This is a genomic window from Streptomyces viridochromogenes DSM 40736 (assembly GCF_000158955.1).
Lineage (GTDB): Bacteria > Actinomycetota > Actinomycetes > Streptomycetales > Streptomycetaceae > Streptomyces > Streptomyces venetus.
The window spans coordinates 493,155-545,942 of the sequence record NZ_GG657757.1 but is presented as its reverse complement, the minus strand read 5'-3'; the positions used below and the strand labels follow the sequence as shown (position 1 = coordinate 545,942).

The following is a 52,788-nucleotide window of genomic DNA, read 5'->3' as shown; positions in this document are numbered from 1 at the left end:
TGCCGCGAGCACCCTCACCAACGGCGGCTTCGAGACCGGCGGCGCCGGCACGGCCACGCCGGCCGGCTGGTCGGAGTACGGCGACACCGGCGCCTCGTTCACCGAGTCCGGTGGCCACGGCGGGAGTTACCGCCTGAGCCACTGGGCCGCCACCGCCTACAAGGTGGAGACGTACCAGTACCTGTCCGGACTGGCCAACGGCAGCTACAAGCTCACCGCCTGGGTGCGTTCCGGTGGCGGCCAGAAGTCCGCGCACCTGGCTCTCAGGAACTGCGGCGGCGCCGAGCAGCGCACCGACCTGCCGGTCTCGGCCGGCGGGTGGATCAGGATCGTCGTGCCGGTCGAGGTGACCGGCAACCAGTGCACGATCAGCGTCAACAGTGACGCGAACGCGGGCAACTGGATCAACGTCGACGACCTGACCTTCACGCCGGGCACGTCCGGTACGTCGGTCAAGGGCGCCGACATCTCCTCCCTGGCCAAGAGCGAGGCGAAGGGCGGCGTCTACCGGAACGGCTCCGGCACGGCCGGGGACGCCCTGGCGATCCTCAGGTCGTCCGGCATGAACTACGCCCGCCTCAAGGTCTGGGTGAACCCGGCCGACGGCTACAACAACAAGGCCCGGGTCCTGGCCGTGGCCAAGCGCGTCAAGGCGCAGGGCATGAAGCTGCTGGTGGACTTCCACTACTCGGACTTCTGGGCCGACCCCGGCCGCCAGGACAAGCCCGCCGCCTGGGCCGGACACTCCTACGGTCAGCTCAGGACGGACGTGTACAACCACACGTACGACGTGCTGAACGCCCTGAAGGCGCAGGGCACCACCGCCGACATGGTCCAGGTCGGAAACGAGATCAACGGCGGCATGCTGTGGAACGAGGGATCGACGTCCGACTGGACGCGACTGGCCGGTCTGCTCAACTCCGGCTACGACGCGGTCAAGGCGGTCAACTCGTCCACCACCGTCGCGCTGCACCTCGCCAAGGGCGGTGACCTGGAAGGCACCCGCTGGTGGTTCGACAACGCCCGTTCCCACGGCGTGAGGTTCGACGCGATCGGCCTGTCGTACTACGGCTACTGGCACGGCACCCTGGCCGACTTCCAGACGACGCTCGACGACGCGGCCGCCCGCTACGGCAAGCCGGTCTTCGTCGCCGAGACCGCCTACCCGTTCCGCCTGGACAGCGGGGACGCCCACGAGAACATCATCGACACCGGTGACGAACTGGTCGCCGGCTACCCGGCGAGCGTGGCCGGCCAGACCCGGTGGACGAACGACGTGGCGAGCATCGTGGAGGCCGTACCGGGCGGCCGCGGCCTCGGCGTCTTCTACTGGGAGGCGACCTGGACCGCTGTGGGCGGCAACGGCTGGGACCCGACCGACGCCGCCTCCGGCAACGCCTGGGAGAACCAGGCGCTGTTCGGCTACGACGACCGGGCGCTCTCCTCGACGTCCTGGTTCCGCCACCGCTGACCCGACGGGGGAGGGGCCCGGCCGCACCCACGCGGCCGGGCCCTCTCCCGTTCCCGCACGCAGAGCCCCGAACAGGGCGAACTCCTGCATGACGCGGGGAAGTTCGGTATCGGTCAAGGACGTGGAGTGCCGGACGCGGCGGCCTGGACTGCGAGACAGTGGAAAGACGCGGTCATGAGGACGAGAGCCGCGAGGCAGGGGTGCGACATGCTGAGGACTCCCACCGACGAGACGCGGCTGCGCATCCTGGCCTGGATGAAGGAACCCGGACCCGCCACGCACGGCGTGACCGCGGACGCCGTCGCCGAGCGGTTCTCCCTGCCCCGCCCGGTCGCCGTCACCCACCTCAGGCTGCTCGAGGCCACCGGCATGCTGCGCACCAGCCGGTCAGCGGGCCGCGTGTACTACCACCGTGACGAGATGCGGATCGCCGAGGTCGCCCGGATGTTTGAGAAGGGCTGGTAGGCGACCCGGTACAGCGGTATCTCCCCCGACCTGAAGGGCACACGTGATGGACCGTCCCACGGCACTCGTCCCACGCCACTACATCGCGTTGGGCCACGGCCCGGAGGACGTGGTCGCCGACCCGCGCGGCCGCGTCCTGACCGGGCTGGCCGACGGCCGCATCGTGCGCCTGGACGGCCTGACCGACCCGGTCGCGGCCCGCTCCGAGGTGGTCGCCGAGACCGGCGGCAGGCCGCTCGGCCTCGAACTCCTCCCGGACGGCGCCCTGCTGGTGTGCGACGCCGAACGCGGGCTCCTGCGCGTCGACACCGGCGACGGCACGGTCCGTGTCCTCGCCGACGCCGTGGCGGGGGAGAAGCTGCGGTTCTGCAGCAACGTCGTGTCCCTCTCCGACGGCAGCGTGTACTTCACCGTCTCCAGCCGCCGCCACCCGCTGGACCACTGGATCGGCGACATCGTCGAGCACACGGGGACGGGACGGCTGCTGCGTCTCGCCCCCGGCGACGACACGCCCGAGGTGGTCCTGGACGGCCTCCAGTTCGCCAACGGGCTCGCCGCCGGTTCCGACGAGTCGTTCCTCGTCGTCGCCGAGACCGGTGCCCGGCGGCTGACCCGGTACTGGCTGACCGGTCCGAAGGCCGGCCGCGGCGAGCCCTTCGCGGAGAACCTCCCGGGCATGCCCGACAACCTCTGGCGCGGTGCCCCGGACGGACCGGTCTGGGTCGCGCTGGCCGGTCCCCGTGTACCGGCTCTCGATCTGCTCCACCGTGGGACGCCCGCGGTCCGCCGTGCCGCCGCCCGCGCGGCCGTGCACGCCCCGTTCCGCCCGACCGGCACGGTCGCCGTCCTGGCCTTCGACGACGAGGGCCGCGTCGTCCACCACCTGGCGCGGCGTCGCTCCGGCTACCGCATGGTCACCAGTGTCTGCGAGGCCGGCGGGCAGCTGGTGCTGGGCAGCCTCTGGGAGCGGGGCGTGGCGGTCTGCGAACCACCCGCCCCGAAGTGACCCGGGCACCCACGGCCACGCCGCAGTGACCCGAGCGGGCTCCCCGAGTGACCCCGTCACGCCCCGGGGGTTAATCTGAATCCCGGCCGCGACTCCCCTTCGCGGCGCGGCGGTGGGGCCCGCCGTACCCGAACCGCGGCAAGGACGCCGCCAACGGTCCCTACTTGCGACGGCACGCGCCCGGACCGTCCCGGGCTCCGGCGAGTAGGAGACGTACCCCCGTGAAAGCCCCCGAGAACCTCCGCGTCCAGGTCTCCACCCGGCGTCCACCGTCCTGGCGTGCCCAGGTGCCCGTCGTCACGGTCGTGGCGCTCGGCGGGGGCACGGGGGCCGCCGCCCGCTACGCGGCCTCCCTCTGGTGGCCCGCGTCCGCGAGCGGCTTCCCCTGGACGATCTTCTGGGTGAACATCGCCGGCTGTGCCGTGATCGGCGTGTTCATGGTGGTCATCACGGAGATCAGGGCCGCCCACCCCCTCGTCCGCCCCTTCTTCGGCACCGGCGTCCTCGGCGGCTTCACCACCTTCTCGACCTACGCCGTCGACATCCAGAAGCTGATCGACCGCGGCCACGCCGCCACCGGTCTGACCTACCTCGCGGCGACCCCGCCGGCGGCACTCACAGCGGTGTGGCTCGCGGCCCGGACGACCCGCCGCATCCTGGAACGGAGGCAGCCATGACGAGGCTGACCGGCAACGCGCTGCGCCTGACCGTCTTCGTCGGCGAGAACGACACCTGGCACCACAAGCCCCTCTACTCGGAGATCGTCCACCGGGCCCACGCGGCCGGCCTCGCGGGCGCCAGTGTCTTCCACGGTGTCGAGGGCTTCGGCGCGTCCTCCCTGATCCACACCTCGCGGCTGCTGTCACTGAGCGAGGACCTGCCGGTCGCCGTGGTGATCGTCGACACCGAGCCGCGCGTCCGTGCCTTCCTCCCGCAGCTGGACGAACTCGTCACCGAGGGGCTGGTGACCCTCGACGACTGCGAGGTGATCGTCCCGAAGGGTAAGAAAACGTTGTGAACTGGCTCCTGGTCATCGGCGGCGCGATGGTCGGCGCCCCGCTGCGCTACCTCACCGACCGGGCGGTCCAGTCCCGGCACGACTCGGTCTTCCCCTGGGGCACCTTCACGGTGAACGTCTCCGGCTGCCTGATCCTCGGTCTGCTCACCGGAGCCACCGCCCACCTCCAACTGCTGCTCGGCACCGGTCTGTGCGGCGCCCTGACGACGTACTCGACGTTCTCCTACGAGACGCTGCGGCTGGCGGAGACGGGGGCCCGGCTGCACGCCGCCGTCAACGTGGCGGCGAGCGTGGCGGCCGGTCTCGCAGCGGCGTTCGCGGGGGCCGCGCTCGCGCGGGTGTGAGGCGGGGCGGGTGAGGCGTGCGGGCGATCCGCGTGGGTGAGGCGTGTACGTGAGATCCGTCCTCGCCCGCGTGTAGTAAGACTGTCCCCTCCGCTCCCGCCTTCCCCGGACAGAACTGGATCCCATGAGCGTCATCAACGTCGGTCAGGCCGTCGTCCTCGGAGCCGTCGAGGGGGTGACCGAGTTCCTGCCCGTCTCCTCCACCGGCCATCTGAAGATCGCCGAGGGGCTCATGGGCATCCCCGTCGACGACCACGCCGTGGTCGGGTTCTCGGCCGTCATCCAGGTCGGCGCGATCGCGGCGGTGCTCGTGTACTTCTTCAAGGACATCGTGCGCATCGTCTCCGCCTGGGGGAGGGGCCTGCGCGACCGCGAGGAGCGGTACCACCACGACTACAAGTTCGCCTGGTGGGTCATCTACGCGACCATCCCGATCGTCCTCGTCGGACTCGCCGCCGAACCGCTCATCCAGGGACCGCTCGCCTCGCTGTGGGTGGTGGCCGGTTCGCTGATCGCCGGCAGCGGGGTGATGTGGGCGGCGGACCGGCTGGGCCGGCACAAGCGCGGCGAGGACGACACCTCGTTCAAGGACGCCATGCTCGTCGGCAGCTCCCAGATCCTCGCCCTGCTGTTCCCCGGCTTCTCGCGCTCCGGAGCCACCATGTCCACCGCGCTGATGCTCGACCTGGACCGCGTCGCCGCCACCCGGCTCTCCTTCTTCCTCGGTATCCCCGCCCTGACCGGAGCCGGGCTCTACGAACTCAAGGACGCTCTGGGCACCGGTGTGGGCGCGGCCCCGCTGGCGGTGGGCACGCTCGTCTCCTTCGTCGTGGCCTACGGATCGATCGCGTGGCTGCTGAAGTTCGTCGCCAAGCACTCCTTCAACGCCTTCGTGATCTACCGGATCGCCGTCGGAGTGCTGCTGTTCGGCCTGCTCGGGACGGGGGTGCTCAACAGCTGACGGTCCGCGCCGGTCCGGTCCGCCGACCGTACGAGACAGGGGCCGGGAGCCTGAACGCAGGCTTCCGGCCCTCTGAATGTTTCTTTTCGGCCTCTTGACAGGTGCCTCCCGCGCCCCGCAGGATCGCCACCGTGAACCTGTCAGACAGCCGGACAGCCGGACAGCCTGTGCGTCGCGTCAGTGCCATGGAAGCGGTGCTGGCGCACCTGCGCGGTGCCATCGAACGAGGCGAGTACGCCATCGGCGACAAGCTCCCCTCCGAGGCGGAGCTGTGCCGCACGCTGGAGGTCTCCCGACCCGTGCTGCGCGAGGCGCTGCGGGCCCTGCAGACCATGGGCCTGACCGTCTCCCGGACCGGCAAGGGCACCTTCGTCGTGGCCAGCACCGTCGAGGACCCCACCTTCGGCGACTACTCGGCCAGCGACCTGCTGGAGGTGCGCCGCCACGTCGAGATCCCGGTCGCCGGGTACGCGGCCCGCCGCCGCACCCCGGAGAACCTCGACCACCTGGCCCACCTCCTGGACCGGATGGAACGCGAGACGGACACCACCGCGTGGGTCGCCATGGACACGCTGTTCCACCTCGCCGTGGCCGAGGCCGCGCAGAACCCGGTGTTCCGCCGGGTCATCGAGGAGATCCGGGACGCGCTGGCCCGCCAGTCGGCCTTCCTCAACGAGCTGGGCGGGCGCCGCGAGCAGTCCAACCGCGAGCACCGCGCGATCGTCGAGGCGCTGATCGACGGTTCCGAGAACGACGCGGTGGAGGCCATGGCCCATCACCTCGACCGCGTCGAGACGACCCTCACCGACATCGTGCGTTCTTCGCGCACGGACACCCCCACGGAAGGCGGACCCGAGGCGTGAGTGAGCAGTCCCTGCACGAAGGCGTGCAGAAACGTTCCAGCCATGTCGACGCCGGAGACGCCGGCTACAGCAAGTCCCTGAAGTCACGGCACGTCAACATGATCGCCATCGGCGGTGCCATCGGCACCGGCCTGTTCCTCGGCGCCGGCGGCCGTCTCGCCGACGCCGGCCCGTCCCTCTTCATCGCCTACGCGGTCTGCGGCCTCTTCGCCTTCCTCGTCGTGCGCGCCCTCGGCGAACTCGTGCTGTACCGGCCCTCCTCAGGCGCCTTCGTGTCGTACGCACGCGAGTTCATGGGGGAGAAGGGCGCCTACACCGCGGGCTGGATGTACTTCCTCAACTGGGCGACCACCGGCATCGCCGACATCACCGCCGTCGCCACCTACACCCACTACTGGGGCATGTTCTCCGACATCCCGCAGTGGGTGATAGCGCTGATCGCACTGGCCGTGGTGCTCACCGTGAACCTGATCTCGGTGAAGATCTTCGGCGAGCTGGAGTTCTGGTTCGCGATCGTCAAGGTCGGCGCACTCGTCGTCTTCATGTGCATCGGCATCTTCCTGCTGGTCACCCAGCACCCCGTCGACGGACACACTCCCGGCCCGTCCCTCATCGGCGACAACGGCGGCGTCTTCCCGCAGGGCCTGCTGCCCATGCTGCTGATCATCCAGGGCGTCGTCTTCGCCTACGCCTCCGTCGAGCTCGTCGGCGTCGCGGCCGGTGAGACCGAGAACCCCGAGAAGATCATGCCGAAGGCGATCAACTCGATCATGTGGCGTGTCGGCGTGTTCTACGTCGGCTCGGTCGTCCTGCTGTCGATGCTGCTTCCCTGGAACAAGTACACCGCCGGCGAGAGCCCCTTCGTGACCGTGCTGTCGAACATCGGCGTCCCGGCGGCCGGCGGCGTGATGAACCTCGTGGTCCTCACCGCCGCGATGTCCTCCCTCAACTCCGGCCTCTACTCCACCGGCCGCATCCTGCGCTCCATGGCCATGGCCGGATCCGCGCCCAAGTTCACCTCCGTGATGAGCCGCAGCCAGGTCCCCTACGGCGGCATCCTGCTCACCAGCGGCATCTGCGTCCTGGGCGTCGGCCTCAACTTCGTCGTGCCCGCCGAGGCGTTCGAGATCGTGCTGAACTTCGCCGCGATCGGCATCCTCGCCACCTGGGGCATGATCATGATCTGTCACCTCCTCTTCTGGCAGAAGACCCAGAAGGGCGAGCTGACCCGCCCGGGCTACCGGCTGCCGGGCTCCCCCTGGACCGAGATCGTGACGCTGGCGTTCCTCGCCTCCGTCCTGGTCCTCATGTACGCCGACGGCGGCGCGGGACGCACCACCGTGCTGTGCCTGCCGCTGATCGTCGGGGCACTGGTCGTCGGATGGTTCGGTATCCGCGGCCGTGTCGCGCGCAAGTCAACCACCGGAGCGGACGCGTGACCCACGCGCCGCTCCCCGAGAAGCAGGCAGTGATGTTCAGCAGTTCCCTTACGGACGCACCCCTTGTCCGTGAACCCGTCCACGCCCCCGTCGCCCACCTCATCCGCGGCGGCATCGTCGAAGGCATCCACTACGGCTCCGTCGTCGTCCTCGGCGCCGACGGAGAGGTCCGGCTCCAGATCGGAGACATCGAGGCCGCCTTCTACCCGCGCTCCGCGCTCAAACCCGTCCAGGCCGTGGCCATGGTGCGGGCCGGGCTCCCGCTCGACGGCGAGCTGCTGTCGCTGACCGCGGCCAGCCACTCCGGCGAGGAACGCCACCTCGCCGGTGCCCGGCGCATCCTCGACCTCGCCGGGCTCACCGAGGAACAGCTGCGCAACGTCCCGGACATGCCGTTCGACCCGGTCGTGCGGGACGCCTGGGTGCGTGAGGGCCGGCTGCCCTCACGACTCGCCCAGAACTGCTCAGGCAAGCACGCGGCCATGCTCTACACCTGCGCCCTCAACGGCTGGCCGCTGGAGAACTACCTCGACCCCGGCCACCCGCTCCAGCGGGCCATCGCCGAGATCGTCGAGGACCTCACCGGGCAGCGCATCGCCCGGGTCACCGTCGACGGCTGCGGCGCGCCCCTGTTCTCCATCTCCCTGCACGGCCTCGCCCGCGCCACCGCCCGGATCGCCACCGCCGCGCCGGGCACGCCCGAGGCCCGCGTCGCGACGCCATGCGCGAGCACGCCGAGATGGCCTCCGGCTCCGGCCGAGACGTCGCCGCGCTGATGCGGGCCGTGCCCGGGCTGCTCACCAAGGACGGCTTCGAGGGTGTGCAGGTCGCCGCGCTGCCCGACGGGCGGGCCGTCGCGGTGAAGATCGCCGACGGGGCGAACCGGGCGCGTGTGCCGGTGGCCGCCGCCGCGTTGGCCCGTGCGGGCGTCGACCCGGACCTGCTCACCGAGTTCGCGGGCGAGCCGCTGCTCGGCGGTGGCGAGCCGGTGGGGTGTGTGCGGGCAGTGCGAGCTCTGGAGCCGGTTCCGTCCACGGCCTGCGTGTAGTGCCACGCCGAACCGAGGGGGACTGCGGGTCGTCGCCGGTCTGACGGCCGTCCCTGGTCGATCGCGCAGTTCCCCGCGCCCCTTCAGGGGCGCGCACTCACCCTCACTCCCAGGAAGAAGGCCCTCGCCCTCATGACCGCCGCCACCCGCTCCGAACACGACCTGCTCGGCGACCGTGACGTCCCCGCCCACGCGTACTGGGGTGTCCACACCCTGCGCGCCACGGAGAACTTCCCGATCACGGGCACGCCCATCTCCGCGTACCCGCACCTGATCGACGCCCTGGCCGCCGTCAAGGAGGCCGCCGCCCTCGCCAACGAGGAACTCGGCCTGCTGGACCCGAAGAAGGCCGCCGCCATCGTCGCCGCCTGCCGTGAGATCCGCGACGGCGAGCTGCACGACCAGTTCGTGGTCGACGTCGTGCAGGGCGGCGCCGGCACCTCCACCAACATGAACGCCAACGAGGTCGTGGCGAACCGAGCCCTGGAACTCCTCGGCCACGCCAAGGGCGAGTACCACCACCTGCATCCCAACGAGGACGTCAACCTCGGCCAGTCCACCAACGACGTCTACCCGACCGCCGTCAAGATCGCGACGGTCTTCGCGGTGCGCGGCCTGCTCGAGGCGATGTCCGTGCTCCAGGACTCCTTCGCCCGCAAGGCCGTCGAGTTCCGCGACGTGCTCAAGATGGGCCGCACCCAGCTCCAGGACGCGGTCCCCATGACGCTCGGCCAGGAGTTCTCGGCGTACGCCGTCATGATCGACGAGGACCGGTCCCGTCTCGCCGAGGCCGTCGAGCTGATTCATGAGATCAACCTGGGCGCCACGGCGATCGGCACCGGCCTCAACGCCCCCGCCGGGTACGCCGAGGCGGCCCGCCGCCACCTCGCCGCCATCACCGGCCTGCCCCTGGTGACGGCGGCGAACCTGGTCGAGGCGACCCAGGACTGCGGGGCGTTCGTGCAGATGTCGGGCGTGCTCAAGCGGATCGCGGTCAAGCTGTCCAAGAGCTGCAACGACCTGCGCCTGCTGTCGTCCGGCCCGCGCGCGGGGCTCGGCGAGATCAACCTGCCGCCCGTGCAGGCCGGTTCGTCGATCATGCCGGGCAAGGTCAACCCGGTGATCCCGGAGGTGGTCAACCAGGTCGCCTTCGAGGTCATCGGCAACGACGTCACCATCACCATGGCCGCCGAGGCCGGACAGCTCCAGCTCAACGCCTTCGAGCCGATCATCCTGCACTCCCTGTCCGAGTCCCTCACCCACCTGCGTGCCGCCTGCCTCACACTCGCGGAGCGCTGTGTCGACGGCATCACCGCCAACACCGAGGCCCTGCGCGCCACCGTCGAGAACTCCATCGGCCTGGTCACCGCCCTCAACCCGCACATCGGTTACACGGCCGCCACCGACATCGCCAAGGAGGCCCTCGCCACCGGCCGGGGCGTGGCCGAACTCGTGCTGGAGAAGGGCCTGCTGCCCGCCGACACCCTCGCCGGCCTGCTGCGCCCCGAGGTCCTGGCGGGCAGCGGCACAGCGTCGGCGGTCTGAGTCACGCGAGCGCACCGGGACCGGCCCGGAGAGAGAATGGTGATCATGACGTCGCCGACGACCTTCCAGCCGGTCCTGGAGCGCATCGCCGAGGAGATCGAGCGAACCCCCGGCCGCGGCCGGCCCGCCGACTACATCCCGGCGCTCGCCGCCTGCGACCCACGCAGCTTCGGCATGGCCGTCGCCGAACCGGACGGCACGGTGTACGGCGTGGGGGACTGGCGGCAGCCGTTCTCCGCGCAGTCCATCACCAAGGTCTTCACCCTCGCCCTGGACCTGGCCCGCGAGGGCGACGCCCTGTGGGAACACGTGGGACGCGAGCCCAGCGGCAACCCCTTCAACTCCCTGGTCCAGCTGGAGTACGAGAACGGCATCCCGCGCAACCCGTTCATCAACGCGGGCGCCCTCGTCGTCACCGACCGGCTGCACACCCGGACCGGCGACTCCTCGGGTGAACTGCTGGCGTTCCTGCGGGCGGAGAGCGGCAACCAGGACCTGACCTTCGACGAGGAGGTCGCCGCCTCCGAGACGGCCCACGGCGACCGCAACGCCGCCCTCGGCCACTTCATGGCCGCCTACGGCAACATCGACAACCCGGTGCCGGTCCTGCTCGACCAGTACTTCCGGCAGTGCTCCATCACGGCGTCCTGCGCGGACCTCGCCCTGGCCACGACCGTCCTGGCCCGTCACGGCATCCGCGCCGACGGCACCCGTCTGCTCACCCGCAGCCAGGCCAAGCAGATCAACGCGATCATGCTGACCTGCGGGACGTACGACGCGGCAGGCGACTTCGCCTACCGGGTCGGCCTGCCCGGCAAGAGCGGCGTGGGCGGCGGCATCATCGCGGTCGTCCCGGGCCGCTGCACGCTCTGCGTGTGGAGCCCGGGCCTGGACGAACGGGGCAACTCGGTGGCGGGCGTGGCGGCCCTGGACCGATTCACGACACTGACAGGCCTCTCGGTGTTCTGAACGCCCCAAGGGGAAGCGCGGGCAACGGCGCGACAGGCCCCCACCGTCCCGCGGCCTGGGGTCACACCTTCAGGGGCGCGGGGAACTGCGCGACCAGCCACAACGCACCCGCACCCTGCGAACCACCACACCTGCCGGACGGGATGCAGCCCTCACGCACCGCACCTGATCACCGGCCGGTCACTCCACCGCTTCGTCCCGGAACCCACCGCGTCAACTTCCAGCCACCCGGCACAGACACTCTGACCGAGTGTTGGCCATGGCTCCCTTCGTCGATCTCCGCCGCTGCCAGATCCTGGGTCTGGCCGGCACCGCCGTCCTCGCGGCGGGCGGTGAGACAGCCGGAGCCCTGCCCGTACGGGACCTCCTCCACCCGGCCTCCGCCCGTGCCGCCCTCGGACTGGTCGGGGTCTACTTCGGCCTCGTCCTGCTGATCGCGGCCTGGGCTCTGCTGGGCCGCCTGGTCCGCGGACCGAGACCGCCCGCGCCCCGCGCCCTCCTGGCCGTTCTCGCGGTCTGGGCCGCCCCGCTGCTGGTCGCGCCGCCGCTCTTCAGCCGGGACGTCTACAGCTACCTGGCCCAGGGCGCGATGGTCGAGGCGCACATGGACGTGTACGCGCACGGCCCGTCCCAGCTCGGCGGCCCGATCGCCGACGAGGTCGCGCCCCTCTGGCAGCACACCGGCGCCCCGTACGGCCCGGTCTTCCTCGCCGTCGCGGCGGCGCTGTCCGGTCTGACACGCGGTGAACTGCCCGCCGGCCTGCTGGGGATGCGACTCGTCGCGCTCGCGGGCGTGGCCCTGATGGCCGCCGCACTGCCCCGCCTCGCCCGCCACAGCGGCGCCGACCCGTCCGCCGCGCTGTGGCTGGGCGCCCTCAACCCGCTCGTCCTGCTGCACCTGGTCGCGGGCGCCCACAACGACGCCGTCATGCTGGGCCTGCTCGGCGTCGGGCTGGTGGCCGCGCTCGGCCGGTGGCCGGTCCTCGGAGCCGTCCTCGTCACCCTCGCAGCCCTGGTCAAGGCACCCGCCGCGCTCGGTCTGGCCGCCGTCGTCGTCCTCCAGGTCCGTGCCGGGCGGAGACCGGCGAAGGCCGTTCTGACCACCACCGTCGCCGCAGCGGGGACGACCGTCGCGGCGACGGCCGTGGCCGGCACCGGCTACGGCTGGATAGCCGCCCTGAACACCCCCGTCTCGCCCCAGAACTGGGCCCTGACCACCCTGCTCGGCCGCGCCACCCGGGCCCTGCTGCACCACCTCGGCAGCGATCTCGCGCCGCTGGCGATCCCCGCCTGGCACACCCTGGGCGTCGCGGCGGCCGTCGTCGCGGTCGCCCTGATCTGGCTCCGGCTGCGCCCGCGGCCGCTGTACGCACTCGGCCTGAGTCTGGCGGCGGTGGCCGCCCTCGGGCCGGCGATCCGCCCCTGGTACGCCCTGTGGGGGCTGTTCCTCATCGCCGCCGCCGCGCCCGGCACCTCCGTACGCCACCGTATGGCGGCCGTGACCGGCGTGCTCGCGCTCTGCGTCCTGCCCAGCGGCGGCCCGGCGGACACGGGACAACTCCTCCTGGCCGTCTGCGGCGGCGCCCTCGCGGTCGTCGTGCTGTGGCAGGCCCACCAGGCCGAGCTGGCCCCCGCGCTGGGACGCACGGCATGACCCCGGCCCTGCCCCGCACCGACCGGGGGCGGTTGCTGCTGGTGCTCGCCCTCGCCGCGGTGGTGGCCGTCTTCACGGCGACCGTGCCCCTGCTGCGCGACTGGTTCGATCTGCGCGTCTACTACGGAAGCATCGACAGCTGGGTCCACCACGGCGGCCGGATCTACGACTACCGGGTGCCGGGCACGACGTACGGCTTCACCTATCCGCCGTTCGCCGCAGTCGTCATGCTGCCGATGGCCCTGCTGGACCTGCGCACCGCCATCGCGGCCGCCCTGCTGCTCAACCTGGCGGCCCTGGCCGTGGTGCTGCGTCTGCTCGCGGGTCCGGACTGGCGGCGTCACGGCTGGTACGGCTGGGCCCTGACCGCCTGCGTGCTCGCCCTGTTCGAACCGCTCCGCGACACCTTCAGCTTCGGCCAGGTGAACCTGCTGCTCCTGGCCCTGGTGCTCACCGACGCGACGCTGCTGGCCGGCGGACGCACCCGCTGGGCGGGCATCGGCATCGGACTCGCGGCCGCGATCAAGCTCACCCCGGCGCTGTTCATCGGTCTGCTGCTGGTGGCCGGACGACGGCGCGCGGCGGCGGTCGCCACGGCCGTCGCCCTCGCCGCCACCGCGGTCGCGGCCCTGGTGGACCCCGACGCCTCGCGCTTCTACTGGACCGAGGCGCTGTGGGACACCAACCGCGTCGGCCACCTCGGCTACGTCTCGAACCAGTCGGTGCAGGGCATCCTGGCGCGTCTGGGTGAACCGGACCGGGCGGTGTGGGCGTCCGTGGCGCTGCTGGTCCTCGCCGTGTGGGCGCTGCGGGCCCGCCGGGCGGCCCACGCGGGGGACTGGACGGCCGCGTTCGCCTTGACCGGTCTCGCGGCCTGTCTCGTCAGCCCGATCACCTGGGTGCACCACCTCGTGTGGCTGCTGCCGTCCTTCGCCGTGCTGATCCGTGCCGGGCACCTCCGGATCGCGGGCGCGCTGTACGCGGTGCTGTGCACCAGTGTGGTGTGGCTGTGGTTCGACGACGCGTCCGGCGTCGCCGGGTTCCTGGGCAGCAACACCTATGCCTGGATCACCCTGGGCCTGCTGTTGTGGCTGCCGGTCGGTCAACTCCGCCCGGACCCGCGGACCGGAAGCCGCAGCACCAGTACCACGATCGTGACGCCCAGCCCGGTGGCGCCCGCGATCAGTCCGGCTTCCGTCCAGCCGGCACCGGGCTCCTCCGGCACCGCGGCCGCGGCGGCCGGTGTCTTCGCCGACGGACTCGGGGCGGGCCGCCAGGCGTCGAGCGAGCCCACCGCGTCGACCCGCCCGGCGGCTCCGAAGCCCCAGTCGAGCAGCGAGCGGGCCTCCTCGTACACGGTCGATCCACCGCCCTCCTGAGGGTTCATCACCGTCACGACGAGGGTGCGCCCGTCCCGGCGCGCCGCCGCCACGAGCGTGTTGCCCGCATGGGTGGTGTAGCCGTTCTTGATGCCGATCAGTCCCCGGTACGGCTTCACACCGGGGGCGCCGCTCAGCAGCCGGTTGGTGTTGCGGATCGGGTACGACCAGCCGCCGCCGGCCGGGAACCTGGCCTCGACCGTGGCGCAGTACTGCGCGAAGGCCGGGTCGCGCAGCCCCACCCGGCCGAAGACCGCCAGATCGAAGGCCGATGACACCTGGCCCGGTGTGTCGTAGCCGTCGGGTGACACCACGCGCGTGTCGAGGGCGCCCAGGGACCGGGCCTTGGCCTGCATGCGCCGGGCGGTGGTCCGCCAGCCGCCGCCCAGTTCGGCCAGGACGTGCACGGCGTCGTTGCCGGAGTTGAGGAAGACACCCCGCCACAGGTCGGCGACCCGGTAGGTACGGCCCTCGGTGATCCCGACGAGGCTGCTACCTTCACCGATGCCCTGGAGCTCGTCCTCGCGGACCGTGTGCCGGGCGCCCGCCGGCAGTTCGGGCATCACGGTGACGGCGAACAGGGTCTTCAGGGTGCTGGCCGGGGGCAGCCTGCGGTGCGCGTTGTACGCGGCGAGCACCACTCCGGTACGGGCGTCGGCCACCAGCCAGGACAGCGCGGAGACCCGCGGGACGCGGGGTGCGCCGGTGCGCGGGCGGACATGGACGCCGGGCCGGTGCAGCAGCAAGGGGTGCGGGGCCGCCGCCCGGGGCCCGGCCGGCGGACTGGGCTCCGCCCTGCCGCGACCGGCCGCCGCGGCCGGCATGAGGGTCAGCAGCCCCGTCGCACACAGCACACCCGCTGACACGGCCACCCGGGAAGAGAATTCGAGGATCATATGATCAACGTAGGAACAGACTCGCTCCGCACCATGACAACCGGGCCGAGAACCAGGCGCGAACACCCGTATGCCACACCCATGGCCCCCTCAGGACGGCCTCATCGCGACTGCTCGGCCGGTCGCTCCTCAGTCCGAGGGCAGCGTCGGCTGGATGCGCCGGAGGAACGTCGCGTTGTCCGGGGTGTCGCGCATGCGCTCCAGCAGGGTCTCCAGAGCGCCCTGCCCCTCCCGGTTCTGCAGCACGCGGCGCAGGCCGTGTACGGCCGCCAACTCCGCCGGAGGGAGCAGGAGTTCCTCACGCCGGGTGCCGGAGGTGGTGATGTCGACCGCCGGGAACACGCGGCGGGACGCCGGCTCGCGGCTCAGGCGGAGCTCCATGTTGCCGGTGCTCTTGAGCTCCTCGAAGTAGAAGTCGTCGGCCCGGGAGCCGGTCTCCACCAGCGCGGTCGCGAGGATCGTGAGGGAACCGCCCTCCTCGGCCGACCGGGCGGCGCCGAAGAACCGCTTGGGGCCGCTCAGCGCGGACGCGTCGACGCCGCCGCTCAGGATGCGGCCACCGGGACCGGCCGCGTTGTTGTGGGCCCGGCACAGCCGGGTCAGCGAGTCGAGGAGGAGGACGACGTCCTCACCGGCCTCGACCAGCCGCTTGGCCCGCTCGATCACGAGCTCGGCCAGCGCGATGTGCTGCTTGGCGCCGCGGTCGAAGGTCGAGGCGTACACCTCGCCCCGCACCCCGCGCCGCATGTCGGTGACCTCCTCGGGCCGCTCGTCGAGCAGCATCATCATCAGCCGGCACTCGGGGTGCCGGCCGGTGACGGCGGCGGCGAGCTGCTGGAGGAGGACGGTCTTGCCGGTCTTGGGCGGGGCCACGAGGAGCCCGCGCTGGCCCTTGCCGACCGGTGCGATCAGGTCGACGACCCGTCCGGCCAGTCCGGCGGCGGGGTGCTCGAGACGGAGGCGCTCGTGCGGATGCAACGGCGTCAGGTCCCGGAAGTGACGTCGGCCGCGCAGTTCCTCGGGCGGGCGGCCGTTGACCCGTACGACGTCGGTCAGACCGCGGCGGTCGCCGGGTACGCCCTCGACGAGATCGCCCTTGCGCAGGCCGTACCGGCGGGTCAGGGCGGGGGAGACCGAGAGGTCGGCGGGCGAGGGCAGGCAGTTCTCGCCGCGCAGATGCCCCTTCCCGGACGCGTCGATGTCGAGGACGCCGGTGGCGGTGCGGGTCGTGGGCTGCTGCAGGGCGGGTGGGTTTTCGAGTGTGGTGGTCATGGTGGTGTGTGTCCTTTCACGGACGGCAGGCATGGGACATGCGAAGGGAAGGGGGGAGTGAGCCGCGAAGGGAGGGCCTGAAGCACAACTCCGTGCGGCGGGGAACAGCACCTCGGCTCGACGAAGGACGTCGTGGTGCTGGAGATGAGGAAGAGATCCGAAGAACTGGCACCGGCGCCCGGGAAGAAGGGGCGTGCACGAGTGCTGTTCGCAATGTACCACCGAACGCGGCGGATGCGCGCCGGTCAGCTCAACGAGTGGCCAGCAGCCCGTACAGCAGCGGGATCCGTGGCTCGGGCAGCCGCCACCAGCCGGACTCCGTACGCACCATCTGCGGCCAGCGCGGCCAGGGAAGTTCGTCGCTCTCCCGCAGCCGACGCACGGCGAGTCCCGCTTCCGTCAACGCGGTGACGACCTCGCCCATTCCGTGCATCCACTCGTAACTGTCCGTGGCGCCCTCGACGGCCGGGCCGTCGGTGTAGGTGTGGGTCCCGTCGCGGCGCACCGGACCGGCGCCGCCCAGGTAGTCGTGGCGCAGAAGCAGCTCCGGGCCCTCGCCCGGCGCGGGTTTCGGGCCGAGCGAGTTCAGCAGGGGATGGAACTCGACGACGTACAACCGGCCGCCCGGACGCAGGAGCCGGCCGACGGTCTCCGCCCAGCGGTCCAGGTCCGGCAGGTAGCACAGGGCGCCCTTGCCGGTGTAGACGACGTCGAATCGCCGTTCGTCCAGGGCCTCGACGGCGTCATACACGTTGGCCCGCACGTACGTCACGTCCGCGCCGGCCCGGGCGGCGATGTCGTTCGCGGCCGTCACGGACGCCTCGGAGATGTCGAGGCCGACGGCCCGGGCCCCGCGGCGCGCGAAGGCGATCGTCTCCGTGCCGAGATGGCACTGGAGGTGCAGCACGTCACGGCCGGTGAGCTCGCCGAGGTCCTCCCACTCCCACGGGGCGAACCACCGCTCCGGGTCGAGGTCCTGATCGAGACCGTAGAACCGGCTGGCGAGATGGACGGGCGTGCGGGCGTCCCAGTTCGCCTGGTTGGCCCGCATCAGCCGGTCGTGCTCGGCGGACGTCATGGGGACATCCAACCGCGAACGGGCCGCGGACGGCGGAAGAACGGGAAAAGGGCACCGGGACGTGTCGCTCACACCGAGCGCGTCCGCGCCTCCTCGGCGATCCGCTCGAACTGCTCACCCATGGCCGCCGCGAGTGCCCGCGCCCCCGACAACGGACGCACCATCACGGTGAATTCGTCGATGAGCCCGTCCTCGTCGACGTGGATGAAGTCGCACCCGCTGATCTCCCGGTCGCCGACCCGCGCGGTGAAGACCAGGGCGTGGTCACGGCCGTGCACGTCGTTGATCTCGCGCACGTAGCGGAAGTCCTGGAAGACCCCGGAGACGGCACGCAGGATGGCCGCCGTGATCGCCTTTCCGGTGTACGGCTTGAACACGACCGGGCTGGTGAACACCACGTCCGGCGCCAGCAGCGCCTCGGCGGCGTCGAGGTCGAGCGCCTCGACCGCCTCTCGGAATGCACGCATCGAACCCCGCTTTGGTCAACTAATTGAGTAGGTGCGGAGTAGATTAGTCAACCGCTGCTACCGTGTCCACATGTCTCTGAAGTACGCCGTCCTGGCCGCCCTCCTGGAGGGCGAGGCCTCGGGCTACGAGCTGTCCAAGGTGTTCGACGTGTCGCTCGCGAACTTCTGGGCCGCCACCCCGCAGCAGCTCTACCGGGAGCTGGAGCGCCTCGCGCGGGACGGGCTGATCGAGGCGAGGGTGGTACGCCAGGAACGGCGGCCCGACAAACGGATGTTCACGCTCACCGAGACCGGCCGTCAGGACCTGCGGGCCTTCGCCGCCGCACCGCCCCGGCGGCCCACCGCCATCCGTGACGAACTGCTCATCAAGATCCAGGCCATGGACGGCGCGGACCCCGGGGCGACCCGTGCGCTGGTCGAGGAGCGCGCGGACTGGGCCCGCGGCAAACTCGCCCGCTACGCGCGCGTACGCGAGCGCCTGATGGCCGGCCGCGACGAGGAGGAGTACCTGCGCCAGGCCGACCGTGTCGGCCCGTACCTCACCCTGATGGCGGGCATCGCCTTCGAGGAGGAGAACCTCCGCTGGTGCGAGCGCGTACTGACGGTCCTCAAACAGCGAGCTCCTCTAGGCTGATCCGGTGTTCAGCCCCGAAGGCCCCACTCTGCGCGAGCTCGCCGTCCAGGCGCTCTCGTCCGTCGAACGCGGCTACGACCTCCTCGCGCCGAAGTTCGACCACACCCCCTTCCGGACGCCCGAAGCGGTCCTGGACGCCGTCGGGTCGGCACTGCGGCGGACAGGGCCCTTCGACGCCGGGCTCGACCTGTGCTGCGGCACGGGCGCGGGCGTCGGCGTCCTGGCGGGAGTGTGCCGGGAGCGGGTCACCGGGGTCGATTTCAGCGCGGGGATGCTCGACGTCGCACGGCAGCGCGTCCGGCCGGAGGGTCCGCCGGTCTCCTGGGTGCGCGCGGACGCCCGCGCCCTGCCCTTCGCGCCCGCCTTCGACCTGGTGGTGAGCTTCGGGGCGTTCGGGCACTTCCTGCCCCGCGAACTGCCCGGACTGTTCACCCAGGTCCGCTCCGTGCTGCGGCCGGGCGGCCGCTTCGCCTTTCCGCTGGTGGCCCCGCCCCGCCCGGCCTCGCTCGGCTACTGGATGCTGCTCGGCTTCGACATGGTGATGCGGGTGCGCAACGCGCTGTGGCGTCCCGCTTTCGTCATGTACTACCGCGCCTTCCGCTTCGGGGATGTACGGCGTGAACTCGCCCGGGCCGGCTTCGAGGTGGAGCTCCAGGAGCTGCCGGAGTTCGGGCGGCGACGCGACGGCAGCCCCCGGGTGCGGCTCGTCGTGGCCCGGCTGCCGGGTCAGTCGGCCCGGCCGGGCAGTGTGAACTCGTAGATCAGCGCGTCCTGCCGGGCGTCCACGACCAGGTCGGTGATCTCCAGCGGGCGCGCGTACTGGTCGTGCACACGCCGGGTGACCCGCACCGACGGCGTGCTCGCGAGGCGGGTGATGGCGTCACGGTGGTGCAGCGTCAGTCCGGCCCGGCGCATCCAGTCGTAGGCCCGGCGCAGTTGTGCGGCGGCGGTGCCGTCGGCGCGGTCCCGGTAGCGTCCCAGCTCCTCGACCTCCGCGAGCGCCACGGCGGAGAACGACGTCACGGCCGTGCGCAGCCCCCGCCCGTCGGCGGTCGCGTACCGGTAGCGGTGGATCAGGGTCGGACGGCCCGGGACCAGTCCCAGCGCCTCGGCGTGGTCCGGCGGGGGCGGCTCCCAGGTGACGGTGGCGCGGGCGACCGCGTCCGGAGTGGCGGCCCGGGCGCCGACCGGGAAGGTCAGCGAGGCCGGGGTCTCGACCGGCGCTCCGGGCAGGGTGGCGTGGCTGCCGCGCCGGTCGGTGGCGACGAGGCCGTCGCGGCGCAGCAGCTCCAGCGCCTGCCGCACGGTCTCGCGGCTGACCCCGAAGTGTCCGGCCAGCCGCCGTTCCCCCGGCAGCCGTTCGCCGGGCGGGACGGTGCCGTCGCGCAGTTCGCCGAGCAGCTCCGCCGCGATCCGCCGGTACAGGGGCTCTCCTCCGGTCGGCGGGTGGTCGTGCGGGGTGGTGCGGGCCATACCGCGCCTCCTGTTGGTGACGTTCGGTAGTCGTACGGGCTCGGTGCGCCACCAGGTCTAGCATTGGTCTAAACCAGCAGGGAAGGGCGGTCGGGCGGTTCGGCCGAAACCGGCCTGCCCGCGCCCGCCGTCACACTGCCCTGTAGAGGGCGTCGACCAGCGCCGTCTTACGAGGGTCGTCCGTGATGTGAGGCCCCATGCGGTTCATCACGTACCCCATCGACACCTCCGCCTCCGGGTCGGCGAGCCCGCAGGAGCCGCCGTAGCCGTCATGACCGAAAGCGCGCGGGTTGGGTCCGTAGGAGCCGTGGGGCCCGCTGAGCCACAGTCCGAGCCCCGCCTCCGTCTCGCGCCCCAGTCCGGCGCCGAGCACCAGGTCCAGGGAGCTGCCCTGCCCCTCGCGCGCCCGCTCGGCCGCCTCGGCGGACAGTACGCGCCGCCCCCCGTACGAGCCGCGCCCGGCGAAGACCCCGTACAGGTCGGCGACCGCTCGCGCGGTGCCGTGCCCGTTCGCAGCGGGGATCTCGGCGGCCCGCCACCCGGGGGTGCCGGCGCCGGCGGCGGAGACCGGAGGGTTGGTCAGCGCGGCCACCGCCGCGGGCGCCAACTGCGCGAAGGCGGCGGCCTGTTCGCTGTTCCCCGCGGGCGGCGGACCGACCAGTTCGGCCGCCCGCCCGGATTCCTTCTCCGGCAGGCCGATGGTGAAGTCGATCCCGAGCGGCCCGGTCACCTCCCGCTCCAGGAAGGCTCCCGGCAGCAGCCCCGACACCCGCCGTACCACCTCGCCCACCAGGTGCCCGTAGGTCAGCGCGTGATAGCCGGACCGGGTCCCCGGCTCCCACCAGGGCTCCGTGGCCGCGAGCCGCTGCGTGGTCAGCTCCCAGTCGCAGAGCTGCTCCAGCGTGTGCGGTTCACGCAGCCCGGCCAGACCGGCGCGGTGCGACAGCAGATGCCGTACGAGGACCTTCTCCTTGCCCGCCGCGGCGAACTCGGGCCAGTACACGGACACCGGAGCGTCGAGGTCCACAAGCCCCCGGTCGGCGAGGATGTGCGCGCACAGCGCCACCGGCCCCTTGGTCGTCGACCAGACGTTGACCACGGTGTCCCGCTCCCACGTACGGGTGCGCGCCGCGTCCGACCAGCCGCCCCACAGATCCACGACCGTCCTGCCGCCGACGGTGACGGCCACCGCCGCGCCCAGCTCGCCGCGCTCCCGGAAGTTCTCCTCGAACGCCTCGCGTACCGCCGTGAACCGCGCGTCGCAGTGACCGCGCACCTGTACCTCGTTCTCGGACATGGACCCCTCCCCGCCGACCGTCTCCGGGCCGGGCCGCCAAGGAGCGGCCCGGGCCCGAAGAACGTACCGACTGGTCGGACCGGGTGGAAGTCCGCAGTCCGGGAACGGCCGGATCAGATGTACGAGCGCATCCAGCGCAGCTGGGCCGCCTCCTGGAAGGGGCCACCGCCCTCGTGGTCGTTGAAGTCGTACACCTCGATCGTCTTGTCCTCGTGCCCCCAGGCGTTGAACGCCGCGAACACGGTCGAGGGCGGGCAGGTCTGGTCCTCGAGCGCGGCCGAGAAGAGCGCCGGCGACTGTCCGCGGGTGGCGAAGTGCACGGCGTCGAAGTAGGAGAGTGTGCGCAGCGCCTCCTCGGTGCGGCCGCGGTGCGTCTTGAGGTACGAGCCGATTTCCCGGTACGGCTGGCGGTCCGTGAGCGTCGCCGCGCGGGGGAAGTCGCACAGGAACGGCACGTCCGGCGCGATGCCCGACAGATCCGGGACCAGGCCGCCCACCGCGATGGTGATGCCGCCGCCCTGGCTCGCCCCCACGGCCACCGTGCGCGTCGGGTCCGTGCGGGGGTGCGAACGGGCCGCCTCCACGGCGCGCACGGCGTCCGTGTACACCCGGCGGTAGTAGTAGTTCTCCGGCGCGTCGATACCGCGCGTCATGAAGCCCGGGTAGGCGGGCGCGCCGCCCACCGGGTCCGCCGTGCCGCCGCCCGCGCCCCAGGCGCTGCCCTGCCCGCGGGTGTCCATCACGAAGTGCGCCCGGCCCGTGGACGCCCACAGCAGGTGCTGGTGCGGCAGTCCGCGTCCTCCGCCGTAACCGATGAACTCCACGACCAGCGGCAGCGGGCCGTCCACCCCCGTCGGCAGCGTCAGCCAGCCCTTGACCGGATGACCGCCGAACCCGGCGAACGTCACGTCGAAGACCTGCACGGTGGACAGTCCCGTGTCGACCGGTTCGAAGCGGGCGTCCAGATCGTGCTCACGCGCCTCCTGGAGGGTCTTGGACCAGAACGCGTCGAAGTCCTCGGGTTCGGTGGACGCGCTGCGGTACTCGCGGAGTTCGTCGAGAGGAAGATCGAACAGGGCCATGCAGGACCGCCTTGGGTGAGGAAGAGCCGCGGTGAGGGACAGTGCGGACGATCACATTACGTGGGTGGTCAGAGGGCTCGCCAGGCCTTTGTCGCGGGTCCCCGGCCGGCGCGTACCCCGGACATCCCCGACCCGGCGGCACCCGCGTCTCAGGCGCGGCGGTGTGTCCACTCCGGTTCCGTACGCGCCCAAGCACGCTCCCATTCGGTCAGCCGGCGGCGCAGGGCCACCCTGCGTACGACGCGCTGGATCAGGAGCACCGCGAGCACCGCAGCGCCCGTGGCGCACGTGCCGATGGTCAGGGTGTGCTGCCAGACCGCCGTTCCGTCCACCGGCGGGGGCACGCTCCGCCCCTGTGAGTCGAACCAGACGTGCACGACCTCACCTTGCCGAGTAGCGGCGGGGACGCGAGCCGTCGCGGTGCGCGTGCCCTCGCCCGGCTCCGTCCAGCGCACGGTCGCCCGGAACGCCTGCTGCCCGCCGGCCTGTACCGACGGCAGGGCGTCGCCCTTCCTGCCGACCACCTCGGCACGGACGCGATGACGCTCCGCGCGCTGCTCCACCGAGACCGAGCGCGCCTCGCCATGGGCCCACCAGGCAGCCGCCGCCCCCGCAAGAGGCGCACCCACGAGTATCAGGACGGCGACGACGAGCACTGTCCACGCCTCGACGACATCGGACCGGCGTCGCAACGGACTGCGCCGCCAACGCCAGCCGCGCACCCGGGTTCGCATCTCGACCTCCTCGCCGCTACCGCGCCGGCGCACCCATCAACGGCTCGGCGCGACCCGGGTCGCCGCCTGCCGTAGCCCTCCGGCTGGGGTGCCCGGGCCGGTCGTGGCGAAACACCGGGCCGCGCGCCCGGGGCGAGCCACACGTCAGGTTCGTCGGCCCGGGGGGAGGGGGCGTCGCGAGGTCAGCCGAACCGCTCGATACGGATGCGGTCCACGGGCTGACCGGCGGCGACCAGCAACCGGGAGGCGTGCTCGGCGAAGGAGTTGGAGCCGCACACGTACGCCTCCCACCCGAGGCGCGGCTGCTCAGCCAGGAGTGGCGCCACATGTGCTGCCGTCATACGTCCGACCGGCACACCCTCCGGCGCGCTCCGGGTGAACACGGGCGTCGTCTCCGCGCCGAACTCCCCGGCGTAGATGAGCTCCTCGGGACTGCGCGCGGACACCAGCAGCCGCAGCGGCACGATCAGGTTCCGTGCCCGGTGGTGCCGGACCATCGACATCAGCGGCACGACACCGGAACCGGCGCCGATCAGCAGCGCGGGCCGGTCGCCCGGCCAGGCGAAGAAGCCGCTCACCGGGCCCCGCACCTCGACCCGGTCGCCGGGCCGGGCCACCGTGTGGAACCAGCCCGAGACCTCGCCGCCCTCGATGTGATCCAGGGTCAGCTCGACATGCCCGGAGTCGTCCGGCGCGGACGCGATCGAGTAGTGGCGCTGCGCCACATAGCCGTCCTCGGCGGTCAGCCGCACCATCAGGTGCTGACCGGGCAGATGACCGGGCCAGTCGGGCACGGCGAACCGGAAGGTGGCGGCCCTCGGGGTCTCGCGCCGGATCTCGGCCAGCGTGGCGGTCTGCCACACGGAGGCGGCCTGCTCGCTCACGGCGATGCGCCCGGGAACGGCGAACCGCGTGGGCGGAACGAAGGTCTCAGTCACCCGAGTACCTCTGCTCGTCCCAGGGGTTGCCCCGCTCGTGGTAGCCGTTCCGCTCCCAGAAACCCGGCTCCTCGTGATCGAGGATCCGCAGGCCCGCTATCCACTTGACGCTCTTCCAGAAGTACAGGTGCGGCACCACCAGCCGCGCCGGGCCGCCGTGTTCCGGGGCCAGCGGCCTGCCGTCGTACTCCCACACGATCCAGGCGCGCCCCCCGGTCAGGTCGGCGAGCGGGAGGTTCGCGGTGTAGCCGGTGTGCGCATAGGCGACGGCATGGGTCGCCGACCCATGGGGCCGGACCACATCCAGGAAGGCGTCCAGCGACACCCCCGCGAACCGCACCCCGAACTTCGACCAGCCCGTCACACAGTGGATGGCGCCCTGGTACGCCGACGCCGGCATCCGGTGCGCCTGGTCCCAGTCCCAGGTACGGGGCTCGGCCACCAGACCGTCGACACGGAACGTCCAGTCGCCGGGTGCCAGGTCGGGAGTGACCTCGGCGGACAGCACGGGCCAGTCGTCGCCCGCGTCGTACTGACCGGGCGGCAGGCCGGGGTCGTCGACGCGTGGGCGCCCGGTGAAGCCTCGGGTGATGTGCATGCGGTGGTGCCTCCGGACCGGCCGGCGGTGCCCCGCCGGGCCGGCGTGATGAGTGATTGCGTATTCAACCGTACGGGTCGGGCCGGCCTGCTCGCGCCGCCTTCAGTCGGGCGGGCCGGAACCGGCTCCCGCGTTGTAGCGCACGAGGTAGTCGGCGAAGCGCGACAGGTCCTCGGCGGGCCAGTCGGCCAGCCGCTCCTCGAACACCGCCCGGCGCCTCTCGGTGACCTGGGCCAGGATGCGCCGGCCGGCCTCCGTCAGATGCAGCACCAGGACACGCTGGTCCGCCGCGTCGGGGCGGCGTTCGATGAGGCCGGAGCGCTCCAGCGAGGCCACCTGGCGGCTGACGGTCGACTTGTCGAGGGCGTAGTGCAGGGCCAGATCGGTGGCACGGCACCCGCCGCTCTCCTCCAGATGCCCCAGCAGGGTGTACGACACCAGCGACAGCTCCGGGTGCATCCGCCCGGCCGCGGCACGGGCGCGGCGGGCGAACACCGTCATCTCCCGCTGGACGGTCTCCACGGCGTCGGCTGCGTGCACCGGATCTCCCTCACCACAAGACTGCTCGGGCCTCCATGGTTGCATGACCCAACCACCCGCCGTCGGCCCGCCGTGCCGTGCCGTGCCGGCCGACCGGGCCGTCGGGTAGTGTTGCCGTCCGGCTGTGGACGGACCCAGCCGTCGCAGGACGAGGAGGTGAGACCCATTACCGCTGTGTCAGCCCGGGTGCTCTCCTCCTCTCGATGTCGCGCGGATCGCCGGCCGTAGGCGACCGCCGGAGCGCCCTTCGGTTCCCGAAAGGCTCCTGGCCCCTATGCAGTCCGTTTCTCCCGTGCCGCCGTCCGCACCGTCGTCCCGTGACGAAGTCGTCGCAGCCCTGCGCACCGCGGGGTGCGTCTTCGCCGAGGACGAGGCCGAGTTGATCCTCGCCACCGCCCGCACACCGGCCGAGACCGCCGCCATGGTCGAGCGTCGCGTCGCGGGCCTGCCCCTCGAACTCGTCGTCGGCTGGGCCGAGTTCCGCGGCCTGCGCGTCACCGTCGCGCCGGGCGTCTTCGTGCCGCGCCGCCGCACCGAGTTCCTGGTGGAACAGGCCCTCGCCCGGGTGCCCCGCGCCACCGTCGTCCTGGACCTGTGCTGCGGCTCGGGCGCCGTCGGTGCGGCGCTGGCGTCCGCACTGGGGCGCGTCGAGCTGCACGCCGCCGACATCGACCCGGCCGCCGTGCGCTGCGCCCGCTCCAATGTCGCCGCGGTCGGCGGCCACGTCCACCAGGGCGACCTGTTCGACGCGCTGCCCGGCGCGCTGCGGGGCCGCGTCGACATCCTCGCGGCCAACGTGCCGTACGTCCCGAGCGACGAGATCGGCCTGCTGCCGCTGGAGGCCCGTGACCACGAGCCGCTGGTCGCCCTCGACGGCGGCGCGGACGGCCTCGACGTGCTGCGCCGGGTCGCCGCCGAGGCGCCCCGCTGGCTCGCGCCCGGCGGCTGCGTCCTGGTGGAGACGAGCCGACTTCAGGCACCGGCCGCCCTCACCGCCTTCGAAGGCAACGGCCTGACGACACACCTGGCCGTCTCCGAGGAGCTGTACGCCCATGTGGTGATCGGCGTCAGGCCGTAACCGCGCCCGCTCAGTCCGGAGCCGTCGCCCGCGCGATGAGCAGGGCCACGTCGTCGAAGTTGTCCGGCTCGTGCAGGGTGCGCAGCAGCAGGTCGCAGACCTCCTCCAGCGGCCGGTCGGGTCCGTCGAGCAGGGACAGCAGGGTGTCGAGCCGATCGTCGAGCGGGTCGCGGCGGGTCTCGACGAGGCCGTCGGTGTAGAGCACCAGCCGGTCGCCGGGTTCGAGGTCGACGGTCGTCGTGGCGAAGGCGACCCCGCCCACGCCGAGCGGCACACCGGTCGGCAGGTCGAGCAGCTCCGGAGGCCGGCCGGCCCGGACCCGCACCGGCGGCAGATGCCCGGCGTTGGCGATCCGGCACTGCCGCAGGTGCGGATCGTGAACGGCGTAGGCGCAGGTGGCGATGGCCTCCTCCAGCCCTGCCGTGATCTTGTCGAGGTGCTCCAGGAGCCGAGCCGGGTCCAGATCGAGGGAGGCCAGCGTGTTGGTCGCCGTACGCAGCCGGCCCATGGTCGCCGCGGCGGGAATGCCGCTGCCCATCACGTCGCCCACGACGAGCGCCGTCTTGCCGCCGTCCAGCTCGATCACGTCGAACCAGTCGCCGCCGACCTCGCTCGTGGCCCCGGCCGGCTGGTAGCGGGAGGCCACTTCCAGCCCGCCCGTCATGGTCGGATGGCTGGGCAGCAGGCTGCGCTGCAGGGTGAGCGCGGTGTCGCGGGCGCTCTGGTACCAGCGGGCGTTGTCGATCTGCACCGCGGCCCGGGCGGCCAGCTCGCGCGCCAGCAGCAGGTCGTCCTCGCTGAACGGCAGCGGGTTGCGGGTGCGCTTGAGGTCCAGGGCACCCAGCACCTCGCCGCGCGCGATCAGCGGCACCGCCAGGTAGGAGTGCACCCCGGCCCGGCCCAGCAGCTCGGCCGCCTCCGGGGACCGGGCGATGCGCGGCAGGTCCTCGTCCTTGACCTGAGGCAGCATCACCGGGCTGGCTGTGCGTACGCACTGGGTGACCAGCCGGTCGTGCGCGTACCGGGCCACGTTCCCGGGCTGGTCGGCGGCCTCCAGCGCCTCGGCGGAGTCGTACCCCTGGACCGCCAGCGCCCGGATCACCGCCGACTCGGCCGGACCGAGGCTGGTGCGCCGGCCCTGCACCACCGCGTCCAGCAGGTCGACGGCCGCGATGTCGGCGAGCTCCGGCACAGCCACCTCGGCGAGCTCGTGGGCCGTGTGATCCAGGTCCAGCGTGGTGCCGATCCGCCCCGAGGCGTCGGCGATCAGAGCCAGGCGCCGACGGGCCGCCTCGGCCTCGATGCCCGCCTGGTACTGCTCGGTGACGTCGACGATCGACACGGCCACGCCGAGCACGGTTCCGAAGGCGTTCTCCAGCCGGTACAGCGAGATCGACCAGGCGTGGTCCTGGTCCGGGTCGGCCGGGGTGCGGCCGATGGTGGACTGGTCGACGACCGGCCGGCCGGTGTCCAGGACCCGGCGCGCCGCGGCCTCCAGGGCGTCGACGTCCATCCGCGGCACCACCTCGCGGACCGTCCGGCCCAGGTGCTCCTCGGCGGGCACGCCGTTGAGCTGCTCCAGGGCCGCGTTGACCGAGACGTACCGCAGCTCGGTGTCCAGCACGGCCAGCCCGATCGGGGACTGCGCGATCATCCGCGTCGACAGTGCCACGTCGCGCTCCAGCCCGGTGCACGGTCGACTGGTCGGCGCACAGCCCCAGCGCGTAGACGTCCCCCTGGTCGTCCAGCAGCCGCATGTTGCGGAACTCCACGAGCCGGGTGGTGCCGTCCTTGCGCCGGATGGGGAAGGCCCCGGCCCAGCTCTGTCCGGTGCCCATGACGTCGGCGAACAGCTTGACCACGAGATCGACGTGCTCGTCGTGGACCATGATCCGGGCGGCGAACTGTCCCAGCGCCTCGTGCGCCTCGTATCCGAACAGCTCCTCGGCCTGCGGGCTCCACAGCACGATGCGGCCCTCGGCGTCCAGGACCACCGAGGCGACGCGCAGGACGTCGAGCAGCCCACTCGGGCGCGCCGACCCGCGCGCCGGTTCGTCGCCCTCAGCCATGGGAGACCCGGCTGCACTCATCCCACGCTCCGCCTTCGCCGATCCTCGCGGCACGCCGTCATGGTGCCGACACCCCATGTTTACCGCGCGGAGCCGTAATACCGAGGCCCCTTCCGTCACCTACCACCATCCCCCAACACGGAGCCGCCCGCTCCGCAAACCTGTCGGCAGAGCAGGGGCGTCGCCGCTAGTGCTCGGCGGTAGGTGGTGCTTTGCTGGGGTAGGGGCGGATACGAGGTGGCCATGAGAGGAGCGATCACCATGGACCTTGAGCAACCGCACCCCCACTCCGTCTCGGTGGAGATCAGCGGGTGCAGCAAGCAGGACGCCCGCATCGTGTTCGACACGCTGTGCGCCTGCTTCGAGTCCGACCGGTGCGCCGACGACGTCCCCGAGGAACTGCACGAGACCCGCCCGACCGTGTGGCTCGGCACCTTCGACGTGGCCGACGAGCACGAGGGCGGCCGTCCGGCCCGGCTGGCGTCCTCCGTCGACGCCGACCTGCACGGCGGGTACTGGGCGATCGAGCACTTCCGGATGCGGCTGGACTCGCTCTTCGCCGTGCGGGACCTGAGCGCCGTCTCCGGCGACCAGGAGACGGAACTGCACCTGCGCCTCGAGAGCCGGTGACCGCCCCTCACACCCCCAGCAGGCCGAGCACGGCGCGCCGGTAGACGGCGTGCACCACGGGCAGGTCCATGAGGCGGACGCGCTCGTCCAGGCCGTGCAGTCCCTCATGGGACAGACCGAAGCCGGCCGTTGCCGGGATGCCCTCGGCCGCCAGCAGGTTGCCGATGTTCGACGGGCCCGCCGTCTTCGCCCGCACCCGCAGCCCCTCGCCGGCCGCGGCACCCAGGAGCGCGGCGGCCGGCTGCTCGTCCTCGGCCAGCCGGTACGGCGGCCAGTCCGCCACCGGGGTGACCCGCGTCGGCCGCGGCGCGGGCAGCAGCGCGTCCAGCTCGGCCACGGCGGCCCGGACCAGGTCCTCGGCGGCGCGGGCGCCGAAGTCCGGCGTGGTGCGGATGTCGACGCCGACCTCGCACAGGTCCGGGACGACGGAGAAACCCTCGCCGCCGTGGCAGGAGGTCACCGTCAGCCTCGGCGGCAGCGGGACGTCCGCGCCCGTTCCCGGCAGCGGGGCCTCGTCCAGCAGACGGACGAGCCGTGCCGCCCGCGACACCGCGCCGACCGTCGTCCGGCGCGCCCCGGAGTGTCCTGACGCCGCGTGCACCGCGATCCTGGCCCGCCACAGACCGCGACCGCCGACCACGACCTCCTCCAGCCCCGGGTAGCCGATCATCACCCCGGCCGGGCGGGCCGCGTCCGGATCGTCGAGATACGCCCGGGCGCCGCCGAAGCCGCCCGTGTGCTCGTCGGCGTCCAGCAGCACCGCGAGCCCGCCGCGCAGCTCACCGGCCCGGCCGTGCAGCTCGGCCGCGAGGTGGCAGAACAGGGCCGCGGCGAGCTTCGAGTCGGCCGCGCCCCTGCCGCGCAGCCAGCCGTCGACCACGTCCCCGGCGTCGGGCGGGAACGACCAGGCCGCCTCGTCGCCGTACGGCGCGGTGTCCACGCAGGCGTCCAGCGCCCACCAGGGACCGGGCCGGCCGCCCTCGATCTCCACCAGCAGCGCGACCGGGCGGCGTGTGCCGTCGTGGAGACGGCGGTACGGCAGTCCCCGGGCGGTGAGCCAGTCCTCCAGGACGGCGAGGACGGGCTCGTGGTCGTCGACACCGGCACGGCTCGGGCAACGGATCAGCTCACCGGCGAGATTCACCACGCAGGAGAGGCCAAGGTCCCTGGTCATGGACCCACTGTGCCCTCCATCACCTTATGCAACTAGTTGCATAAACTGCCGGCGGTCCTCTACAACTACAGACACGACACCGCGCACGGAGGGCCCGATGAGCCGTTACCCGCACCTGCTGACCCCCCTCGACCTGGGCTTCACGACCCTGCCCAACCGGGTCCTCATGGGCTCCATGCACGTCGGCCTGGAGGAGGCCGAGGGCGGCTTCGAGCGCATGGCCGCCTTCTACGCCGCCCGTGCACGCGGGGGAGTGGGCCTGATCGTCACCGGCGGCATCGCGCCCAACGACGAGGGACGCCCCTACGAGGGCGGGGCGAAGCTCACCACGCAGGCGGAGGCTCAGCAGCATCGCGTCATCACCGACGCCGTGCACCGCGAGGGCGGACGGATCGCCCTGCAGATCCTGCACTTCGGCCGGTACGCCTACCACCGGGACCTGGTCGCGCCCAGCCCGCTCCAGGCGCCCATCAGCCCCTTCCCGCCCCGCGAGCTCACCGACGCCGACATCGAGCGGACCATCGACGACTACGCCCGCGCCGCCCGCCTCGCCCGCGAGGCGGGTTACGACGGCGTCGAGATCATGGGCTCCGAGGGCTACCTCATCAACGAGTTCATCGCCCGGCAGACCAACCAGCGCGCCGACCGCTGGGGAGGCTCGTACGAGAACCGCGTGCGCTTCCCCCTCGAGATCCTGCGCCGGGTCCGCGAGGCGGTCGGCGAGGACTTCATCGTCATCTACCGGCTGTCCATGCTCGACCTCGTCCCCGGCGGATCGACGCTAGACGAGGTGATCACCCTCGCCAAGGCCGTCGAAGCAGCCGGGGCGACCATCATCAACACCGGCATCGGCTGGCACGAGGCCCGCATTCCCACCATCGCGACCTCCGTGCCGCGCGGCGCGTACACATGGGTGACCAAGCGGCTCATGGGCGAGGTGTCCGTGCCGCTCGTCACCACCAACCGCATCAACACCCCCGAAGTCGCCGAGGAACTGCTCGCCGAGGGCGCCGCCGACATGGTGTCGATGGCCCGCCCGATGCTCGCCGACCCCGACTTCGTCACCAAGGCCGCCGCCGGCCGGCCCGAGGCGATCAACACCTGCATCGGCTGCAACCAGGCCTGCCTCGACCACACCTTCAGCGGCCTGATCACCTCCTGCCTGGTCAACCCACGCGCCTGCCACGAGACGGAACTCGTGCTCTCCCCGACGCGGCTGCGCAAGCGTGTCGCGGTCGTCGGCGCCGGACCGGCGGGCCTCGCGTGCGCGGTGTCCGCCGCCGAGCGCGGACACGACGTGACGCTGTTCGACGCCGCCGGCGAGATCGGCGGCCAGCTCAACGTCGCCCGTCAGGTCCCCGGCAAGCAGGAGTTCGACGAGACGCTCCGCTACTTCCGCACCCAGCTCGACTGGCACGGCGTCGACGTACGCCTGAACACGTCCGTCACGGCCGCGGACGTCGACGACTACGACGAGGTCGTCGTCGCCACCGGCGTCACCCCGCGCACCCCCGACATCCCCGGTGTCGACCACCCGAGCGTCGTCGGCTACCTCGACGTGCTGCGCGGGGGCGTGTCCGTCGGTGACCGGGTCGCGATCCTCGGCGCGGGCGGCATCGGCTTCGACGTCGCCGAGTACCTCACCGACAGCGGCGACAAGGCCCACGAGGACCCGCGGACGTACTTCCGCCAGTGGGGCGTCGACCTGGACTACCGCGCCGCCGGCGGTCTCGCCGCCCCCGAGCGGCCCGTCCCGCCGCGCACCGTCCACCTGCTCCAGCGCAAGACCTCCAAGGTCGGCGCGGGCCTCGGCAAGACCACCGGCTGGATCCACCGCACCGAGCTCAAGCACCGCGGCGTCACCATGGTCCCGGGGGTGCGCTACGACCGGATCGACGACGCCGGACTGCACCTCACGGTCGACGGCGAGAGCACGGTGCTGGAGGTCGACACGATCGTGCTGTGCACCGGCCAGGAGCCGCGGCGCGGCCTGTACGAGGACCTGGTCGCCGCCGGGCGCAGCACGCACCTCATCGGCGGTGCCGACGTGGCCGCGGAACTCGACGCCAAGCGCGCCATCAAGCAGGGCACCGAGCTCGCTGCGGCGCTGTAGGGGCCCTGCGGCCCGTCCCTAGGATGGCTGGCATGTCACTCCCGCACGCGATCCTCGTCGCCCTTCTGGAGAAGCCGTCGTCCGGACTGGAACTGACCCGCCGGTTCGACCGGTCGATCGGCTACTTCTGGTCCGCGACGCACCAGCAGATCTATCGCGAGCTGGGAAAGCTGGAGACCGACGGCCTGATCCGGGCCCTGCCGGCACAAGCGCCGGCCCGCGGGCAGAAGAAGAGCTACGAGGTCCTGCCGGCGGGCCGCGCCGAACTGGCCCGCTGGACGGCCGCCTCCCAGGACCCCAAGCCGCACCGGGACGCGCTGCTGCTGCGGCTGAGGGCGGCGGCCGTGGTCGGCACGGCGGGCCTGGAAGCGGATCTGCGACGCCATCTGGAGCTGCACGAGCGGCAGCTGGCGGAGTACCAGGAGATCGAGAAGCGGGACTTCCCGCCCGGGCGGGACGGAACCGAGGACCGGCTGCGGCACCTCGTGCTCCAGGCCGGTATCGACCTGGAGACGTTCTGGACCCAGTGGCTCAGGCGCGCCCTGGCGGATTTCCCCGAACTCCCGGACGCGGACCCGCCCCGCACGGCCTGACCACGACGAACTCCTGAACGGCGGCCCGGTCCGCCCGGTGACCACGACGTGACGGCGGCCCGCCCGACCGGAGCGCTTCGGGAGGGCGGGCCGCCGTCCGTACCGGTCAGAGCCGGTACGGCTTGTTGCGCCGGCGCAGATACCAGGCCGTCCCGAGGAGGCCCGCCCCGACCAGCGTGCCGCCCGCCACCAGCGTGACCGTGCCGTACTCCGTCGCGGAACCGCCGACCCCGCCCATGACACCGCGCGACGGCGAGGCGGAGGCCGTGGGGGACGGGGACCTCGACGGCGTGGGAGCCGGGGAGACGACGACGGACTGGGTGCCCGCCGTGGTGCCGTCCGAGCAGATGACGATGACCGTGAACGTGCCCGGGGAGACGTTCGACCAGGCGGCGGATTGGCTGGTGGACGTCCCCGAGAGGGTCACCTGGCGCCCCTGGGCGAAGCTGCCCTGGCTGCTGGTGAGGAGCGAGGCGGTGCCCCAGCTGCCGTTGACCTGGGTGCAGGAGCTGGTGGTGACCGACACCGTCGAACCCGTGGTGCTGACGGAGATGCCGGGGCCGGCGGCAGCGGGCACGGCGGCCAGGGCGAGAGGCAGCGCGGCGGCTGCCACGGTCAGGCCGGAGCGGAGAACTGGCGAAGAGTTGCGCATGTTGACTGCCCTCCGGCGGCACGGTCGGCGGTACATCCCTTGAGCCGCCGAGGGTCGGGAACGCCCGTGCTGCCTCGCAGTCAGCCAAGGCGCCCCCGGGCCGGGCCGCACGCCGGGCGCCCCCGTGCAGGTGACGGGTTCCTTCGGCCGGCCGATGCGGGACGGGACCCCTCCGGCCGCGGCGTCACCCCCGCGCGCCGGTCGTCACGGTCCGCTCCGCCGAGAAGCCGCCCCACGTGCCGTCCGGCAGCATCGCCCGGATCCGGACCCGATGGGTGACGCCGGAGGCCCGTCCCGCGTAGAAGCTGTACGTCGCGTGGTCGCGTGGGGCGCTCCCGCCGAAGACGAGGGACGTGGCCGGCCGGCCGTCCAGGTGGATCTGGTACTCGGCGATCTCGCCGTCGAGGCGGGGCGGCACCCAGCTCAGGTCGACGTAGTAGGCGCGGTCCTCGCGGTGGCTCGTCGCCCGGAAGCCGGTGGGGGCCGTGGCGCGCCCGTCGTCCGTACCCGCAGTGGTGACCCGGACGGCGGTACCGGCGGGGGAGGCGTTTCCGGCCGCGTCCCTGGCCCGGACGGTGAACGCGTAGGACGTGCCGGGTCGCAGCCCAGTCACCACGGTGGCCGTCTGGTTCCCGCCCACGCTGTGGATCTTCGTGCCGCCCTGGTGGATGTCGTACGACACCACGCCCCGGTCGTCCGTCGAGGCGGACCAGGACAGCTGGACCGCACGTCCGCCGACGGCGCGGCCGGCAGCCGCCCGCGGACGGGTGGGTGCGGAGCGGTCGTCCGCGACGGCCGCCGGTGTTCTCGCGCGTACCCCGCGGCTGGGCGGCCCGAGCCGCCCGTCGGCGGCCCGCGCCCGCACCCTGAAGACATACACCGTGGCAGGCCGGAGCCTGGTGACATCCACCATGTGCTGCGAACCTGGCACCTCTTCGACCTTCCTGGTGCCGCGGTACACCTCGTAGACCTCGGCCCGCGCGGTCGCGTTCCACATGACGTGCACGCTCGTCGCGCTGCCCGCCGCAGCGGTGACGCCCGTCGGCGCCCCGGGCCCACCACCGCCGTCCCGCGCCTGCGCACCGGCACGGCCGCAGGAGGTGATCAGCGCGAGGACTCCGCAGAGCGCGACGAACCGGGGGAGAGCAGCGGTGACGGGAACGAGGACGCGTCGCACGGCACTGCCTCCCGGACGGCACTCGGGAATGGTCCGGACCAATATGGCCCGGCTGGCGTGATCACATCAAGAGGCGAGTGTCACCCCCCGCTGTTCGTGACCACCCGGAAGAGTTACGTATGCTGAAGCCCTCACGGCCGAACTCCTGGCGGACGGCGAGGAGTTCGAGCCTGTCGCGCGGACCGCTGTCGTCGCAGATCCCGCGTCGGCACTGGTGGCCGGGGGCCCGAGTCCTCACGCGGACTCAGGCCCCGGGCCCCTGCCGGGGGCCTGGGCCCTTGGGCCGTCCGGCCCTCCAGAGGTGGCTCGGTGATCACCCCGGGAACAGATGGGCCTGAGTGCCCGTCAGGTTTCCGAGGAGAGGACCCCGCATCGTGCATGCCCAGTCGCTCACACTGGCCGTGGCCGGCGCCGCCCTGCTGGCCCCGACGACGCTTCCCGCCGGAACGCACCGGGACCGCCCCCAGGCGCACGCCCGGCGTGTGGAGTGGCGCGAGGGCCCCGTCAGCGCCGTCGACCTGCTGGCCGAGGTCCGGGACTGCGCTCGCGTCTCCCGCGGCCGGTACCGCAGCGACAACGGCGCACCCGCGAAGATCCCGATCTGCGGCACTGATGACGCCGTGTTCTGGAAGGCCGACATGGACATCGACTGCGACGGCCGCCCCGGCTCCCGCTGCAACCGGCGCACGGACCCGCACTTCTCCGCCAGTACGTCCTATGCGCAGTCGAACGGCCGCCCGCTGAACGCCGAGCGGCTCCCCTTCATCGTCGTGCCCGCCCCGAGCCGCATCTGGGACTACCGGGACCACGGTGTGGGCGGCGGTTCGGTCGTGGCCGTCGTGTACCGCGACCGCGTGCGGTACGCGGTCGTCGGCGACACGGGTCCGCGGAACATCATTGGGGAGGCGTCCTACGCGACCGCCAAGGCACTGGGTATCCGCCCCGACCCGCACGGCGGTGGCGCACGGTCCGGCGTCACTTACATCGTCTTCAAGAACGCCCGCGTGTCACCCATCGAGGACCGCGCGGCAGCGGTGGCGACGGGGGAGCGGCTGGCGCGGGAGTTCGTCGACCGCCCTGATGGGGTGACGGGGCGTCAGCGGCGTGCCGGAAACCCGGGGATGACGCCCGAGGCCCGGGAATGAAGACCCGGGCTTTCAGGGGGAGGGGGCGGGAGCGGCCCCGGGGCGTGTGGCGGCGGGGCCACTTCGGCCTCGGGCGCCGCTCCCTGTCTCACACCTTCCGGTACGTGTACGCGTCCGTGGAAGCCGCTTCCACCGCCGCCAGGTCGGCCCCGGTGGCCGCCGTGACGACCGCGGCCACGGCTCCCTCCACGAACGGCGCGTCCACCAGCCGCGTCTGCTCCGGGAGTTCGTCCCCCTCCGCGAGCAGCGCCTTCACGGTCAGCACGGCGCTGCCCAGGTCGGTGAGGACGGCGACGCCGGCGCCGCGATCGACGGCCGCGGCCGCCGCGGCGATCAGTTCGGCGCTGGTGCCGAGCCCGCCGCTCTCGGTGCCGCCCGCCGCGGCGACGGGCACCGCCGACCCGCCTCCCGCGAGCCCCTTGGCCAGCGCGGCGACCGACGAGGCCACCTCCGCGCTGTGCGACACCAGCACGATTCCCACGAGCCGCTCGTCACTCACCGGAGGCCTCCACGAGTCCCGCCACGAGCAGCGCCGCCGACGTGGCGCCCGGGTCCTGATGGCCGATGCTGCGCTCGCCGAGGTAGCTCGCCCGGCCCTTGCGCGCCAGCAGCGGCGTCGTCGCCACGGCACCCTCCTCCGCGGCGGTCCGCGCTGCCGCGAACGAGTCGCCGAGCACGTCCACCGCGGGCACCAGCGCGTCGATCATGGTCTTGTCGCCCGGTGCCGCACCGCCGAGGGTCATGACCGCGTCCACCCCGGCCCGCAGCGCCTCGGCCAGCTGCTCCGCACTCACCTCGGCGGCATCGCCGAGCGCCTTGCCGGTACGGCGCAGCAGCGTTCCGTACAGCGGCCCGGAGGCGCCGCCGACCGTCGAGATGAGCTGGCGGCCTGCCAAGGTCAGGACCCCGCCGGGGGTGTCGGGGGCCTCCTTCTCCAGCGCGGCGGTCACGGCGGTGAAGCCGCGCTGGAGATTGGTGCCGTGGTCGGCGTCCCCGATGGGGGAGTCGAGGGCGGTGAGCCGTTCCGCCTCGCGGTTCACGGACGCGGCGGTCACCGTCATCCAACGGCGGAAGAAATCGGCGTCGAGCACTGGATCTCCTTGCCTGGTAGGTATGTGGTGATCGTCTACCCTTTCCGCGTCACATGCCCCAGCGCAGCCCCGGCGTCTTCACCGGCGCATCCCACAGGCGCAGCAGCTCCTCGTCTGCCTGGCACAGGGTGAGGGAGGCGCCCGCCATGTCCAGGGAGGTGACGTAGTTGCCCACCAGGACCCGGGCCACGGGAACACCGCGTGCCTCCAGCACCCGGTGCACCTCGGCGTTGAAGCCGTACAGCTCGAGCAGGGGCGTCGCGCCCATGCCGTTGACGAGGACCAGGACGGGGTTGCGCGGCTGCAGATCCTCCACCACCGCCTCGACGGCGACTTCGGCGATCTCACCGGACGTCATCATGGCCCGCCGCTCCCGGCCGGGCTCGCCGTGGATGCCGATGCCCAACTCCAGTTCGCCGGACGGCAGATCGAAGGTGGGGCTGCCCTTGGCCGGTGTGCTGCAGGCGCTCAGTGCGACACCGAAGCTGCGGGAGTTCTCGTTGACCTGCCGGGCGATGGCCTCCACCCGCTCCAGCGGCTGGCCCTCGTCGGCGGCAGCGCCCGCGATCTTCTCCACGAACAGGGTGGCGCCGGTGCCGCGCCGACCGGCCGTGAAGAGGCTGTCGGTCACCGCGACATCATCGTTGACCAGTACCTTCGCGACCTGAATGCCCTCGTCCTCGGCCAGCTCGGCGGCCATGTCGAAGTTGAGCACGTCGCCGGTGTAGTTCTTCACGATGAACAGCACCCCGGCGCCGCTGTTCACGGCGGCGGCCGCGCGCAGCATCTGGTCGGGCACGGGGGAGGTGAACACCTCGCCGGGACAGGCCGCCGACAGCATGCCGGGACCCACGAAACCGCCGTGCAGCGGCTCGTGCCCCGAACCTCCGCCCGAGACCAGCCCCACCTTTCCGGCCACGGGGGCGTCCCGCCGTACGATCACCCGGTTCTCCACGTCCACGGTCAGCTCCGGGTGGGCAGCCGCCAGGCCGCGCAACGCGTCCGCTACCACGGTCTCCGGGACGTTGATCAGCATCTTCACTGGAACCTCCTATGAGACGAGCATCTGGGCGTCTGACCTCCAGCTTCGCAGGTCAGCTTGGGTTTGACTAGTTATCGATCTTGACGGTCCGTAGCCTTCCGTAGCGCGCTGTGGCGCTACTGATGCTGACCTTCACAGTGTCACGCGACGTCACTCAACCGCCTGTCGGCGGCCAACAGTTGCGCGGTGCCGCTGCCTGCCTCACCCTGGCGGATGCCCCGCGCCGGCGGTCGTCAGCCCTTGAAGAGGTGCTCGGCCTTGTCGCGGTCGGTGGTGTGCGACCGCCAGGGTTCGCGGCGTGCTGAGGCCGGGTGATCCACGGTGGCGACCGGCAGATCCTGCTCGGCCCAGATGATCTTGCCCTCGGCGGTGTACCGAGTGCCCCAGCGGCGGGCGAGCTGGGCGACCAGGAAGAGGCCGCGGCCGCCCTCGTCGGTGGTGCGCGGGTGCCTCAGCCGCGGGGAGGTGCTGCTGGCGTCGGACACCTCGCAGACCAGGACGGGCTGGCGGAGCAGCCTGAGCCTGATCGGTCCGGACGCGTGGCGGATGGCGTTCGTGACCAGCTCGCTGATGATCAGCTCGGCGGTCATGGCCAGTTCCCCCATGCCCCAGCTTTGGAGGTGCCGGACCGCGAGGGCCCGGGTGGCCGCCACGGCCGCGGGGTCCGGTGGAACGTCCCAGGTCACGACCTGGTCGGCGGTGAGGGGATGGGGGCGGGCGAGCAGGAGGGCCACATCATCGGGCTGGGGGCCGGGGAGCAGCCGCTCGACTGCCGCGTCGCACAGCTCCTGGAGCCCCAGGCCGGTCTGGGCGAGAGCGCGTCCCAGACGGGACATCCCGACATCGACGTCCCGGTCCGCGGCCTGGACGAGACCGTCGGTGTAGAAGCCGATGAGGCAGCCCTCGGGCACCTCCAGATCGGCTGTCTCGAAGGGCAGGCCGCCCAGGCCGAGGGGCGGGCCGACCGGCAGGTCGGGAAAGCTCACCGTGCCGTCGGGCAGGACCACGACGGGAGGCGGATGCCCGGCCCTCGACAGTTCGCAGTGCCGCGTCACCGGGTCGTAGACCGCGTACAGGCAGGTCGCCCCGAGCACGGCGGTGCCGGTGGGCTCGGCGTCGGGGTCCTCGTCGGTGAGGCGTATCACCAGGTCGTCGAGGTGGGCCAGCAGCTCTGCCGGCGGCAGGTCCATGTCCGCGAGGGTGTGCACGGCGGTGCGCAGCCGTCCCATGGCCGCCGCCGCGGTGATGCCGTGCCCGACCACGTCTCCCACGACCAGGGCGACCCGGCCGCCGGACAGGGCGAGGACGTCGAACCAGTCGCCTCCGACACCCCCCTTCACGTCCGCGGGGAGATAGGCGGAGGCCACCTCCAGGACCGGACTGTCGACGAGGGTCTGCGGGAGCAGGCTCCGCTGCAGCGCGAGGGCCGTGGCATGCTCGCGGCTGTAGCGGCGAGCGTTGTCGATGCACACCGCCGCTCTGGCGACGAGCTCCTGGGCCAGCAGCAGGTCGTCCTGCTCGAAGGAGGCCAGGTTCTCCGACCGCATGAAGGTCGCCACGCCCAGGACGGTCTCCCTGGCGCGCAGGGGCACCGAGATGAGGGTGTGCAGCCCGAACTCCCGGATGTTCGCCGCTCGCTCCGGTTGTTCGACCACCCATACCGGATCGAACGGGTCGAGAACCGGGATGAACACGGCCTCCCCGTGGAACATGTGGCTGGCGTCGTAGTGGGGCGTGGTGAAGCCCACGGGGTCCGCGACCTGGACGACGGCCTCCGGGCAGCCCTCCCGGATCGACTGCATCCCGGCACGGCGCATCTTCGGCTTGTCGCCGGGCGGTGCGGGCACCGGCAGGTCGGTGCTGAGCACCGACTCCAGCAGGTCGACGATGACGAAGTCGGCGAAGCGCGGCACCGCCAGATCGGCGAGCTCCTGAGCTGTGCGCGCGACGTCCAGTGTGCTGCCGATCCGGGCCCCGGCGTCGTTCATCAGGGCCAGGCGCTGCTGGGCGTTCCAGCGATCGGTGACGTCGGTGACCATGTAGCACACGCCGGCGATGGACTCCTCGGCGTCGACCAGGGGGAAGAAGGACGTGGAGTACGCGTGGCGCCGGTGCGGGTCGGCCCAGCTCCAGCCCTGGTACTCGTAGTCGATCACTGGGACGCCCGTGTCCAGCACGCTCTGCATCAGAGCCTCGATCGTCTCGCCCTGCAGCCCGGGGACCACCTCGCTGAGCCGGCACCCCAGCCGCTGCTCGCGGGGCACGCCGCCGAAGCTTTCCAGGGTGTCGTTCAGCCAGACGTAGCGCAGATCCGTGCTCATGACCGCCATACCGATCGGCGAGCGGGTCAGGAAGCCGTCGAGCACGGACTGGCCGACCGTCCATTCGGGGCGCCGCTCCCGGCCGGAGACGAGGAAGCACTCGTGACCCTCCATGCGGAACGCGGCGGAGACGCGGAGGGCCACCTCGATGGTTCGGCCGTCCCGGCGCCGGACCGCGATCACGCCGCTCCATCCCGGCCCTGTTCGGCACCGCTCGACGGTCCTGGCGGTCCGCGCGCGGTCCTCGGGCGCGGCCAGCAGAAACGCACCGGACCGGCCGGCCACCTCCTTGGCCGCATACCCGAGGAGTTCCTCCGCGCCCGAGGTCCAGCCGATGATCGTTCCCGCGGCGGTGACCACCGCCGTCGCGTCGGCGGACTCCACCCCGCTGGGGCTCCCGCTGATCGCAGAAGCACTCGCTCCGAGCGGCCCGTGCTGGTTCGCAGACGACATGTCACTCACCACCACACCGACGAGATCTTCATGGTCCCGCGCACAGGAAAGCTTCGCCAGCCGACCCGCCTCTCCGCGTCGGCGGCGTCGCCCGAAACGTCGGCGCCAACACATCCAGTGTCCCCCGCGGCACCGCCTTCGGGGGCGGCAGTGAACGAACGGCCGGCGGCCGTGGGGCATGATCGGTGGGCCGGGCGAGGGGCAGACGGAAGGGGCGCCGCAGTCGTGGACGAGAACGCGGAGATCTCGACGCCGAAGGAGGCCGCGAACAACGCGCTGATCCTGGCTTTCGGGCGCTTGCAGGGGGCCGCCAACCGGCTGGAGTACATCCTGGGTCGGGCTCTGGAGGTCGAGTGCGGCATCAGCCATCTGATGTTCGAGGTGCTGCTCATCCTGGGCCGTGCGGGGGACCCCGGGCTGTCGATGCGGGCCATCGCCCAGGAGCAGGTGCTGACCACCGGAGGCGCGACCCGTCTGGTCGACCGCATGGAGGCGGCGGGCCTGGTCGAACGGGCCGAGGATCCCGGTGACCGCCGCGGGCGCCTGGTGCGCCTCACCGCCCTGGGGTCGCAGACCACGGTGGCGGCGTCGCGCATGCACATGGAGAACATCAGGCGCTACTTCCTCGCACCCCTGCCGGCCGAGGAGCGGGACCGGTTCGCCGAGAACCTCCGCGTCCTGAGCCATTCCGCCCGGGACGTCCTGCCCAGGCTTCCCTGACGGCGCCAGAAGTGAAGTGGGGCGGACGAGGAGGAGCTGGAGCCGTGGAGGGAGGTCGATCGTTCAGGGGGTGGACAGTTCGAACCGCGTCACGCGGACCGAGCCGCCCAGTGCCCGTGTCGCGTGGTTGAAGAGGGCGAACCGGTAGCCCATGAAGAACCGCCAGTCGTTGCCCATGGCGAAAGCCGGGCCGAGGCGGGTGAAGGTGACGCCGTCGGTGCTGTAGGAGAAGGTGCCGGGCCGGGACGCCCCGGGACGGATGTCGGCGGCGGCCCGCAGCCAGAGTCGACCGCCCGGCACGCTCACACCCGCCCGCTCGATGCCGGTGCCGGTGGTGTTCCAATTGCCGTCCATGGTCAGTCCGTCGACCATGACCACCCGTGTGGCACCGCCGTCACGCTTCAGCCCGATCCACGCCGAGGAGTCCCGCAGCAGCGCCAGCCCGGCTCGGTCGCCGTCCAGCATCGCGGAGTGGTCGAGCTGGACCGTCGCCGTGGACGTGGGCCCCTGAACGCGGTGGGTGAGGGTGTTGCGGGCCCAGTACAGGTCGTCCGTGACGGTCGCGGTGCGCAGGGTCAGGCCGTTGTTCACCGACCACTTGGCGTTGTCCGGGTTGTGGTTCCACTCCCACCTCGGCTTGAGGACCGTGCCGTCGAAGGTGTCGACACCGGTCAGCGGAGTGACCTGCCGGGGCGGTGGCGGTACGGCAGGGGCGGGATACGACCTGCCCCACGCGTTGTTCACGAGCTGGACGACCGGCCAGCCGTCGGAGGTCCAGGCGACCGGCGCCAGGGCCGGCATACGGCCGCCGGGATAGGCGTCGACGAAGGCCATGTAGTACCAGGCCCCGCTCTGCGTCCGCACCAGCCCGCCCTGGTGCGGCACACCTCCGCCGGAGATCGGTCCGGGCAGGTCGAGCAGGACCTGCCGGAGGGTGTACGGGCCGAAGGGGCCGCTGGTCGACCTCAGGATGTACTGGCCGTTGGCCGGGCGGGTCAGGAAGATGTAGTAGTTCCCGTTGATCTTGTAGAAGCGGGAGCCCTCCAGGGTGCCGATGTTCGACGGGGTGCTGAACACCTGTTGCGTCCGCACCTGGCTGCGGCCGTCCGCGGAGAGCTGGGCCACGTTGATCGTGCCGTTGCCGTACGCCACGTACAGGGTGTTGTCGTCGTCCACCAACAGCCCCGCGTCGTAGTAAACTTGGGGGAGCGTCGCGTGTCGGCTCCACGGCCCTTCGACGGACCTGGCGGTGTAGAGATGGGTCCGGGCGAAATCGATCTGGCCGAGCCAGTAGAACGTCCTCTCGGCGGGACGGTAGGCCAGTGACGACGCCCAGATCCCCCTGACGTAGCCGCGCCCGCCGTTCAGGTCGTACTTGGAGCCGAAGTCGAGGACGGGCACCGCGTGCCCGGCGATCTCCCAGTTCACCAGGTCGTACGAGCGCAGCACGGGCGCACCCGGCGAGTAGTGCATCGTCGAGGCGGAGCAGTAGTAGGTGTCCTCGACGCGGATGACGTCGATGTCCGCGAAGTCCTGCCAGATCACGGGATTGGTGTACGAGGCGTCCGGCACCGCGACGGCCGCGCTCGCCGGATCGGGAGGCAGCAGGGCGCCGACGGTCAGGCCGGTGGTGGCGGCCAGTGCCGCACGACGGGTGATTGATTGAGTTGTCCATGTCATGCCGATCGCCGCCTTTTCGGTGAGGCTGTTGGGGGGAGGGGAGCGGGCGGCCGTCGGCCAGGCGAACCGGGCATGGTCTGCGGGAGGGCGTTGTGAATCCTGCGGGGCCTGGTCGGAGCCTCCTGCGCGCGGGGACGCGTGTTCTGTATCTCGAACGCCAACTGTCCTGTCGAACGCCTTGGATGATAGAAGCCCCTGACCGGGCGTCAATACTCTTCGCAGCATTCGGTATTGACGTCGAAAAGTTTCGCTCTGTCAGCCGCCGTACACCGGCTCCGGCTTCGTCGCCTCGGCGAGGAGCCTCAGCGCGGTCTCGCCGGCCTCGGCCGGGGACCAGCGGCCGCCCTTGTCGGCCGTGGGGCCCGGGCGCCACCCCTCCATGACGGTGATGCGACCGCCCTCCGCCTCGAAGACGCGACCCGTCACGCCGGCGGAGGCGGCGGAGCCCAGCCACACGACGAGCGGGGACACGTTCTCCGGGGCCATGGCGTCGAAGCCGTCGGCGGGGGCCGCCATGGTCTCGGCGAACGTCGCCTCGGTCATCCGGGTGCGGGCCGCCGGGGCGATGGCGTTGACCAGGACCCCATAGCGGCCCGTCTCGGCGGCGGCGACCAGGGTCAGCCCGACGATCCCGGCCTTGGCCGCGGAGTAGTTGCCCTGACCGACGCTGCCCAGCAGCCCCGCCCCGCTGCTGGTGTTGACGACACGGGCCGCCGGGACCCGGCCCGCCTTGGCCTCCGCCCTCCAGTGCGCCGCCGCGTACTTCAGCGGAAGGAAGTGTCCCTTGAGGTGGACGCGCACGACGGCGTCCCAGTCGTCCTCGTCGAGGTTGACCAGCATGCGGTCACGCAGGAAGCCGGCGTTGTTGACCAGGGTGTCGAGCCGGCCCCAGGTCTCGACGGCGGTACGGATCAGCGAGGCCGCACCCTCGGCCGTGGCAATGTCCCCGTGGTGGGCCACCGCCTGTCCGCCGCGGGCCCGGATCTCGTCGACGACGAGCTGGGCGGGCCCGGCCGTGCCGCCAGTGCCGTCCAGGCCGACGCCGAGGTCGTTGACGACGACCTTCGCGCCCTCGGCGGCGAGAGCGAGGGCGTGCGCCCGTCCGAGTCCGCGCCCCGCCCCGGTGACGACGGCGACACGTTCGCTGCACAGTCCGGACATGTTCTGGTCCTCTCGTCGGGGGGCTCGGGAACTGCGGTTGACCCGCGGGAGCCCGGGGTGTCGTTCAGTTGCCGGCGGTGGCGGCGTCGAGGAAGGCGGGGCGTTCGCCTCCGCCGTGGACGAGCAGGCTCGCGCCGCTGATGTACGCGGCGCGTTCGGAGGCGAGGAAGACGCAGGCGTCGCCCACCTCCGCGGGGTCGGCGAGCCGGCCGAGCGGCACGGTGCGGCCGACGGCCTCGACACCGCTGTCGTCGCCGTAGTGCAGATGCGCCAGTTCGGTGCGGACCATGCCCAGGACCACGGTGTTGACCCTGACCTGCGGGGCCCACTCCACGGCCATGCTGCGGGCCAGTTGCTCCAGCCCTGCCTTGGCCGCTCCGTAGGCCGCCGAGCCCGGAGACGGACGGCTGCCGCTGACACTGCCGATCATGACGATCGACCCGCCCCCGGGCTGGCGGCGCATCTGCTCGTAGGCGGCGAGCGAGGCGGCCAGGGGGGCCAGCAGGTTCAACTCGACCACCCGGGAGTGCCGTGCGGCTCCGCCCTCCTCCAGTAGCCGGTAGGGCGTGCCCCCGGCGTTGTTGACGAGGATGTCCAGCCTGCCGTACTCATCGCTCACCTGTGCGAAGAACGCGCCCACGGCGTCCGCGTCACGCAGCTCGACCGGGAGGAACCGGGCGGCGCGGCAAGCCGCTTCGACGGGTTCGTCCGGGGGGCGCCGGGCGCAGGTCACCACTTCGGCTCCCGCCTCCAGCAGGGCCCGGGTGATGCCCGCGCCCACGCCCCTCGTTCCGCCGGTGACCACGGCGACCCGTCCGCTCAGATCGGTGATCGTTGCCATGAGGGACCTCCCGGGACGCGTGCTCCGCTGCTACCTTCGTACCTAACAAACGTTTGGTGGAAAGGTAGCTGATCCGCTCATGGGTGTCTCCACCACAAGCCCCGAAGAGGGCGTCACCGTCATCACCGTGGACTTCCCACCGGTCAACGCCTTTCCCGTCCAGGGCTGGTACGACCTGGCCGCCGCGGTGCGCGCCGCCGGGGCCGATCCCGGCGTGCGCTGCGTCGTCCTCGCCGCGACGGGGCGCGGGTTCAACGCCGGTGCGGACATCAAGGAGATGCAGCGCACCGAGGGGCATGCGGCGCTCATCGGCACCAACCGCGGCTGCTACGAGGCGTTCGCCGCGGTCTACGACTGCGAGGTTCCGGTGGTCGCCGCGGTGCAGGGCTTCTGCGTGGGAGGCGGTATCGGCCTGGTGGGCAACGCCGACTCGGTCGTGGCGAGCGATGACGCGACCTTCGGGCTGCCGGAGCTGGACCGGGGGGCGCTCGGTGCGGCCACCCATCTCGCCCGGCTGGTCCCGCAGCACCTGATGCGGACGCTGTACTACACCTCGCGCACCGTGACGGCCGAGGAACTGCACCGTCACGGCTCGGTGTGGCGGGTCGTCCCGCGCGAGCGGCTGCACGCCGCGGCGATGGAACTGGCCAGGGAGATCGCCGCCAAGGACGGGCTGCTCATCCGCTTCGCCAAGGCGGCGATCAACGGCATCGACCCCGTGGACGTCCGGCGCAGCTACCGCTTCGAGCAGGGCTTCACGTTCGAGGCCAACCTCAGCGGCGTCGCGGACTGGTACCGCGAGGCGTTCGTGTCCTCCAAGTCCCCCAAGTCCCCCAAGTCGTCCACGTCATCCAAGTCGTCCACGTCCTCCAAGTCCTTCGAGGGGGAATCGCGTTGAGCGACAAGACGATGACCGCCGACGAGGTCGTCGCGCGTCTGCGCAGCGGCATGACGATCGGGATCGGCGGCTGGGGATCCCGGCGCAAGCCGATGGCACTGGTCCGTGCGCTGCTGCGCTCGGACGTCACCGACCTGACCGTCGTCTCCTACGCAGGCCCGGACGTCGGACTGCTCGCCGCAGCGGGCCGGATCCGCACTCTTGTGGCCCCGTTCGCCACCCTCGACTCCATCCCGCTGGAACCGCACTTCACCGCGGCCCGGCAGCAGGGCGGCCTCGAACTCGTCGAACTGGACGAGGCGATGTTCATGTGGGGCCTGACCGCCGCCTCCCAACGGCTGCCCTTCCTGCCGGTCCGGGCCGGTCTCGGCTCCGACGTGTTGTTGGTCAATCCGCGCTTACGCACGGTGGTCTCCCCCTACGAGGACGGCGAGGAGTTCGTCGCGGCCCCGGCCCTGCGCCTGGACGCCGCGCTGGTCCACCTCAACCGGGCGGACACACACGGCAACGCCCAGTACCTGGGCCCCGACCCGTACTTCGACGACCTCTTCTGCCAGGCCGCCGACGCCGCGTACGTCTCCTGCGAGCAACTCGTCGACACCGCCGACCTGCTCAAGGACGCGGCCCCACAGACCCTGCTGGTCAAGCGCGCGTTCGTGACCGGGGTCGTCCAAGCACCCAACGGCGCGCACTTCACCTCCTGCGCCCCCGACCACGACCGCGACGAGACCTTCCAACGTGCCTACGCCCTGGCCTCCCGCGACCCGGAGGCCTGGCAGGCGTTCACCGACCGCTACCTGTCCGTGGACGAAGAGGCCTACCAGGCCGCGGTCGCGGCATTCCACAAGGAGCGGGCGTGAGCAGTCCCACGGCGAACACGGTGAACACGGCGAACAAGGCGACACGCGCCGAGTACTGCGTGGTGGCCTGCGCGGAGGCCTGGCGTCATGCCGGGGAGGTCCTGGCCAGTCCCATGGGCACGGTTCCCGCCATCGGCGCGCGGCTGGCGAAGCTGACCTTCGCGCCCGATCTGCTGCTGACGGACGGCGAGGCACTGCTGATCGGCGACGTCCCGGCGCTCGGCGCCCGCGCCCAGGTGGTGGAGGGCTGGCTGCCCTACCGACAGCACCTGGCCCTCGTGGCCACGGGACGGCGGCACGTGATGATGGGCGCCAGTCAGATCGACCGCCACGGCAACCAGAACATCTCCTGCATCGGCGACTGGGCCCGCCCCACCCGGCAACTGCTGGGCGTACGAGGCGCACCCATCAACACCCTGAACAACCCCACGAGTTACTGGGTGCCCAAGCACTCCCGGCGCGTCTTCGTCGAGCGGGTCGACATGGTGTGCGGAGTCGGCTACGACCGTGCCGCCGAGGTCGGTCCGTCGGCCACCCGTTTCCACAACGTCACGGAGGTCGTCAGCGATCTGGGCGTCTTCGACTTCGCCACCCCGGACCACACGATGCGGCTGCGCTCGCTGCACCCGGGAGTCACGGCCGAGCAGGTCGTCGAGGCCACCGGCTTCACGCTCACCGTCCCGGACGACGTGCCGTACACCCGGGAGCCCACCGCCGAGGAGTTGCGCATCGTCCGGGAGGTCGTCGACCCGGAGGGCGCCCGCGACCGTGAGGTGCCGGCATGAGCGACGCCACGATCGCCACCGCCCTCACCGAACTGGTCGGAGTACGCACCCCCATCGTCCAGACCGGCATGGGGTGGGTGGCCGGACCCCGCCTGGTCTCCGCCGCCGCCAACGCCGGTGCCCTGGGGATCCTCGCGTCCGCCACCATGACTCCGGAACAGCTCCGTTCGGCCGTACGCGAGGTCGGGTCACGTACGGACGCTCCCTTCGGGGTGAATCTGCGGGCCGACGCCGCGGACGCGGGGGAGCGGGTGCGGATCATTATCGACGAGGGCGTGAAAGTGGCCTCGTTCGCGCTCGCGCCCGCGGCCCGGAACTGATCGCCCGTCTGAAGGACGCCGGAGTCGTCGTCATCCCGTCCGTGGGCGCCCGGCGGCATGCCGAGAAGGTCGCGGCCTGGGGCGCGGACGCCGTTCTCGTGCAGGGCGGCGAGGGTGGTGGCCACACCGGCAGTGTCGCCACCACCGTGCTGCTGCCGCAGGTCGTGGACGCCGTGGACATCCCCGGTGATCGCCGCCGGCGGATTCCGGGACGGACGCGGACTGGTGGCAGCCTTGGCCTATGGCGCCGCAGGTGTGGCCATGGGCACCCGCTTCCTGCTCACCTCCGACAGCACCGTCCCCGACGCCGTGAAGGCCCGTTACCTGGCGGCGGGCGTCCAGGACGTCATCGTCACCACCAAGGTCGACGGCCTGCCCCACCGGATGCTGCGTACCGACCTCGTGGACGCCCTGGAGCGGTCGGGCCGCAGCGCCGCCCTGTTGCGCGCGTTCCGCCACGCCTCCGCCTTCAGACGGGAGTCCGGAATGAGCTGGGCCGGCCTGGTGCGTGACGGCCTGGCGATGAAGCACGGCAAGCAACTGACCTGGAGCCAGGTCCTCCTGGCGGCCAACACCCCGATGCTCCTCAGGGCCGCGATGGTCGACGGCCGCACCGACCTCGGCGTGATGGCCTGCGGGCAGGTCGGCGGACTGATCGACGACCTGCCCTCCTGCGCCGAACTCGTCGAGAGGATCATGGCGCAGGCACACGCCACGCTGGGGCGGCTGCCGACCCTGTCACGCGAGCACTCGGGCGCGGCAGGCGGCCGGTGTGCCCCAGGCGTCGCGCAGCGGGCGGGCCTTGCGGATCCACAGTGACAGGTCCAGTTCCCCGGTGTAGCCGAGGGCGCCGTGGAGCTGCAGGGCCGTACGCGCCGCTCCGTGGGCCGCTTCGCCCGCCGCCACCTTCGCCGCGGCGACTTCCCGGCCCGCCGCCGGATCGTCCGCCGTCAGGGCCAGGGCCGCGGCGTACACCAGCGGCTGGGCGAACTCCAAGGCGACGAGGGTGTCGGCCAGGCGGTGTTTCACCGCCTGGAACGAGCCGACGGCCACCCCGAACTGGGTGCGCCGGCGGACGTACTCCACGGTCCGTTCCAGCAGCGTGCGTCCCAGTCCGAGCGCCTGCGCGGCTGTGACCAGCGCCGCGACATCGGCGGCGTGCGCGGCAGCCGCGGCCACCTGCGGACCCTCCTCCAGGACGACTCCGCCGAGCGGGCGGGCCAGTCGCCGGGCCGGGTCGGCAGACGGCTGCACCGGGCCGTGCGATTCCGCGAGGCGCACGGTGTCGCCCTCCACGACGAACACCGCGTCGGCGGCGTCGGCGTCCAGGGCGTACGGGCTGCCGCCGGGGGACAGCACGCACAGGGACGCCACGGCCTTGCCGGACGCGAGTTGCGGCAGCCAGGCACGGGCCACGTCGCCTCCGAGCCGGCCCAGCAGGGCACCGGCGGCGGCCGTCTCGGCCAGCGGGCCGGGAACGACATGGCGGCCCAGTTCGCCGAAGGCCACGGTCAGTTCGACGGGCAGGGGGCCCAGACCCTCGTGCTCCTCGGGAACGGCGAGGGCGAAGACGCCCGCCTCCGCGAGCCGGGCCCACACGGCGCGTCCGGGCCCGGGGTCGCCGGACGCCCAGGACCGTACGACGCGGGGTGTGCCGGCGGAACCCAGCATGCCGTCCAGCGCGCGGGCGAACTCCCGCTGCTCGGCGTCGAGGAGGAACCGCATCATCGGCGCCCCTTCGGCAGACCGAGGAGCCGCTCGGCGATGATGTCGCGCTGGATCTCGTTGGTGCCGGCGTAGATCGGCCCGGCCAGCGAGAACGTGTGCCCCTCCGCCCACCTTCCGTGCGCCGGTGCCTCGGCGGCCTCGTCGGACAGCTCGCCGTAGGGGCCGAGCAGATCGAGGGCGGTCTCGTGCAGGGCGACGTCCAGCTCGGACCAGTAGACCTTGTTGAGGCTGGACTCGGCGCCGATCGACCCGCCGGCGGCGATACGTGAGGTATGGGCGTAGGTGAACAGCTGGTAGGCGCGGGCGCCGATCACCGCGTCGGCGACCCGGTCGCGCAGCGCCGTGTCGCAGGGGTCGGCGGCGGAGCGCCACAGCGCGGTCAGCCGGTCCGCCGCGGCGGTGAAGCGGCCGGGGCTGCGCAGGGTCAGTCCGCGCTCGTTGCCGGTGGTGCTCATCGCGACCCGCCAGCCCTGGCCCGGCTCGCCGATGACGTCCTCGTCGGGGACGAACACGTCGTCGAGGAAGAGCTCGGCGAAGGCGGGCTTGCCGTCCAGCCGCCCGATGGGCCGCACCGTCACCCCGTCGGCGTCGAGCGGGAACATCAGGTACGTCAGGCCCCGGTGCGGCCGGTCCGCTTCCGGATCGCTGCGGAACAGGCCGAACGCGCGGTCGGCGAAGGCCGCCCGGGACGACCAGGTCTTCTGGCCGCTGATGCGCCAGCCCTCTGCGGTCCGCACGGCGGTGGACCGCAGCGAGGCCAGGTCGGACCCCGCCTCCGGTTCGGACCAGGCCTGTGCCCAGACGACCTCACCGCTCGCCATGGGCGGCAGGACGCGCGCACGCTGCTCGTCGGTGCCGTGCTCGAAGAGGGTGGGCGCGAGGAGGTTGATGCCGTTCTGGGAGACCCGGCCGGGCGCGCCGGCCCGGTAGTACTCCTCCTCGAAGATCAGCCACTCCAGCGGGGAGGAGCCCCGGCCGCCGAACGCTTCGGGCCAGGAGACCACCGACCAGCGGTCGGCGAACAGCGTGCGTTCCCATTCCCTATGGGCGGCGAACCCCTCGGCGGTCTCCAGCGAGGGGAGCGGGACGGCCGGTACATGGGAGGCGAGCCAATTCCGGACCTCGGCCCGGAAGACGTCCTCGGCGGGGGTGAAGTCGAGGTCCATCAGCCGCCCGCCTCCTTCATCGCGCGCACGTCCATCCCGCCGAGCGAGTCGTCGCCCGTCTCCGCGTTGTGGGCGTGGGCGAGATGGTGCAGCCCGAAGACCGAGTCCAGTCCCGAGTGCAGGCCCTGGAGGTCCTCGGCCTGGTTGACGGCACGCTTCGTCAGCGCAAGACCCATCCGGGGCATCGCCGCGATCCTCTCCGCCAACTCCAGAGTGTGCCAGCTGAGTTCCTCGCGGGGCACGACCCGGTTGACCATGCCGACCTCGTAGGCGCGCCGCGCGCTCATCCGGTCGCCGGTGTAGAGGAACTCCTTGGCGATCCGCGGCGGCATCACCCACGGGTGGGCGAAGTACTCCACCCCCGGGATGCCCATGCGCACCACCGGGTCGGCGAAGAAGGCGTCCTCGGAGGCGACGATCAGGTCACAGACCCAGGCGAGCATCAGCCCGCCGGCCACGCACGCGCCCTGCACCGAGGCGATGACCGGCTTGGGCAGTTCGCGCCACCGCCGGCACATCCCCAGGTACACCTCGGACTCGCGGGCGAAGCGGCTCTCCGCCCCCGACTTCCGCGAGTGGTCCCACCACAGCCCGGCCCTGCGGTCGAACGGCAGATGCGCGTCCCGCTCCGGGGTGCCGATGTCGTGACCCGCGGAGAAATGCCGCCCCGCTCCGGCGAGGACCACGACCCTCACCTCGTCGTCGTCCGCCGCCCGGTAGAAGGCCCGGTCCAGGGCGTAGGTCATGGCGGAGTTCTGGGCATTGCGGTACTCGGGCCGGTCCATCGTCACCAGGGCGACGGCGCCGCGGCGCTCGTAGCGGACGGGCTCCCGGGGCGCGGTGCGGGCAGTCGGCATCCGCATCCTCCTTCCCTAACAAGTGTTTGGTAGGTTAACCTACGGGGCGTCAGCCGTCGAGCGACGCCGAGAGCCCCAGGAGGTACGCCCATGACGTCGGCCCCGCCGCCGTACCTGCCGGGCCATGACCTGCTGGCAGGCCGTACGGCCGTCGTCACCGCCGCCGCGGGTGCCGGGATCGGCGGCGCGACCGCCCGGCGGCTGCTGGAGGAGGGCGCCCGGGTCGTGGTCTCCGACACCCACGTCCGACGGCTCAAGGAGTCCGAGGCGGAACTGGCCGGCGAGTTCGGCGCGGACCGCGTCACCGCACAGCCCTGCGACGTCACCGACGAGGAGCAGGTCGGCGCGCTGTTCGAGCACGCCGAGGAGCAGCACGGACGTCTGGACATCGTCGTCAACAACGCGGGCCTCGGCGGCACCGCCGACCTCGTCGACATGACCGACGAGCAGTGGGACAAGGTCCTCGACGTCACGCTGAGCGGCACCTTCCGCTGCACCCGCGCCGCGCTGCGCCGGATGAAGGCCGCGGGTGGCGGCGGTGTCGTCGTCAACAACGCCTCGGTGGCCGGCTGGCGCGCGCAGCGGGGGCAGGCGCACTACGCCGCCGCGAAGGCCGGGGTCATGGCGCTCACCCGGTGCGCCGCGGTGGAGGCCGCCGCGTACGGCGTGCGGGTGAACGCCGTCTCCCCGAGCCTGGCCATGCATCCACACCTCGCCAAGGTCACCACTGCCGAGCTGCTGGAGGAACTGACCGGCCGGGAGGCCTTCGGGCGCCACGCCGAACCGTGGGAGGTGGCCAACGCGATCGTGTTCCTGGCCAGCGGCTACTCGTCGTACCTGACCGGCGAGGTGCTGTCGGTCAGCAGTCAGCACCCGTGAGGCGAGAATGGCCCGGTGCCGAACAGCAAGAGCAACAGCGACCGTAAGAAGAGCTCGGTGAGCCCGCCCGAGCGGCGCGAGGAACTCCTGGCCATCGCGGCCCGGGTGTTCGCCGCGCAGGGCTACAACGCCACCACGGTCCGCAAGATCGCGGATGCGGCGGGGATGCTGGCGGGCAGCCTGT

Annotated in this window: 49 protein-coding genes and 4 pseudogenes (1 of these 53 cut by a window edge); 28 read left to right on the top strand and 25 right to left on the bottom strand. The window is 72.2% G+C overall.

The genetic code is table 11. The features are described from left to right. The 14 genes and pseudogenes from SSQG_RS02565 to SSQG_RS43615 all read left to right on the top strand — a co-directional run. Positions 1 to 1,471: glycoside hydrolase family 53 protein (locus SSQG_RS02565; protein WP_003988118.1), on the top strand; the 1,471-nt coding region annotated here is incomplete at its 5' end. A 207-nt stretch (positions 1,472 to 1,678) separates the two neighbouring features. Further along, positions 1,679 to 1,936, top strand: a complete 258-nt coding sequence (locus tag SSQG_RS02560; protein WP_039931814.1) for an ArsR/SmtB family transcription factor — start codon at positions 1,679 to 1,681, stop codon at positions 1,934 to 1,936. A gap of 46 nt (positions 1,937 to 1,982) precedes the next feature. Further along, positions 1,983 to 2,942: an SMP-30/gluconolactonase/LRE family protein gene (locus SSQG_RS02555; protein ID WP_003988116.1), complete on the top strand. Its 960-nt coding sequence runs from the start codon at positions 1,983 to 1,985 to the stop codon at positions 2,940 to 2,942. Positions 2,943 to 3,163: 221 nt separating this feature from the next. Then, a complete protein-coding gene (gene crcB / locus SSQG_RS02550; RefSeq protein ID WP_003988115.1) occupies positions 3,164 to 3,619 on the top strand; it encodes a fluoride efflux transporter CrcB in 456 nt (151 codons plus the stop codon). Continuing rightward, the gene (locus tag SSQG_RS02545) at positions 3,616 to 3,960 is read left to right on the top strand and encodes a DUF190 domain-containing protein (RefSeq protein ID WP_003988114.1); all 345 of its coding nucleotides are present in this window, start codon (positions 3,616 to 3,618) and stop codon (positions 3,958 to 3,960) included. Before crcB (SSQG_RS02550) ends, SSQG_RS02545 begins: the two co-directional genes overlap by 4 nt. After that, positions 3,957 to 4,304, top strand: coding sequence for a fluoride efflux transporter CrcB (crcB, locus tag SSQG_RS02540; RefSeq protein WP_003988113.1), 348 nt, complete (start codon positions 3,957 to 3,959; stop codon positions 4,302 to 4,304). The genes SSQG_RS02545 and crcB (SSQG_RS02540) overlap by 4 nt, the downstream gene beginning before the upstream one ends. Positions 4,305 to 4,428: 124 nt before the next feature. Beyond that, positions 4,429 to 5,265 carry an undecaprenyl-diphosphate phosphatase gene (locus SSQG_RS02535; RefSeq protein WP_003988112.1) on the top strand — a complete coding sequence of 279 codons (837 nt, stop codon included), beginning with the start codon at positions 4,429 to 4,431 and terminating at the stop codon, positions 5,263 to 5,265. A 185-nt stretch (positions 5,266 to 5,450) separates the two neighbouring features. Then, on the top strand, positions 5,451 to 6,128 hold the full coding sequence (locus tag SSQG_RS02530) for a FadR/GntR family transcriptional regulator (RefSeq protein ID WP_039931813.1): 678 nt from the start codon (positions 5,451 to 5,453) through the stop codon (positions 6,126 to 6,128). Continuing rightward, a complete protein-coding gene (locus SSQG_RS02525; RefSeq protein WP_003988110.1) occupies positions 6,125 to 7,567 on the top strand; it encodes an amino acid permease in 1,443 nt (480 codons plus the stop codon). Before SSQG_RS02530 ends, SSQG_RS02525 begins: the two co-directional genes overlap by 4 nt. After that, positions 7,510 to 8,615: pseudogene (locus SSQG_RS02520) on the top strand (asparaginase). Before SSQG_RS02525 ends, SSQG_RS02520 begins: the two are co-directional and overlap by 58 nt. A 132-nt stretch (positions 8,616 to 8,747) precedes the next feature. Continuing rightward, the gene (gene aspA / locus SSQG_RS02515) at positions 8,748 to 10,160 is read left to right on the top strand and encodes an aspartate ammonia-lyase (RefSeq protein WP_003988107.1); all 1,413 of its coding nucleotides are present in this window, start codon (positions 8,748 to 8,750) and stop codon (positions 10,158 to 10,160) included. A gap of 36 nt (positions 10,161 to 10,196) precedes the next feature. Continuing rightward, a complete protein-coding gene (locus SSQG_RS02510) occupies positions 10,197 to 11,129 on the top strand; it encodes a glutaminase (protein ID WP_003988106.1) in 933 nt (310 codons plus the stop codon). 259 nt (positions 11,130 to 11,388) lie between these two features. Further along, on the top strand, positions 11,389 to 12,783 hold the full coding sequence (mptB, locus tag SSQG_RS02505) for a polyprenol phosphomannose-dependent alpha 1,6 mannosyltransferase MptB (RefSeq protein ID WP_003988105.1): 1,395 nt from the start codon (positions 11,389 to 11,391) through the stop codon (positions 12,781 to 12,783). Continuing rightward, a complete protein-coding gene (locus SSQG_RS43615) occupies positions 12,780 to 14,162 on the top strand; it encodes a glycosyltransferase 87 family protein (protein ID WP_003988104.1) in 1,383 nt (460 codons plus the stop codon). Before mptB ends, SSQG_RS43615 begins: the two co-directional genes overlap by 4 nt. A gap of 11 nt (positions 14,163 to 14,173) precedes the next feature. Here SSQG_RS43615 and SSQG_RS38745 read toward each other — a convergent pair. From SSQG_RS38745 to SSQG_RS02475, 4 genes and pseudogenes are all read right to left on the bottom strand, one after another. After that, positions 14,174 to 14,986, bottom strand: a pseudogene (locus SSQG_RS38745) (D-alanyl-D-alanine carboxypeptidase family protein); the annotation flags it as partial. A gap of 201 nt (positions 14,987 to 15,187) precedes the next feature. After that, positions 15,188 to 16,330 (bottom strand): transcription termination factor Rho, encoded by a 1,143-nt coding sequence (rho, locus tag SSQG_RS02485; protein WP_003988102.1) that lies wholly within the window; start codon positions 16,328 to 16,330, stop codon positions 15,188 to 15,190. A gap of 250 nt (positions 16,331 to 16,580) precedes the next feature. Next, a complete protein-coding gene (locus SSQG_RS02480; protein WP_003988101.1) occupies positions 16,581 to 17,408 on the bottom strand; it encodes a class I SAM-dependent methyltransferase in 828 nt (275 codons plus the stop codon). A 68-nt stretch (positions 17,409 to 17,476) separates the two neighbouring features. After that, positions 17,477 to 17,875 carry a nuclear transport factor 2 family protein gene (locus SSQG_RS02475; protein ID WP_003988100.1) on the bottom strand — a complete coding sequence of 133 codons (399 nt, stop codon included), beginning with the start codon at positions 17,873 to 17,875 and terminating at the stop codon, positions 17,477 to 17,479. Between the two features lie 70 nt (positions 17,876 to 17,945). On the opposite strand from SSQG_RS02475, the gene SSQG_RS02470 reads away from it, so the two are divergent. Then, a complete protein-coding gene (locus SSQG_RS02470) occupies positions 17,946 to 18,509 on the top strand; it encodes a PadR family transcriptional regulator (protein WP_003988099.1) in 564 nt (187 codons plus the stop codon). Positions 18,510 to 18,513: 4 nt separating this feature from the next. Next, positions 18,514 to 19,269, top strand: a complete 756-nt coding sequence (locus tag SSQG_RS02465) for a class I SAM-dependent methyltransferase (RefSeq protein ID WP_003988098.1) — start codon at positions 18,514 to 18,516, stop codon at positions 19,267 to 19,269. On the opposite strand, the gene SSQG_RS02460 is transcribed toward SSQG_RS02465, so the two are convergent. The 7 genes from SSQG_RS02460 to SSQG_RS02430 form a co-directional block, all read right to left on the bottom strand. After that, positions 19,236 to 19,982, bottom strand: coding sequence for a GntR family transcriptional regulator (locus SSQG_RS02460; RefSeq protein ID WP_003988097.1), 747 nt, complete (start codon positions 19,980 to 19,982; stop codon positions 19,236 to 19,238). The two genes, SSQG_RS02465 and SSQG_RS02460, sit on opposite strands and share 34 nt — an antisense overlap. A 130-nt stretch (positions 19,983 to 20,112) precedes the next feature. After that, the gene (locus tag SSQG_RS02455) at positions 20,113 to 21,279 is read right to left on the bottom strand and encodes an EstA family serine hydrolase (protein ID WP_003988096.1); all 1,167 of its coding nucleotides are present in this window, start codon (positions 21,277 to 21,279) and stop codon (positions 20,113 to 20,115) included. Between the two features lie 113 nt (positions 21,280 to 21,392). After that, positions 21,393 to 22,361 carry an acetylxylan esterase gene (locus SSQG_RS02450; protein ID WP_003988095.1) on the bottom strand — a complete coding sequence of 323 codons (969 nt, stop codon included), beginning with the start codon at positions 22,359 to 22,361 and terminating at the stop codon, positions 21,393 to 21,395. Between the two features lie 149 nt (positions 22,362 to 22,510). Further along, the gene (locus SSQG_RS02445) at positions 22,511 to 23,095 is read right to left on the bottom strand and encodes an Rv1733c family protein (RefSeq protein WP_039931809.1); all 585 of its coding nucleotides are present in this window, start codon (positions 23,093 to 23,095) and stop codon (positions 22,511 to 22,513) included. A 182-nt stretch (positions 23,096 to 23,277) separates the two neighbouring features. Beyond that, positions 23,278 to 24,033 carry a ferredoxin reductase gene (locus SSQG_RS02440; RefSeq protein ID WP_003988093.1) on the bottom strand — a complete coding sequence of 252 codons (756 nt, stop codon included), beginning with the start codon at positions 24,031 to 24,033 and terminating at the stop codon, positions 23,278 to 23,280. Next, on the bottom strand, positions 24,026 to 24,631 hold the full coding sequence (locus SSQG_RS02435; RefSeq protein ID WP_003988092.1) for a sulfite oxidase-like oxidoreductase: 606 nt from the start codon (positions 24,629 to 24,631) through the stop codon (positions 24,026 to 24,028). The genes SSQG_RS02440 and SSQG_RS02435 overlap by 8 nt, the downstream gene beginning before the upstream one ends. 102 nt (positions 24,632 to 24,733) lie before the next feature. Continuing rightward, a complete protein-coding gene (locus tag SSQG_RS02430; RefSeq protein ID WP_039931808.1) occupies positions 24,734 to 25,171 on the bottom strand; it encodes a MarR family winged helix-turn-helix transcriptional regulator in 438 nt (145 codons plus the stop codon). Positions 25,172 to 25,445: 274 nt separating this feature from the next. Between SSQG_RS02430 and SSQG_RS02425 the strand changes: the two genes are divergently transcribed. Next, positions 25,446 to 26,249: a putative protein N(5)-glutamine methyltransferase gene (locus SSQG_RS02425; protein WP_052310219.1), complete on the top strand. Its 804-nt coding sequence runs from the start codon at positions 25,446 to 25,448 to the stop codon at positions 26,247 to 26,249. A 10-nt stretch (positions 26,250 to 26,259) separates the two neighbouring features. On the opposite strand, the pseudogene SSQG_RS02420 reads toward SSQG_RS02425, so the two are convergent. Continuing rightward, a pseudogene (locus tag SSQG_RS02420) lies at positions 26,260 to 28,339 on the bottom strand (SpoIIE family protein phosphatase). A gap of 240 nt (positions 28,340 to 28,579) precedes the next feature. On the opposite strand from SSQG_RS02420, the gene SSQG_RS02415 reads away from it, so the two are divergent. Continuing rightward, positions 28,580 to 28,948 (top strand): hypothetical protein, encoded by a 369-nt coding sequence (locus tag SSQG_RS02415; RefSeq protein ID WP_003988087.1) that lies wholly within the window; start codon positions 28,580 to 28,582, stop codon positions 28,946 to 28,948. A gap of 7 nt (positions 28,949 to 28,955) precedes the next feature. Here SSQG_RS02415 and SSQG_RS02410 read toward each other — a convergent pair whose 3' ends face one another. After that, a complete protein-coding gene (locus SSQG_RS02410; RefSeq protein WP_003988086.1) occupies positions 28,956 to 30,122 on the bottom strand; it encodes a M20 family metallopeptidase in 1,167 nt (388 codons plus the stop codon). Between the two features lie 97 nt (positions 30,123 to 30,219). On the opposite strand from SSQG_RS02410, the gene SSQG_RS02405 reads away from it, so the two are divergent. Then, positions 30,220 to 32,235, top strand: coding sequence for an FAD-dependent oxidoreductase (locus SSQG_RS02405; protein WP_003988085.1), 2,016 nt, complete (start codon positions 30,220 to 30,222; stop codon positions 32,233 to 32,235). A gap of 32 nt (positions 32,236 to 32,267) precedes the next feature. Beyond that, positions 32,268 to 32,828 (top strand): PadR family transcriptional regulator, encoded by a 561-nt coding sequence (locus SSQG_RS02400; RefSeq protein WP_003988084.1) that lies wholly within the window; start codon positions 32,268 to 32,270, stop codon positions 32,826 to 32,828. Between the two features lie 106 nt (positions 32,829 to 32,934). Here SSQG_RS02400 and SSQG_RS02395 read toward each other — a convergent pair whose 3' ends face one another. Continuing rightward, positions 32,935 to 33,480, bottom strand: a complete 546-nt coding sequence (locus SSQG_RS02395) for a hypothetical protein (RefSeq protein WP_003988083.1) — start codon at positions 33,478 to 33,480, stop codon at positions 32,935 to 32,937. Positions 33,481 to 33,664: 184 nt separating this feature from the next. Beyond that, on the bottom strand, positions 33,665 to 34,657 hold the full coding sequence (locus tag SSQG_RS02390) for a fibronectin type III domain-containing protein (RefSeq protein WP_003988082.1): 993 nt from the start codon (positions 34,655 to 34,657) through the stop codon (positions 33,665 to 33,667). 374 nt (positions 34,658 to 35,031) lie between these two features. Between SSQG_RS02390 and SSQG_RS02385 the strand changes: the two genes are divergently transcribed. Next, the gene (locus SSQG_RS02385) at positions 35,032 to 35,802 is read left to right on the top strand and encodes a glycoside hydrolase family 75 protein (protein ID WP_086025060.1); all 771 of its coding nucleotides are present in this window, start codon (positions 35,032 to 35,034) and stop codon (positions 35,800 to 35,802) included. An 88-nt stretch (positions 35,803 to 35,890) separates the two neighbouring features. Here SSQG_RS02385 and SSQG_RS02380 read toward each other — a convergent pair whose 3' ends face one another. The 4 genes from SSQG_RS02380 to SSQG_RS02365 form a co-directional block, all read right to left on the bottom strand. Continuing rightward, positions 35,891 to 36,301 (bottom strand): PTS-dependent dihydroxyacetone kinase phosphotransferase subunit DhaM, encoded by a 411-nt coding sequence (locus SSQG_RS02380; protein ID WP_039931807.1) that lies wholly within the window; start codon positions 36,299 to 36,301, stop codon positions 35,891 to 35,893. Continuing rightward, entirely contained in the window at positions 36,294 to 36,893 is a 600-nt protein-coding gene (gene dhaL, locus SSQG_RS02375; RefSeq protein WP_003988079.1) for a dihydroxyacetone kinase subunit DhaL, read from the bottom strand. Before dhaL ends, SSQG_RS02380 begins: the two co-directional genes overlap by 8 nt. 49 nt (positions 36,894 to 36,942) lie before the next feature. Continuing rightward, complete coding sequence (gene dhaK, locus SSQG_RS02370) at positions 36,943 to 37,935, bottom strand: dihydroxyacetone kinase subunit DhaK (RefSeq protein ID WP_003988078.1); 993 nt, start codon at positions 37,933 to 37,935, stop codon at positions 36,943 to 36,945. Between the two features lie 233 nt (positions 37,936 to 38,168). Further along, positions 38,169 to 40,709, bottom strand: coding sequence for a SpoIIE family protein phosphatase (locus SSQG_RS02365; protein ID WP_078507006.1), 2,541 nt, complete (start codon positions 40,707 to 40,709; stop codon positions 38,169 to 38,171). A 225-nt stretch (positions 40,710 to 40,934) separates the two neighbouring features. Between SSQG_RS02365 and SSQG_RS02360 the strand changes: the two genes are divergently transcribed. After that, positions 40,935 to 41,429, top strand: coding sequence for a MarR family winged helix-turn-helix transcriptional regulator (locus SSQG_RS02360; protein WP_003988076.1), 495 nt, complete (start codon positions 40,935 to 40,937; stop codon positions 41,427 to 41,429). 63 nt (positions 41,430 to 41,492) lie between these two features. On the opposite strand, the gene SSQG_RS02355 is transcribed toward SSQG_RS02360, so the two are convergent. The 3 genes from SSQG_RS02355 to SSQG_RS02345 all read right to left on the bottom strand — a co-directional run bounded on the left by SSQG_RS02355 (position 41,493) and on the right by SSQG_RS02345 (position 45,111). Continuing rightward, positions 41,493 to 43,109: a glycoside hydrolase family 43 protein gene (locus tag SSQG_RS02355; RefSeq protein WP_208865615.1), complete on the bottom strand. Its 1,617-nt coding sequence runs from the start codon at positions 43,107 to 43,109 to the stop codon at positions 41,493 to 41,495. Positions 43,110 to 43,364: 255 nt separating this feature from the next. Then, the gene (locus tag SSQG_RS02350; protein WP_003988074.1) at positions 43,365 to 44,270 is read right to left on the bottom strand and encodes an SDR family oxidoreductase; all 906 of its coding nucleotides are present in this window, start codon (positions 44,268 to 44,270) and stop codon (positions 43,365 to 43,367) included. Between the two features lie 64 nt (positions 44,271 to 44,334). Next, positions 44,335 to 45,111, bottom strand: coding sequence for an SDR family oxidoreductase (locus tag SSQG_RS02345; protein ID WP_003988073.1), 777 nt, complete (start codon positions 45,109 to 45,111; stop codon positions 44,335 to 44,337). A gap of 79 nt (positions 45,112 to 45,190) precedes the next feature. On the opposite strand from SSQG_RS02345, the gene SSQG_RS02340 reads away from it, so the two are divergent. The 4 genes and pseudogenes from SSQG_RS02340 (at position 45,191) to SSQG_RS02325 (ending at position 48,793) form a co-directional block, all read left to right on the top strand. Beyond that, a complete protein-coding gene (locus tag SSQG_RS02340; RefSeq protein WP_003988072.1) occupies positions 45,191 to 46,009 on the top strand; it encodes an enoyl-CoA hydratase family protein in 819 nt (272 codons plus the stop codon). After that, positions 46,006 to 46,869 carry a CoA transferase subunit A gene (locus tag SSQG_RS02335; RefSeq protein WP_003988071.1) on the top strand — a complete coding sequence of 288 codons (864 nt, stop codon included), beginning with the start codon at positions 46,006 to 46,008 and terminating at the stop codon, positions 46,867 to 46,869. Before SSQG_RS02340 ends, SSQG_RS02335 begins: the two co-directional genes overlap by 4 nt. After that, positions 46,866 to 47,654 carry a CoA-transferase subunit beta gene (locus SSQG_RS02330; RefSeq protein ID WP_003988070.1) on the top strand — a complete coding sequence of 263 codons (789 nt, stop codon included), beginning with the start codon at positions 46,866 to 46,868 and terminating at the stop codon, positions 47,652 to 47,654. The genes SSQG_RS02335 and SSQG_RS02330 overlap by 4 nt, the downstream gene beginning before the upstream one ends. 11 nt (positions 47,655 to 47,665) lie before the next feature. Continuing rightward, positions 47,666 to 48,793, top strand: a pseudogene (locus SSQG_RS02325) (NAD(P)H-dependent flavin oxidoreductase). Here the strand turns inward: SSQG_RS02325 and SSQG_RS02320 are convergent. From SSQG_RS02320 to SSQG_RS02310, 3 genes are read right to left on the bottom strand one after another with little or no spacing between them, the layout of a single operon-like run. Beyond that, complete coding sequence (locus SSQG_RS02320) at positions 48,713 to 49,699, bottom strand: acyl-CoA dehydrogenase family protein (RefSeq protein WP_003988068.1); 987 nt, start codon at positions 49,697 to 49,699, stop codon at positions 48,713 to 48,715. The pseudogene SSQG_RS02325 and the gene SSQG_RS02320 sit on opposite strands and share 81 nt — an antisense overlap. Further along, positions 49,699 to 50,868, bottom strand: a complete 1,170-nt coding sequence (locus SSQG_RS02315) for an acyl-CoA dehydrogenase family protein (protein ID WP_003988067.1) — start codon at positions 50,866 to 50,868, stop codon at positions 49,699 to 49,701. Before SSQG_RS02315 ends, SSQG_RS02320 begins: the two co-directional genes overlap by 1 nt. Next, positions 50,868 to 51,731 carry an enoyl-CoA hydratase gene (locus tag SSQG_RS02310; RefSeq protein WP_003988066.1) on the bottom strand — a complete coding sequence of 288 codons (864 nt, stop codon included), beginning with the start codon at positions 51,729 to 51,731 and terminating at the stop codon, positions 50,868 to 50,870. The genes SSQG_RS02315 and SSQG_RS02310 overlap by 1 nt, the downstream gene beginning before the upstream one ends. A gap of 84 nt (positions 51,732 to 51,815) precedes the next feature. On the opposite strand from SSQG_RS02310, the gene SSQG_RS02305 reads away from it, so the two are divergent. Together SSQG_RS02305 and SSQG_RS02300 are read left to right on the top strand one after the other, a co-directional pair. Then, positions 51,816 to 52,604 carry an SDR family oxidoreductase gene (locus SSQG_RS02305; RefSeq protein WP_003988065.1) on the top strand — a complete coding sequence of 263 codons (789 nt, stop codon included), beginning with the start codon at positions 51,816 to 51,818 and terminating at the stop codon, positions 52,602 to 52,604. Positions 52,605 to 52,619: 15 nt separating this feature from the next. Beyond that, on the top strand, positions 52,620 to 52,788 hold the beginning of the coding sequence (locus SSQG_RS02300; RefSeq protein ID WP_003988064.1) for a TetR/AcrR family transcriptional regulator. It continues 461 nt past the right edge of the window; 169 of the gene's 630 nt are visible here — the first part of the coding sequence; its start codon is at positions 52,620 to 52,622; its stop codon lies off the right edge, out of view.

Coding starts and splice junctions, on each gene's coding strand:
- SSQG_RS43615 (WP_003988104.1), top strand. CDS start 12,780: ATGACCCCGGCCCTGCCCCGCACCGACCGGGGGCGGTTGCTGCTGGTG.
- SSQG_RS02455 (WP_003988096.1), bottom strand. CDS start 21,279: ATGTCCGAGAACGAGGTACAGGTGCGCGGTCACTGCGACGCGCGGTTC.
- SSQG_RS02530 (WP_039931813.1), top strand. CDS start 5,451: ATGGAAGCGGTGCTGGCGCACCTGCGCGGTGCCATCGAACGAGGCGAG.
- SSQG_RS02305 (WP_003988065.1), top strand. CDS start 51,816: ATGACGTCGGCCCCGCCGCCGTACCTGCCGGGCCATGACCTGCTGGCA.
- SSQG_RS02415 (WP_003988087.1), top strand. CDS start 28,580: ATGGACCTTGAGCAACCGCACCCCCACTCCGTCTCGGTGGAGATCAGC.
- SSQG_RS02450 (WP_003988095.1), bottom strand. CDS start 22,361: ATGGCCCTGTTCGATCTTCCTCTCGACGAACTCCGCGAGTACCGCAGC.
- aspA (WP_003988107.1), top strand. CDS start 8,748: ATGACCGCCGCCACCCGCTCCGAACACGACCTGCTCGGCGACCGTGAC.
- SSQG_RS02510 (WP_003988106.1), top strand. CDS start 10,197: ATGGTGATCATGACGTCGCCGACGACCTTCCAGCCGGTCCTGGAGCGC.
- SSQG_RS02460 (WP_003988097.1), bottom strand. CDS start 19,982: ATGGCCCGCACCACCCCGCACGACCACCCGCCGACCGGAGGAGAGCCC.
- SSQG_RS02435 (WP_003988092.1), bottom strand. CDS start 24,631: ATGCACATCACCCGAGGCTTCACCGGGCGCCCACGCGTCGACGACCCC.
- SSQG_RS02445 (WP_039931809.1), bottom strand. CDS start 23,095: ATGCGAACCCGGGTGCGCGGCTGGCGTTGGCGGCGCAGTCCGTTGCGA.
- SSQG_RS02365 (WP_078507006.1), bottom strand. CDS start 40,709: ATGTCGTCTGCGAACCAGCACGGGCCGCTCGGAGCGAGTGCTTCTGCG.
- mptB (WP_003988105.1), top strand. CDS start 11,389: ATGGCTCCCTTCGTCGATCTCCGCCGCTGCCAGATCCTGGGTCTGGCC.
- SSQG_RS02535 (WP_003988112.1), top strand. CDS start 4,429: ATGAGCGTCATCAACGTCGGTCAGGCCGTCGTCCTCGGAGCCGTCGAG.
- SSQG_RS02425 (WP_052310219.1), top strand. CDS start 25,446: ATGCAGTCCGTTTCTCCCGTGCCGCCGTCCGCACCGTCGTCCCGTGAC.
- SSQG_RS02395 (WP_003988083.1), bottom strand. CDS start 33,480: ATGCGCAACTCTTCGCCAGTTCTCCGCTCCGGCCTGACCGTGGCAGCC.
- SSQG_RS02560 (WP_039931814.1), top strand. CDS start 1,679: ATGCTGAGGACTCCCACCGACGAGACGCGGCTGCGCATCCTGGCCTGG.
- SSQG_RS02315 (WP_003988067.1), bottom strand. CDS start 50,868: ATGGACCTCGACTTCACCCCCGCCGAGGACGTCTTCCGGGCCGAGGTC.
- SSQG_RS02350 (WP_003988074.1), bottom strand. CDS start 44,270: ATGTCCGGACTGTGCAGCGAACGTGTCGCCGTCGTCACCGGGGCGGGG.
- SSQG_RS02480 (WP_003988101.1), bottom strand. CDS start 17,408: ATGACGTCCGCCGAGCACGACCGGCTGATGCGGGCCAACCAGGCGAAC.
- SSQG_RS02470 (WP_003988099.1), top strand. CDS start 17,946: ATGTCTCTGAAGTACGCCGTCCTGGCCGCCCTCCTGGAGGGCGAGGCC.
- SSQG_RS02475 (WP_003988100.1), bottom strand. CDS start 17,875: ATGCGTGCATTCCGAGAGGCGGTCGAGGCGCTCGACCTCGACGCCGCC.
- SSQG_RS02355 (WP_208865615.1), bottom strand. CDS start 43,109: ATGACATGGACAACTCAATCAATCACCCGTCGTGCGGCACTGGCCGCC.
- SSQG_RS02555 (WP_003988116.1), top strand. CDS start 1,983: ATGGACCGTCCCACGGCACTCGTCCCACGCCACTACATCGCGTTGGGC.
- SSQG_RS02320 (WP_003988068.1), bottom strand. CDS start 49,699: ATGCGGTTCCTCCTCGACGCCGAGCAGCGGGAGTTCGCCCGCGCGCTG.
- SSQG_RS02405 (WP_003988085.1), top strand. CDS start 30,220: ATGAGCCGTTACCCGCACCTGCTGACCCCCCTCGACCTGGGCTTCACG.
- rho (WP_003988102.1), bottom strand. CDS start 16,330: ATGACCACCACACTCGAAAACCCACCCGCCCTGCAGCAGCCCACGACC.
- SSQG_RS02340 (WP_003988072.1), top strand. CDS start 45,191: ATGGGTGTCTCCACCACAAGCCCCGAAGAGGGCGTCACCGTCATCACC.
- SSQG_RS02410 (WP_003988086.1), bottom strand. CDS start 30,122: ATGACCAGGGACCTTGGCCTCTCCTGCGTGGTGAATCTCGCCGGTGAG.
- SSQG_RS02400 (WP_003988084.1), top strand. CDS start 32,268: ATGTCACTCCCGCACGCGATCCTCGTCGCCCTTCTGGAGAAGCCGTCG.
- SSQG_RS02345 (WP_003988073.1), bottom strand. CDS start 45,111: ATGGCAACGATCACCGATCTGAGCGGACGGGTCGCCGTGGTCACCGGC.
- SSQG_RS02545 (WP_003988114.1), top strand. CDS start 3,616: ATGACGAGGCTGACCGGCAACGCGCTGCGCCTGACCGTCTTCGTCGGC.
- SSQG_RS02310 (WP_003988066.1), bottom strand. CDS start 51,731: ATGCGGATGCCGACTGCCCGCACCGCGCCCCGGGAGCCCGTCCGCTAC.